Annotated in this window: 47 protein-coding genes, 1 other RNA gene and 3 pseudogenes (2 of these 51 running past the window's edge); 25 read left to right on the top strand and 26 right to left on the bottom strand. The window is 58.2% G+C overall.

Going from position 1 to position 57,671, the window contains the following annotated elements; translation table 11 throughout:
• From ACTG1K_RS12695 to ACTG1K_RS12685, 3 genes are all read left to right on the top strand, one after another.
• Window positions 1-1,024 carry the 3' portion of an alpha/beta hydrolase gene (locus ACTG1K_RS12695; protein WP_440005580.1) on the top strand. 113 nt of this gene lie to the left of the window's left edge, so the window shows 1,024 of its 1,137 coding nt (coding positions 114-1,137); its start codon lies off the left edge, out of view; the stop codon is at window positions 1,022-1,024.
• A gap of 82 nt (window positions 1,025-1,106) precedes the next feature.
• Window positions 1,107-1,556 (top strand): cyclophilin-like fold protein, encoded by a 450-nt coding sequence (locus ACTG1K_RS12690; RefSeq protein WP_440005578.1) that lies wholly within the window; start codon window positions 1,107-1,109, stop codon window positions 1,554-1,556.
• 96 nt (window positions 1,557-1,652) lie between these two features.
• On the top strand, window positions 1,653-2,777 hold the full coding sequence (locus ACTG1K_RS12685) for an MFS transporter (protein WP_440005576.1): 1,125 nt from the start codon (window positions 1,653-1,655) through the stop codon (window positions 2,775-2,777).
• A 13-nt stretch (window positions 2,778-2,790) separates the two neighbouring features.
• On the opposite strand, the gene ACTG1K_RS12680 is transcribed toward ACTG1K_RS12685, so the two are convergent.
• The 9 genes from ACTG1K_RS12680 to ACTG1K_RS12640 form a co-directional block, all read right to left on the bottom strand.
• Window positions 2,791-3,192 (bottom strand): hypothetical protein, encoded by a 402-nt coding sequence (locus ACTG1K_RS12680; RefSeq protein ID WP_440005574.1) that lies wholly within the window; start codon window positions 3,190-3,192, stop codon window positions 2,791-2,793.
• 84 nt (window positions 3,193-3,276) lie between these two features.
• An RNA gene (ffs, locus tag ACTG1K_RS12675) (signal recognition particle sRNA small type) lies at window positions 3,277-3,373 on the bottom strand.
• A 102-nt stretch (window positions 3,374-3,475) separates the two neighbouring features.
• Window positions 3,476-4,264: a sulfite exporter TauE/SafE family protein gene (locus ACTG1K_RS12670; protein ID WP_440005572.1), complete on the bottom strand. Its 789-nt coding sequence runs from the start codon at window positions 4,262-4,264 to the stop codon at window positions 3,476-3,478.
• 106 nt (window positions 4,265-4,370) lie between these two features.
• Complete coding sequence (gene arcD, locus ACTG1K_RS12665; protein ID WP_005336921.1) at window positions 4,371-5,807, bottom strand: arginine-ornithine antiporter; 1,437 nt, start codon at window positions 5,805-5,807, stop codon at window positions 4,371-4,373.
• Window positions 5,808-6,165: 358 nt separating this feature from the next.
• Entirely contained in the window at window positions 6,166-6,945 is a 780-nt protein-coding gene (locus tag ACTG1K_RS12660; protein ID WP_110303159.1) for an SDR family oxidoreductase, read from the bottom strand.
• Between the two features lie 51 nt (window positions 6,946-6,996).
• Window positions 6,997-7,899, bottom strand: a complete 903-nt coding sequence (gene mmsB / locus ACTG1K_RS12655; RefSeq protein WP_270905411.1) for a 3-hydroxyisobutyrate dehydrogenase — start codon at window positions 7,897-7,899, stop codon at window positions 6,997-6,999.
• A gap of 51 nt (window positions 7,900-7,950) precedes the next feature.
• A complete protein-coding gene (locus tag ACTG1K_RS12650) occupies window positions 7,951-9,063 on the bottom strand; it encodes an enoyl-CoA hydratase/isomerase family protein (RefSeq protein WP_440005570.1) in 1,113 nt (370 codons plus the stop codon).
• An 18-nt stretch (window positions 9,064-9,081) separates the two neighbouring features.
• On the bottom strand, window positions 9,082-9,864 hold the full coding sequence (locus ACTG1K_RS12645) for an enoyl-CoA hydratase (RefSeq protein ID WP_440005568.1): 783 nt from the start codon (window positions 9,862-9,864) through the stop codon (window positions 9,082-9,084).
• A 140-nt stretch (window positions 9,865-10,004) separates the two neighbouring features.
• Window positions 10,005-11,162, bottom strand: coding sequence for an acyl-CoA dehydrogenase family protein (locus ACTG1K_RS12640; RefSeq protein WP_440005566.1), 1,158 nt, complete (start codon window positions 11,160-11,162; stop codon window positions 10,005-10,007).
• Window positions 11,163-11,466: 304 nt separating this feature from the next.
• Between ACTG1K_RS12640 and ACTG1K_RS12635 the strand changes: the two genes are divergently transcribed.
• From ACTG1K_RS12635 to ACTG1K_RS12595, 9 genes are all read left to right on the top strand, one after another.
• On the top strand, window positions 11,467-12,609 hold the full coding sequence (locus tag ACTG1K_RS12635) for an isovaleryl-CoA dehydrogenase (RefSeq protein ID WP_440005564.1): 1,143 nt from the start codon (window positions 11,467-11,469) through the stop codon (window positions 12,607-12,609).
• Entirely contained in the window at window positions 12,606-14,207 is a 1,602-nt protein-coding gene (locus ACTG1K_RS12630) for a carboxyl transferase domain-containing protein (protein ID WP_440005562.1), read from the top strand. Before ACTG1K_RS12635 ends, ACTG1K_RS12630 begins: the two co-directional genes overlap by 4 nt.
• An 11-nt stretch (window positions 14,208-14,218) precedes the next feature.
• A complete protein-coding gene (locus tag ACTG1K_RS12625; RefSeq protein WP_120414129.1) occupies window positions 14,219-15,055 on the top strand; it encodes an enoyl-CoA hydratase-related protein in 837 nt (278 codons plus the stop codon).
• Entirely contained in the window at window positions 15,052-17,022 is a 1,971-nt protein-coding gene (locus ACTG1K_RS12620) for an acetyl/propionyl/methylcrotonyl-CoA carboxylase subunit alpha (protein WP_440005560.1), read from the top strand. The genes ACTG1K_RS12625 and ACTG1K_RS12620 overlap by 4 nt, the downstream gene beginning before the upstream one ends.
• Window positions 17,019-17,987 carry a hydroxymethylglutaryl-CoA lyase gene (locus ACTG1K_RS12615; protein WP_257696628.1) on the top strand — a complete coding sequence of 323 codons (969 nt, stop codon included), beginning with the start codon at window positions 17,019-17,021 and terminating at the stop codon, window positions 17,985-17,987. Before ACTG1K_RS12620 ends, ACTG1K_RS12615 begins: the two co-directional genes overlap by 4 nt.
• A 2-nt stretch (window positions 17,988-17,989) precedes the next feature.
• Entirely contained in the window at window positions 17,990-18,400 is a 411-nt protein-coding gene (locus ACTG1K_RS12610; RefSeq protein ID WP_005336945.1) for a MerR family transcriptional regulator, read from the top strand.
• A 36-nt stretch (window positions 18,401-18,436) separates the two neighbouring features.
• The gene (locus ACTG1K_RS12605; protein ID WP_440005558.1) at window positions 18,437-19,198 is read left to right on the top strand and encodes a substrate-binding periplasmic protein; all 762 of its coding nucleotides are present in this window, start codon (window positions 18,437-18,439) and stop codon (window positions 19,196-19,198) included.
• A 52-nt stretch (window positions 19,199-19,250) separates the two neighbouring features.
• Window positions 19,251-22,253, top strand: coding sequence for a DUF748 domain-containing protein (locus ACTG1K_RS12600; protein ID WP_440005556.1), 3,003 nt, complete (start codon window positions 19,251-19,253; stop codon window positions 22,251-22,253).
• Between the two features lie 224 nt (window positions 22,254-22,477).
• A complete protein-coding gene (locus tag ACTG1K_RS12595; RefSeq protein WP_425856028.1) occupies window positions 22,478-23,074 on the top strand; it encodes an acetate uptake transporter in 597 nt (198 codons plus the stop codon).
• Window positions 23,075-23,155: 81 nt separating this feature from the next.
• Here the strand turns inward: ACTG1K_RS12595 and ACTG1K_RS12590 are convergent, their stop codons facing one another.
• Window positions 23,156-23,920 (bottom strand): zinc-dependent peptidase, encoded by a 765-nt coding sequence (locus ACTG1K_RS12590; RefSeq protein WP_425856055.1) that lies wholly within the window; start codon window positions 23,918-23,920, stop codon window positions 23,156-23,158.
• Window positions 23,921-23,996: 76 nt separating this feature from the next.
• Window positions 23,997-24,434 (bottom strand): GNAT family N-acetyltransferase, encoded by a 438-nt coding sequence (locus ACTG1K_RS12585; RefSeq protein WP_425856030.1) that lies wholly within the window; start codon window positions 24,432-24,434, stop codon window positions 23,997-23,999.
• 348 nt (window positions 24,435-24,782) lie between these two features.
• Here ACTG1K_RS12585 and ACTG1K_RS12580 point away from each other — a divergent pair, with 348 nt between their 5' ends.
• Together ACTG1K_RS12580 and ACTG1K_RS12575 are read left to right on the top strand one after the other, a co-directional pair.
• Complete coding sequence (locus ACTG1K_RS12580) at window positions 24,783-26,282, top strand: alanine/glycine:cation symporter family protein (RefSeq protein WP_199428610.1); 1,500 nt, start codon at window positions 24,783-24,785, stop codon at window positions 26,280-26,282.
• A gap of 289 nt (window positions 26,283-26,571) precedes the next feature.
• A pseudogene (locus ACTG1K_RS12575) lies at window positions 26,572-27,789 on the top strand (replication endonuclease); the annotation flags it as partial.
• 320 nt (window positions 27,790-28,109) lie between these two features.
• On the opposite strand, the gene ACTG1K_RS12570 reads toward ACTG1K_RS12575, so the two are convergent.
• From ACTG1K_RS12570 to ACTG1K_RS12560, 3 genes are all read right to left on the bottom strand, one after another.
• Entirely contained in the window at window positions 28,110-28,754 is a 645-nt protein-coding gene (locus ACTG1K_RS12570) for a HEPN domain-containing protein (protein WP_440005553.1), read from the bottom strand.
• A gap of 146 nt (window positions 28,755-28,900) precedes the next feature.
• On the bottom strand, window positions 28,901-29,929 hold the full coding sequence (locus ACTG1K_RS12565; protein WP_440005552.1) for a DUF4062 domain-containing protein: 1,029 nt from the start codon (window positions 29,927-29,929) through the stop codon (window positions 28,901-28,903).
• A 341-nt stretch (window positions 29,930-30,270) separates the two neighbouring features.
• The gene (locus ACTG1K_RS12560) at window positions 30,271-30,420 is read right to left on the bottom strand and encodes a DUF4113 domain-containing protein (protein WP_440005550.1); all 150 of its coding nucleotides are present in this window, start codon (window positions 30,418-30,420) and stop codon (window positions 30,271-30,273) included.
• Window positions 30,421-30,547: 127 nt separating this feature from the next.
• On the opposite strand from ACTG1K_RS12560, the gene ACTG1K_RS12555 reads away from it, so the two are divergent.
• Both ACTG1K_RS12555 and ACTG1K_RS12550 read left to right on the top strand, forming a co-directional pair.
• Complete coding sequence (locus tag ACTG1K_RS12555) at window positions 30,548-31,195, top strand: GNAT family N-acetyltransferase (protein WP_440005548.1); 648 nt, start codon at window positions 30,548-30,550, stop codon at window positions 31,193-31,195.
• 115 nt (window positions 31,196-31,310) lie between these two features.
• The gene (locus ACTG1K_RS12550; RefSeq protein WP_440005546.1) at window positions 31,311-32,099 is read left to right on the top strand and encodes a hypothetical protein; all 789 of its coding nucleotides are present in this window, start codon (window positions 31,311-31,313) and stop codon (window positions 32,097-32,099) included.
• A gap of 22 nt (window positions 32,100-32,121) precedes the next feature.
• Here the strand turns inward: ACTG1K_RS12550 and ACTG1K_RS12545 are convergent, their stop codons facing one another.
• The 3 genes and pseudogenes from ACTG1K_RS12545 to ACTG1K_RS12535 form a co-directional block, all read right to left on the bottom strand.
• A complete protein-coding gene (locus ACTG1K_RS12545) occupies window positions 32,122-32,373 on the bottom strand; it encodes an ogr/Delta-like zinc finger family protein (RefSeq protein WP_440005544.1) in 252 nt (83 codons plus the stop codon).
• 58 nt (window positions 32,374-32,431) lie between these two features.
• Window positions 32,432-32,958: pseudogene (locus ACTG1K_RS12540) on the bottom strand (phage portal protein); the annotation flags it as partial.
• 18 nt (window positions 32,959-32,976) lie between these two features.
• Window positions 32,977-33,783: a crotonase/enoyl-CoA hydratase family protein gene (locus ACTG1K_RS12535; RefSeq protein ID WP_440005542.1), complete on the bottom strand. Its 807-nt coding sequence runs from the start codon at window positions 33,781-33,783 to the stop codon at window positions 32,977-32,979.
• A gap of 168 nt (window positions 33,784-33,951) precedes the next feature.
• On the opposite strand from ACTG1K_RS12535, the pseudogene ACTG1K_RS12530 reads away from it, so the two are divergent.
• The 5 genes and pseudogenes from ACTG1K_RS12530 (at window position 33,952) to ACTG1K_RS12510 (ending at window position 40,206) form a co-directional block, all read left to right on the top strand.
• Window positions 33,952-35,738, top strand: a pseudogene (locus ACTG1K_RS12530) (putative nucleotidyltransferase substrate binding domain-containing protein).
• Between the two features lie 2 nt (window positions 35,739-35,740).
• Window positions 35,741-36,367 (top strand): 3'-5' exonuclease, encoded by a 627-nt coding sequence (locus ACTG1K_RS12525; protein WP_440005540.1) that lies wholly within the window; start codon window positions 35,741-35,743, stop codon window positions 36,365-36,367.
• Between the two features lie 105 nt (window positions 36,368-36,472).
• Complete coding sequence (locus ACTG1K_RS12520) at window positions 36,473-36,784, top strand: DUF485 domain-containing protein (protein ID WP_005336970.1); 312 nt, start codon at window positions 36,473-36,475, stop codon at window positions 36,782-36,784.
• Between the two features lie 11 nt (window positions 36,785-36,795).
• The gene (locus ACTG1K_RS12515) at window positions 36,796-38,448 is read left to right on the top strand and encodes a cation acetate symporter (protein WP_425856057.1); all 1,653 of its coding nucleotides are present in this window, start codon (window positions 36,796-36,798) and stop codon (window positions 38,446-38,448) included.
• A 165-nt stretch (window positions 38,449-38,613) separates the two neighbouring features.
• Window positions 38,614-40,206, top strand: a complete 1,593-nt coding sequence (locus ACTG1K_RS12510; RefSeq protein ID WP_440005538.1) for an ABC-F family ATPase — start codon at window positions 38,614-38,616, stop codon at window positions 40,204-40,206.
• A gap of 190 nt (window positions 40,207-40,396) precedes the next feature.
• Here the strand turns inward: ACTG1K_RS12510 and ppiD are convergent, their stop codons facing one another.
• From ppiD to tig, 6 genes are all read right to left on the bottom strand, one after another.
• A complete protein-coding gene (ppiD, locus tag ACTG1K_RS12505; protein ID WP_440005536.1) occupies window positions 40,397-42,310 on the bottom strand; it encodes a peptidylprolyl isomerase in 1,914 nt (637 codons plus the stop codon).
• A 150-nt stretch (window positions 42,311-42,460) separates the two neighbouring features.
• Window positions 42,461-42,733 carry a nucleoid-associated protein HU-beta gene (gene hupB, locus ACTG1K_RS12500; protein ID WP_005315375.1) on the bottom strand — a complete coding sequence of 91 codons (273 nt, stop codon included), beginning with the start codon at window positions 42,731-42,733 and terminating at the stop codon, window positions 42,461-42,463.
• A 240-nt stretch (window positions 42,734-42,973) separates the two neighbouring features.
• On the bottom strand, window positions 42,974-45,328 hold the full coding sequence (lon, locus tag ACTG1K_RS12495) for an endopeptidase La (protein WP_005336976.1): 2,355 nt from the start codon (window positions 45,326-45,328) through the stop codon (window positions 42,974-42,976).
• Between the two features lie 141 nt (window positions 45,329-45,469).
• Window positions 45,470-46,744 (bottom strand): ATP-dependent protease ATP-binding subunit ClpX, encoded by a 1,275-nt coding sequence (gene clpX, locus ACTG1K_RS12490; protein ID WP_005336977.1) that lies wholly within the window; start codon window positions 46,742-46,744, stop codon window positions 45,470-45,472.
• Window positions 46,745-46,814: 70 nt separating this feature from the next.
• Window positions 46,815-47,438, bottom strand: coding sequence for an ATP-dependent Clp endopeptidase proteolytic subunit ClpP (gene clpP, locus ACTG1K_RS12485; RefSeq protein ID WP_005336979.1), 624 nt, complete (start codon window positions 47,436-47,438; stop codon window positions 46,815-46,817).
• A gap of 86 nt (window positions 47,439-47,524) precedes the next feature.
• A complete protein-coding gene (gene tig / locus ACTG1K_RS12480) occupies window positions 47,525-48,835 on the bottom strand; it encodes a trigger factor (RefSeq protein ID WP_005336981.1) in 1,311 nt (436 codons plus the stop codon).
• Between the two features lie 441 nt (window positions 48,836-49,276).
• Here tig and ACTG1K_RS12475 point away from each other — a divergent pair, with 441 nt between their 5' ends.
• Both ACTG1K_RS12475 and yfbR read left to right on the top strand, forming a co-directional pair.
• Window positions 49,277-49,711 (top strand): YccF domain-containing protein, encoded by a 435-nt coding sequence (locus tag ACTG1K_RS12475; protein WP_005336982.1) that lies wholly within the window; start codon window positions 49,277-49,279, stop codon window positions 49,709-49,711.
• 92 nt (window positions 49,712-49,803) lie between these two features.
• Window positions 49,804-50,394: a 5'-deoxynucleotidase gene (yfbR, locus tag ACTG1K_RS12470; protein ID WP_376887764.1), complete on the top strand. Its 591-nt coding sequence runs from the start codon at window positions 49,804-49,806 to the stop codon at window positions 50,392-50,394.
• 100 nt (window positions 50,395-50,494) lie between these two features.
• Here yfbR and lolE read toward each other — a convergent pair whose 3' ends face one another.
• From lolE to ACTG1K_RS12455, 3 genes are all read right to left on the bottom strand, one after another.
• Window positions 50,495-51,736: a lipoprotein-releasing ABC transporter permease subunit LolE gene (gene lolE, locus ACTG1K_RS12465; RefSeq protein WP_440005533.1), complete on the bottom strand. Its 1,242-nt coding sequence runs from the start codon at window positions 51,734-51,736 to the stop codon at window positions 50,495-50,497.
• Window positions 51,736-52,434, bottom strand: a complete 699-nt coding sequence (gene lolD, locus ACTG1K_RS12460; protein ID WP_005336988.1) for a lipoprotein-releasing ABC transporter ATP-binding protein LolD — start codon at window positions 52,432-52,434, stop codon at window positions 51,736-51,738. The genes lolE and lolD overlap by 1 nt, the downstream gene beginning before the upstream one ends.
• 97 nt (window positions 52,435-52,531) lie before the next feature.
• Window positions 52,532-53,767, bottom strand: a complete 1,236-nt coding sequence (locus ACTG1K_RS12455) for a lipoprotein-releasing ABC transporter permease subunit (RefSeq protein WP_040068101.1) — start codon at window positions 53,765-53,767, stop codon at window positions 52,532-52,534.
• 76 nt (window positions 53,768-53,843) lie between these two features.
• Between ACTG1K_RS12455 and ACTG1K_RS12450 the strand changes: the two genes are divergently transcribed.
• Both ACTG1K_RS12450 and mfd read left to right on the top strand, forming a co-directional pair.
• Entirely contained in the window at window positions 53,844-54,419 is a 576-nt protein-coding gene (locus ACTG1K_RS12450; protein WP_440005531.1) for a PilZ domain-containing protein, read from the top strand.
• Window positions 54,420-54,475: 56 nt separating this feature from the next.
• A protein-coding gene (mfd, locus tag ACTG1K_RS12445; RefSeq protein WP_440006822.1) for a transcription-repair coupling factor crosses the window boundary here: on the top strand, window positions 54,476-57,671 show its 5' portion. 287 nt of this gene lie beyond the right edge of the window; the window shows 3,196 of its 3,483 coding nt (coding positions 1-3,196); its start codon is at window positions 54,476-54,478; the stop codon falls past the right edge of the window.

The following is a 57,671-nucleotide window of genomic DNA, read 5'->3' as shown; positions in this document are numbered from 1 at the left end:
TGTCTCCATGGTCACCCAATGGGACAAGACCTTCACCCAAAGCGACAAGGTCGATCATCGCAAGGTCACCTTCAAGAACCGTTACGGCATCACTCTGGTGGCTGACCTCTATCTGCCGAAAAACCGGGGAGACGCCAAGCTGGCGGCCATTGCTCTGAGCGGCCCATTTGGTGCCGTAAAAGAGCAGTCGAGCGGCCTCTATGCCCAGACCCTGGCTGAGCGTGGTTTTGTCACGCTGGCGTTTGACCCCTCTTACACCGGTGAGAGTGGCGGCCAGCCGCGTGATGTGGCCTCGCCAGACATCAACACCGAAGATTTCAGCGCCGCCGTCGATTTTCTCGGCCTGCAAAAAGAGGTCGACCGCAACCGTATCGGTCTACTGGGGATTTGCGGCTGGGGTGGCATGGCCCTCAATGCCGCCGCTGGCGACACCCGCATCAAGGCGGTGGCAACCAGCGTGATGTATGACATGAGCCGGGCCATGGGGCATGGGGTGGGCGATGGCAAGGATCGATTTTCCACCGCCGATCGCCGCGCCGTGCTGGCATACCTGAATGAACAACGCTGGAAAGATGCGGAAAGTGGCACCTATGCCCATAGCAATCATGACCTCTATGTCGATGACAAGGGAAATGTCACCGCTGCCGCCCGCACCCTGCCAGAGGTTCTGCCGGAAAACCCGCACCCGGTACTCAAGGAGTTCTTCGATTACTACCGTGTACCGCGTGGTTTCCATGCCCGTTCTGTCAACTCCAACGGGGCCTGGACCACTACCATGCCGCTGTCATTCATGAATATGCCGCTGCTGAGCTATGCAAGCGAAATATCCATTCCCACCCTGATCGTGACCGGTGACCAGGCTCACTCTCGTTACTTTGCCGAAGATGCCTTCAAGGCCGTTGGCAGCAAGCAAAAAGAGCTGGTCGTTGTGCCTGGCGCCAATCATGTCGACCTGTATGACAACCAGGCTGGCAAGATCCCGTTCGCCAAGTTCGAGCAGTTCTTCGAGACCAACATGAAGTAAGCGTCGAAAACGCGGCGGCCTCTTCGCCGCGTTTTCTCACTGGTTTCGACGCCACCATTCACGTCACATAGGGAGAAGCTCAATGATCAGAGGAGTGTTTGTTGGCGCGATGGCTCTGTTGCTGGGGGTGACCAGCACAGCAACCGCTACAAGTGCTAAGGCTCAGAACAAGGCAGAGAGTATGAACATCAAGATGACGATAGCCAGCCAGATCATCACGGCCACCCTGGAAGATAGTCACAGCGCCCGGGACTTTTTTGCCATGCTCCCCCTGACACTGCCCCTCGAGGATTACGCCGACACCGAGAAGATTGCTTATCTGCCCCGCAAATTGACCACACAGGGCGCCCCAAAAGGCATTGACCCGAACGTGGGGGATCTCACCTATTACGCCCCGTGGGGCAATCTGGCGATCTTCTATCGGGACTTTGGCTATTCGACCGGACTGATTAAGTTAGGGCGCATTGAATCGGGTCTCTCCCACCTGAGCACAACCTCGGCCGCCAGCATCACGATCGAAGCAATCGAATAAGCCCATATTTCACTTCCAGGTCATGCCATGAACGTAACATCGTTATCATCACATACACCCGCTGTCGTCAACGAACACTGGTCTGCGGTTGCTGCCATGTCCCTGTGTGTGGCACTGCTCATTGCCGCCGAATTTATGCCGGTCAGCCTGCTGACGCCGATCGCCACCGATCTAGGTGCCAGCAATGGCATGGCCGGTCTTGCTATTGCCATCTCCGGCCTGTTTGCCGTCCCGACCAGTTTGCTGATCGCACCTCTATCTCACAGGCTGGACCGACGTCATGTGCTCATGGGGCTAGTCGTCGTGATGCTGACCTCTTTAATCGTGATCGCCCTGAGCCCCAACTTTACCGTGCTGATGGTGGCACGCGCTCTGCTCGGGATCGTTATCGGCGGTTTTTGGGCGCTGGCAACCGCCACCATCATGCGGTTGGTCTCCAGCCAATCCGTCCCCAAAGCGCTGGGGATCATGTATACAGGCAATGCAGTCGCGACCGCCTTTGCGGCCCCCATTGGCAGCTACCTTGGCGGACTGATCGGCTGGCGAGGCGTGTTCTGGCTGCTGGTACCGTTGGTAGTGATCAACCTGCAGTGGATGGTACTTTGCCTGCCTTCCATGCACTCCCAAGCGCGCCCGCACAGCGCATTTCGCCTGATGCGCAGACCCAACGTCGCCATTGCCATCATGGGCGTGACGCTGACCTTTGCCGGCGCCTTCAGTGCCTTTACCTATTTTCGCCCCTTCCTGGAGACACGCACCCAGGTCGACCTGCCACAACTCTCGGCGCTGCTGCTGGCTTTGGGGCTGGCCGGTTTTGTCGGCACCACAGCGGTAAGCATGCTGCTGCGCCGTCATCTTTACCGGATGCTGCGCTGGTTGCCACTGGTGCTAGGCGTTATCACCCTGGCGCTGCTGGCGGTGGAGCATCACTTCTGGAGTGTGGCCCTGATGCTGATCCTCTGGGGCGCCCTTAACTCCGCCATTCCGGTCGCCTGGTCAGCCTGGATCACCCAGGGCATCTCAGATTCACCCGAGAGCGGTGGAGGCCTGATGGTGGCAGCTATTCAGCTGGCGATCACGTTGGGGGCTGCCGTGGGGGGGTGGTTACTGGATTCCCTCTCTATCAGGGCCACCTTTATGGGCAGTGCCCTGTTACTGACCGCCGCCTCCATGGTGGTCGGCAATGGCAGCCGACTAAGGCCCGTCACGCTTGGCCAATAAGTTGACCCATCCGTTAGCAAATCCATTCGCCATCGCACAGTGCAATTTCACCCAGCGCCTTGATGAAGCAGCCGATGTAGTTCTTCTGGTTGCTGAGCTCTTTCGGTGCCCAGGAGAGGGCCTTCTCTTTTTGATAGCGGTCACACGAGACCGACAACAGCGGAGCAAGCGGTTTGGCCGCCGGAACAGCAGGCTTGATATTCGGCTGAGGTTGAGGGTTATCTGGCTCGCTTATGGGTTGCACAACTGGCTTAGCTTTAGAACGCACACAGGCAAGCCGCTTCGCAACAGCTGCACGGGCTGTCGGCTTGTCTCGGGTATGCAGGGATTTTTTGATCTCTTTACGACGACCACAGGGGAGCGTGGTGACTTTGCGGTAATACCAGATGCCGTGGGGACTGAGCCAGAGATTCATCGATGAGCTCCTCGTCGTCCACACAAAGTGGATGACCAAGGGCTTTAGAAAGCTAACTTATTGAATTGCAGAAACAAGTGGTGGCCCTACCAGCCACATCCCGGCACTCGAGTCCCCCGCCTTGGCTGCTACCTTCCGGTCCTGACCAGGTCGACGGGTTATCAATGCGAGAGGACCAATAGGACCACCGGCGAGGAGAATAGGCAAACTGGGCGTTCAATGCAACGGCTTTCTACCCTCCAACAGATCGTTTGCCTTATTTTTCAACAATCTGCCGAATGAATCAGCTAAACAGCATAAATTTCGCCCCCACCAGCAGCATCAGCAGAGCAAATGCCTGCTTGAGGCGTTTTGGTGACAGGCGATGCGCCAGCTTGGCACCAATGCGGGCGAACTGGGTACTGGTCAGCACAATGCCGAGCAGCGCTGGCAGATAGATGTAGCCCACACTCCACTCGGGCAGATCGGCATGACCCCAACCCGCATAGAGGTAGCTGAGGCTCCCCGCCAGCGCGATGGGCATGCTGCAAGCTGCAGAGGCCGCTACCGCATTGCGCATCGGCACCGAGTTCCAGCTCAGATAAGGGACGGTCAGCGAGCCACCGCCAATACCAAACAGCGCTGACATCCAGCCAATGATGGTACCGGCGATGCCTGTGCCGAGCGCCCCCGGCATATGGCGCTCCGCTTTGGGCTTGAGATTGAGCCCCATCTGCAGCGCCATAGTCCAGGCGAAGCATCCGATGATGATATTGAGGGTACTGGCACTGAGCAGATTGGCCGTCATACCACCGAGCCAGGCACCAACCAACATACCAGCCCCCAATCTGCGGATCATCACCCAGTCGACGGCGCCCGCTTCTTGGTGCGCTCTAAGCGAGCTGAATCCGGTAAAGATCATGGTGGGAAGGGAAGTGCCCAGGGCCAAATGGGTAATGATTTCAGGGTCGATGCCCTGGGCGCGAAAGGTCATGACCAGCACGGGGACAATGATAAGACCGCCGCCGATCCCGAACAGTCCCGCCAGCATACCGGCAAAGGCGCCCAGCAGGAGGTAACCCATAAACAGCATAAAAATTCCTGTGTTAAACAAAAACTGGCCAACACGGCCGGGCAACAGTGGATATCTGCATGAAAAAAAAAGAGATGGCGCGAGGGCCATCTCTTCATTGTGCCGGTTAGTGCAGCGGAATGGTACCGTCCATCACCTTGTAGAAGGCCAGCACGGCACAGCCAAGCAGGGCCGCCGTCATCCCCTGCTCCAGCCGGTTAAGACCGCGCAGACCGTGATGCTGACGCGCCTTCCAGTAGATGAAGATGCCCGGACTATAGAGCAGCGCCACCAGCAACAGGTACTCCACACCGGCAGCGTATACCAGCCAGCAGCCGTAAACCGTCGCCACCAGGGCCAGTAGCAGGTCACGCTTGCGCTGATGAGGTTGACCCTGATAGGTCTCCCCTTTCAATGCCAGCTTCAGGCCATAAGCGCCCGAAAAGACGTAAGGCACCAGTGCCGCCGAGGTTGCGATGTTGACCAGCGCCAAATAGGTGCTGCTCTGAAAGTAGATGATGATCAAGAAGATCTGCACCAGACAGGTAGAGCACCAGAGGGACACCTGCGGCGAGCCGTTCTTGTTCTCCTTGGCAAACCAGCCCGGGAAGACGCCGGTCTTGCCCGCGATGTAGGGCACTTCAGCGGCCAGCACGGTCCAGCTGAGCAGCGCCCCCATCACCGACACCACCAGACCGATGTTGATAAGCCAGGCGCCCCAGGGGCCGACTACGGCTTCAAGGATCATGGCGGTCGAAGGGTTCTTGAGCGCCGCCAGTTGCGGCTGGCTCATGACACCCAGCGAGAACAGGGTCACCATCACATAGAGTGTCAAGGCGCCGAGCAGCGCCAGCACGGTGGCACGGCCCACATCCTTGCGATGACGGGCACGGGCAGAGACCACCACGGCCCCTTCAATCCCGATAAAGACCCAGAGGGTCACCTTCATGGTGGACTTGACCTGATCCATCACGGAGCCCAGCTCCATGTTGTTCTGGCCCCAAATATCCAGAGTGAAGGTATCCATGTTGAAGGCCAGCAGGATCGCGACACAGAAGACGATGAGCGGCACCATCTTGGCGATGGTGGTGACGATATTCACCAGTGCAGCAACCTGTACCCCGCGCAGCACCAGCGCATGCACCGACCAGATCAGGATGGAGGCCAGCGTGATGGCCACCGGCGTATTGCCGTCACCGAAGATGACGTTGTCAGGCGTATCGAAGAAGTAGCTCAGGGCGCTGAACACCACGATGGCGTAAGAGACGTTGGCCAGCAGTTGGCAGAGCCAGTAACCCCAGGCGGCGTTGAAGCCGATGAAATCGCCGAAACCGGCTTTGGCATAGCTGAAAATACCGCCATCGAGATCGGGGCGGCGCATGGAGAGGTTCTGATAGACCAGCGCGAGACAGATCATGCCAAGACCGGTGATGGCCCAACCCAGGGCGACCGCCCCGGCACTGGCATGCGCAGCAATGTTTTGTGGCAGACTGAAGACCCCGGCGCCGACCATGGAGCCGATCACCAGCGAAATGAGGGCGCCCAGCCCTAGTTTCTTGTCCATTTCAATCCTGTTTATTTAGGCGGCGGCAGAGCGTCCGTATTCATACTGCGCGCAATATGGGAGGGGCTGGGAATCCTGACCCCGTGAAAAAGGCGGCAACTATATTGCATGACTATTCCGACCGCAATCCCTCGTCCCGTCAATCATGCACCGCCTTGACCGCGCGCAATTTTACAGCACTGACCCATATGGCCTGTGAGCTGGCTCAAATTAACCAAGACCCATTGATATTTCTCATTTTTCTGCCAACACAACCTGACTCGCATGGTTCCTATGCATCGCCATTCAGGCACTCTCTGTATAAATAATCTGCATAAAAAAGCACCGGTGGAAACACCGGGGCCCATTATGTAAATCCCTATAAACGCAAACCGCCATCCAGTTCTATCATCCTTCCCGACAGATAGTCGTTGGCAAAAATAAAGCTCACCGTCTCGGCAAGCTGCTGCGCCTCGCCAAGGGTGCCGACCGGAATGGCCTGCTGCATCCGCGCCATCGCCTCCGGCTTCATCGCCGCCGTCATGTCGGTGGCAAACACCCCGGGGGCAATCCCCATCACCCGAATGCCATGGCGCGCCAGCTCCCGCGCCCAGGTCACCACTAGCGAAGCCACTCCTGCCTTGCTGGCGGCATAGTTGCTCTGGCCGATATTGCCGGCGCGAGCAATGGAGGAGATGTTGATGATAACGCCCCCCTGACCCCCTTGCGCCATCAGTGCCGCCCCTTCGCGACCGCAGAGGAAGGTACCTGTGAGGTTGACGTCAATCACGCTCTGCCACTGGGCCAGCGTCATCTTCTCCACCAGCTCACTCTCTTTGACCTTGATCAGCATGCCATCGCGCAAAATACCGGCGCAGTTGATAAGACCGTGCAGCACACCAAAACGCTCCTTGATGCCAGCAAAAACCGACTCAACCTCGGCTTCGCTCGCCACATTGCAGACAAACAGCTCGCACTGGCTATCTTGATCGCACTGATCATTCTGACTGCGCACCAGGGCTGCGGTCGCCTCCAGATCGGCGCGATTGATGTCGAGCAGCGCCAGCGTCGCCCCCTGTGCGCTCAGGGCCAGCGCAATGGCCCGTCCCAAGCCACGTCCAGCGCCGGTAATAACGATGACCTTATCTTTGATATCCATCAATGCTCCTTGTAGCTGGTCGAGGGGAGATGCCTTGAAGAGAGGTGCCCGTCAGGCGGGATCCTGTTTATCCAGATAGAGTTCGACGATGCTGGAGAAATCGCGGCTCCCCTGCCCCTGGGCGGCATGCAGGTTGAACAGGTTACGTGCCAGCGCCCCCATGGGCACCGTACTGTGGCCATGCTCGGCCAGCGCCATGGCCAGCCCCAAATCTTTCACCATCAGGCGGGTCATAAAGCCCCCCTGATAGTTGCGGGCGGCAGGGACATTCTCCATCACCCCGGGCCAGGGGTTGTAGCGCTCCAGACTCCAGTTGTTGCCGGAGCTCTTGCCCATGATGGTGGAGAGCACGGCGGGATCCAGCCCCTCCTTCACCCCGAGGGCCAGCGCCTCTGCAGTGCCCGCCATATGGATCGCAAGCAGCATGTTGTTGCACATCTTGGCGATCTGCCCGGCGCCCAGCGTCCCGGCGTGAAACAGGTTCTGCCCCATGCAGGCGAGCAAGGGTTTTGCCGCCTCGAAATCTGCCGCGGCGCCGCCAACGATAAAGGTGAGCGTCCCGGCGGCCGCACCGGCGACACCGCCCGAGACAGGGGCATCAATAAAGCGCAAACCACGGGCGCGGGCCGCCTCCCCGACCTGACGGGCAGAGTCGACATCGATAGTGGAGCAGTCGATCACCAGTGCACCAACCGGCAGGGCTGCCAGCAGATCCTGCCCCTCAGACAACCAAAGGTCGCGAACATGTTCCCCCGCAGGCAACATGCTGATCACCACCTCGCAGCCAGTCACCGCCTCACGGGCATCCCCCGTGGCGATGCAGCCAGCGGCGATGGCGCGCTCAATGTTTTGGGCAACCAGATCAAACACCTGCACCCTGTGCCCGGCCCTGGCCAGATTTGCCGCCATGGGCCCCCCCATGTTGCCGAGCCCGATAAACCCTATCCTTGTCATCCCGCTTGCTCCTTGCGTTGCTGATGGCGGCGTCCGCCGGTTGCCAAGATGTTATTCCTTGCAGGCCAACGGATTGCGCCCCTGCGGCCAGCGATAGAACTCGTCCAGCCACTTCCCCTCCGGTGGCCACTGTTGCCAGCGGGGATCTTTATCCTTGTCGATCAGCAGTGCCCGTACCCCTTCCACAAAATCCCCCTTCAGCACGCAGTTGACCGAGAGGGTCAGCTCCTCGGCAAATACTTCGGCCAAGGAGTTGCGGCGAGCCTGCCAATATTGGCGCCACAAAATGGCGCGGCTGATGGGGCTGCCGGTGCGGCAAATCTGCTGCGCCTGCTGGAGCACAGCTTCATGTTCATCGAACTGGGCATCGAACAACCGCGCCAATACCCCTTGCAACGTGCGCCCCGCCAGCAGGGTATCGATCCTCTGTTGATGGGGTAGCAGCACAGGCGCAGGCAAGCGGGCCACCACCTCACGGTGCAACCCCCTGAACAACTGATCGATCTGCTCACGGGGATCACCACTAGCAGCCCAGTCGAGTACGGCGAGGCGTGACAACAGCGCACTGCGCTCGCCACTGGCGATGGCGTGATCCGCCAACCCCACCCCAAGGGCATCTGCGCCATTAAAGCGGGCGCCAGTCAGACCGAGCCAGAGCCCGAGCCGCCCCGGCATCCGGCTTAAAAACCAGCTCGCCCCCACGTCGGGGTAGAGGCCAATGGTCACCTCCGGCATGGCAAACAGGCTTCTTTCGGTGACAACCCGAAAAGCGGCCCCGGCAAACAGGCCAATGCCGCCCCCCATGCAGATACCGTCCGCCACGCAGATCAGGGGCTTGCGGTAAGAGTGGATGTGGTGGTCGAGCCGGTACTCCTGCTCGAAAAAGTCGCGGGCATACTCGAACAGTTCCGATCCGCTTGCCTCCTGTTTGCGGTAATAGAAGGAGCGGATATCGCCACCGGCACAAAATGCCTTCTCACCCATCCCCTGCAGCAGTACACAGACGATGGCGGGATCCTGCTCCCAACGGGTCAGCGTCTGTTGCAGGATCTGGATCATCGGCAGGCTCAATGCGTTGAGAGACGCAGGGCTGTCGAGGGTCAACACCCCGATCTGATGGCCATCTTCGGTGGGATAACAGCTAACCTTGACCGGCTCACTCATAAACGGCTCCGTATGGATTTACTCTGTTGGGCCATATTGCCAGCGCGGTAAGCGTTTCTCCAGGAAGGCGGCCACCCCTTCACGCTGGTTGGCATCGCTAAAGAGATCGAGAAACCGCGCTCGCTCAAGGGGCAAGGCGGCATCCCGCGGGCCACTGCGGCCCTGATTGATCAGGGTTTTGCAGGCGCGCAGGGCACTCGGGCTCTGGCGCTCCACCAGATGGGCCATCTGGTGCGCGGCCTCCCACGCCTGACCGGTTTTCACCACCTCCTCCACCAGCCCCATCTCGTAGGCCAGCGAGGCACTCACCTTCTCGCCGCAGAGGATCATCCGCTTGGCCCAGCCCGGCCCCACCAGCTCGGTCAAACGCTGGGTGCCACCGGCACAGGGAAGCAAGCCCACCGAAGCTTCCGGCAGTCCCAGCAACGCCTGCTGCTCGGCGATACGGATATCACAGGCCAGCGCCACTTCCAGCCCGCCTCCCATGGCATAACCATTGATGGCGGCGATACTGACGCCATGGAAACGGGCCAGCGCCTCGAAGGCATTGCCAAAGGCCTCGGCTACTTCGCGGGCCAGCTCGACATTCCCCTCGACAAACATATTGAGGTCGGCACCGGCGCAGAAAAATTTGTCGCCCGCACCACGGATCACCAGCGCCACCACATCGGGACGACTGTCGAGCTCCACCATCATCTGCAAAAAGGCCTGCAGGCTGGCGAGGGTCCAGGTGTTGGCAGGGGGATGGTCGAGAGTGATATAGGCCACGTGGCCATGATATTCGAGTCTGATCCTTGTCATAACATTGTCCTTGTCGATGAAGCTGCCGCCATGATGACAGGCTTGAATGACACCAACCTGTGGCTGGCTCACAAAGCCGAAACCGGCATGGCATGATGCAAATCGGATGGCAGGTAACACACCCTTGATGCGACCACCGGTTAGCCCAGCGACAAACCGGGATCGGCCAGCATGCGGCGCGCGATGATGAGTCGCATCACCTCGTTGGTGCCCTCCAGAATGCGGTGTACCCGGGTATCGCGCAGATAGCGCTCGAGCGGATACTCGCGGATATAACCATAGCCGCCAAAGAGTTGCAGAGCCTCATCACAGACTCGATAACCCACATCGGTAGCAAACCGTTTGGCCATGGCACACCAGGCACTCTTGTCGGGTGCCCCGCGATCCAGCTTGTCGGCGGCCTGACGTACCAGCAGGCGGGCGGCAGCCAGCTCGGTCGCCATATCGGCCAGGCGAAACTGCACGCTCTGGAATTCGCTGATCGGGTGACCAAATTGCTGGCGCTGCTGCACATAAGCCAGCGCATCGTCCAGCGCCTGCTGGGCGGTGCCCACCGAACAGGTGGCAATATTGATGCGCCCCCCATCAAGGGCCTGCATGGCGAACTTGAATCCTTCCCCCTCTTCGCCCAACCGATAGCAGGCAGGAATTCGAACCCCATTAAAGACAACCTCCCGGGTCGGCTGGCTGTTCCAGCCCATCTTCTCTTCTGCCTTGCCATAGCTCACGCCGGGGGCATTAGCCGGCACCATAAAGGCAGAGATCCCCTTCGCACCTTCACCACCGGTACGGGCCATCACCACCAGCACATCGCTGCTGCCTGCTCCCGAGATAAAGACCTTGGTCCCCTCGATGAGGTAGCTATCACCCTCGCGAGTGGCTCGGGTCTTGAGTGCCGCCGCATCGGAGCCCGCCCCCGGCTCGGTGAGGCAATAGGACCCCAGCAGCTCGCCACTGGCCAGCTTGGGCACCCACTCTTTGGCAACCTCGGTGGGCAACCAGCTACCCAGCATCCAACTCACCATGTTGTGGATGGTCAAATACGCCGTGGTCGAGGTACACCCCATGGCGAGGCGTTCGAAGATGAGGCTCGCATCGAGGCGCGGCAGCCCCAATCCGCCAAACTGCTCCGGGGTATAGAGGCCACAAAAACCTAGCTCTGCCGCCTGCTTGATGGTCGGGATCGGAAACTCATGCTCCTTGTCCCAGCGCGCGGCATGGGGTTTGAGCGCCTCATCGGCAAAGGCGGCGGCCGCCTCCACATACGCCTGTTGATCATCGGTCAGGGTAAAATCCATCTCGTCGTTCGCTCCCTTGTTGCCCCGCGCTTACTTTACCGCTTTAGCGCTTTATGACGCGGCGCCCACACACTGGTCATTCGGATCTGCCACTATGGCGCTGTTGTCGTGGTAGCTGCTGACGCTCTCACTACCACCTATCTATCGACACACAACAGATTAACAATTGATTTACGTTTACGCTAACGTAAACTTGTGGCAGAAGTGAAGTACAAAATGGACCGACCACTGACAGCCGTAACGCCGAGTCAGCCGGTCGAACCAACCTTCCTACCCGACTGTCATATCCGCAAGGAGAGCATGGATGCAGATGGATGAAACCCTGAATGCCCTGACCGAACAGGTTGCGGCCTTCTGCCAGAAAGTGATCGCCCCACGCGCCAGCGAGATCGATCAGAGCAACGCCTTTCCCCGTGATCTCTGGCCACGGATGGGTGAACTGGGGCTGCACGGCATCACGGTGGCGGAGGAGTATGACGGGGTGAACCTCGGCTATCTGGCCCATGTGCTGGTGATGGAACAGGTAAGCCGCGCCAGCGCCTCGGTCGGCCTCTCCTACGGCGCCCACTCCAATCTCTGTATCAATCAGATCCACCGCCACGGCACGGCGGAGCAAAAAGCACGCTACCTCCCCCCGCTGGTGAGCGGCGAGCATGTGGGGGCGCTGGCCATGAGCGAGCCGGGAGCCGGCTCCGATGTGGTCAGCATGCGCCTCACCGCGGTGCGCGAGGGCGATCACTTCGTGCTAAACGGCAACAAGATGTGGATCACCAACGGACCCGATGCCGACACCTTCGTCATCTATGCCAAGACAGATACCAGTGCGGGCCCCAAAGGAATTTCTGCCTTTATCGTTGAAGCCGGCACTCCCGGTTTTTCTACCGCCCAGAAGCTCGACAAGCTGGGGATGCGCGGCTCCAGCACCTGCGAGCTGGTGTTCGACAACTGCCGGGTGCCGCAGGAAAACCTGCTGGGCACCCTGCACGGCGGGGTCAAGGTGCTGATGAGCGGGCTCGATTACGAGCGGGTAGTGCTGGCTGCGGGCCCCCTTGGCATCATGCAGGCCTGTATGGATGTAGTGCTGCCCTATGTGCGTGAGCGCAAGCAGTTTGGTCAAGCCATCGGCGAGTTCCAGCTGGTGCAGGGCAAGCTCGCCGACATGTATACCCGCCAAGCCAGCAGCCGGGCGCTGGTCTACTCGGTGGCGAGCGCCTGCGATCAGGGTCGCACCAGCCGTAAAGATTGCGCCGCAGCTATCCTGTTTGCCGCCGAAAACGCCACCCAGATGGCGCTCGACGCTATCCAGCTGCTCGGCGGCAACGGTTACATCAACGAATACCCCACTGGCCGCCTGCTGCGAGACGCCAAACTCTACGAGATCGGCGCCGGCACCTCGGAGATCCGCCGCTGGCTCATCGGCCGCGAGCTGATGGGGGATAACGCATGAGCAGGCTCCACTCCCGTCTCGACACGGCGAGCCCGGAATATGCGGCCAATCGGGCTGCAATGCAGGGGCTGGTCGACGATCTCCATGCCCGCATTGCCGAGATCGCGCTAGGGGGCGGCGCGGCCAACAACGCCCGCCATCAGGCCCGTGGCAAGCTGCTGCCCCGCGAGCGCATCAACCAGCTGCTGGACCCGGGCTCCCCGTTTCTCGAACTGTCGGCGCTGGCTGGCTGGCAGGTCTATGACGAGCCGGTGCCCGCCGCCGGCATCATCACCGGCATCGGCCGGGTTTCGGGCCGGCTCTGCATGCTGGTGGTGAACGACGCCACCGTGAAAGGCGGCACCTACTACCCGCTCACGGTGAAAAAACACCTGCGCGCCCAGGCCATCGCCGAGCGGCTGCGCCTCCCCTGCCTCTATCTGGTGGATTCCGGCGGCGCCTTTCTGCCGATGCAGGATGAGGTGTTCCCCGACCGGGATCACTTTGGCCGCATCTTCTACAACCAGGCCCGCATGTCGGCCCAGAACATTCCCCAGCTGGCAGTGGTGATGGGACTCTGCACCGCTGGCGGCGCCTACGTGCCCGCCATGGCTGATGAATCCATCATGGTCAGGGAGCAAGCCACCATCTTTCTGGCGGGTCCGCCGCTGGTCAAGGCCGCCACCGGCGAGGAGATCAGCGCCGAGGCCCTGGGCGGCGCCGAAGTGCACTGTGCCCACTCCGGCGTTGCTGATCATATGGCCCGTGACGATGCCCATGCGCTGGCCATCGCCCGCACGCTGGTTACTCATCTGGGTAACGAGCCGATAGAGAGCAGCCCCGGCTACGAGCCCCCCTGCTACCCCATAGAGGAGCTCTACGGTCTGGTGGGCACCAGTCTCAAACGCCCTTACGACGCCCGCGAACTGATTGCCCGATTGGTGGATGGCTCTGACTTTGACGAATTCAAGGCGCTGTTCGGCACTACACTGGTGACCGGCTTTGCCCGTATTTGCGGCATGGAAGTGGGGATCCTCGCCAACAACGGCGTGCTGCACAGCGACAGTGCCCAGAAGGGGGCCCACTTTATCCAGCTCTGTAACCGGCGTGCCATCCCGCTGCTCTTTTTGCAGAACATCACCGGCTTTATGGTGGGGAGCAGCGCAGAAAAGGAGGGGATCGCCAAGCACGGCGCCAAGCTGGTCACCGCAGTGGCCTGCAGCCGGGTGCCAAAGATCACCCTGATCGTCGGCGGCAGCTTTGGTGCTGGCAACTACGGCATGTGTGGCCGCGCCTATGAACCCGATTTTCTCTTTAGCTGGCCCAACAGCCGCATCTCCGTCATGGGGGGCGAGCAGGCGGCCGGGGTGCTGGTGCAGGTGCGTCGCGACAAGCTGACTGCCGAGGGCAAAGATTTGAGCGAGCAGGAGGCGGCCGCCATCCGTGCCCCAGTGATCGAGCAGTATGAGCGCCAGGGTCACCCCTACTACGCCAGCGCTCGCCTGTGGGATGATGGCGTCATTGACCCGGCCCAGAGTCGCACCGTGCTGGCGCTGGCGCTCGCCGCCTGTCAGGGGGCCCGCGCAGAACCCGAGCAGTACGGCATCTTTCGGATGTAAGGAGCAAACCCATGTCAGATCCGCTTACTTCCTCCCAGAACCCGTTTCGGCTGGAGCGGCACGGCCCACTGGCCGAGCTGGTGCTGTCGCGTCCGGCCCGCCACAACGCCTTTGATGCCGACCTGATGCTGGGGCTGCTCGACTGCCTCGATGATCTGGCCCATCTCCATGGTCATGATCTCGCCGAGCGCCCCCACGCCCTGCTGCTGCGGGCAGAGGGCAAACACTTCTGCGCGGGCGCCGACCTCAACTGGATGCGTAATCTGGCCCACGCAGATTTCGAGCACAATCGCGAAGACGCTCGGGTACTGGCGCGGCTGATGCAGACCCTCGATGAGCTTCCCTTCCCTACGGTGGCGCTGGTGCAAGGGGCCGCCTACGGCGGGGCGCTGGGGCTGCTCTGTGCCTGCGATCTGGTGCTGGCCAGCGATGATGCCCGCTTCTGCCTCTCAGAGGTGAGCCTGGGTCTGGTGCCTGCGGTGATCAGCCCCTACGTGGTGCGCACTATGGGGATGCGTCAGGCGCGCCGCTACATGCTCAGTGCCGAGCCGTTCGATGCCATTACCGCCTGTCGGCTCAATGTGGCACACCAACTCTGCAAACCGGATCAACTGCTGGCGGAGGGGCGGACGCAGGCCCTTCGTCTGTGCCGCAACGGGCCGGAAGCGATGAAAGAGACCAAACGACTGCTGGCGGCGATAGAGGCCCATCCTTCCCGCCTGCACGAAGAGAAAACAGTCGAGACCATCGCCCGGGTACGGGTCGGTCTCGAAGCTCAGGAGGGGATGCAAGCCTTCTTCGACAAACGCCCTCCCGCCTGGCGTCCCCGTTTCAAGGATGAGACATGACCCATCACATTCAGATTAAACGCCTGCTAATTGCCAATCGCGGCGAAATCGCCGTGCGCATCATCAAGACGGCGAAACGCCTCGGCATTCACACCATCGCCCTCTACTCCGATGCCGACGCCCTTGCCATGCACACCCGTCTGGCCGATGAGGCCTGGCATCTGGGGCCCGCACCGGCCAGAGAGAGCTATCTCGACACCGGCAAGGTGCTGAAGATTGCCAAAGAGGCGCGCGCCGATGCCATCCATCCCGGTTACGGCTTTCTGTCGGAAAACAGCGATTTTGCCACCGCCTGCGAACAGCGCGGCCTGCGCTTTGTCGGCCCAAGCGGCGCCGCCATTCTCGCTATGGGCGATAAATCGGGCGCCAAGGCGCTGATGCAGGCGGCCGGCGTACCTGTGCTGCCCGGCTATCACGGCACGGATCAGCGGCAGGACTTCTTGCGCGATCAGGCGAGCCAGATTGGCTTCCCGCTACTTATCAAGGCAGCCAGTGGCGGCGGTGGCAAGGGGATGCGTCGGGTCGATCAGCTGGCCGACTTTGACGAGTCGCTGGCGGCAGTCAAACGGGAAGCCAAGGCTGCCTTTGGTGACGATCTGGTACTGCTGGAGCGCTATCTGCCCCAGGCTCGCCATGTTGAGGTGCAGGTCTTTGCCGATAGCCTCGGCAACGCCATCTATCTGGGGGACAGGGACTGCTCCTTGCAGCGACGCCATCAGAAAGTGATCGAAGAGGCACCCGCCCCCGATATCCCTCCGGCTCTGCGCCGCGCTATGGGGGAGGCAGCCGTGGCCGCAGCCAAGGCCATCCACTATCAGGGGGCTGGCACCATCGAATTTCTGCTCTGCAAGGATGAGTTCTTCTTTATGGAGATGAACACCCGGCTGCAGGTGGAGCATCCGGTCACCGAAGCGGTGACCGGGCAGGATCTGGTGGCCTGGCAGCTGGCCGTAGCCGAAGGCAAGCCGCTGCCACTCACCCAGGAGGAAGTGGTGCTGCGCGGCCATGCGGTGGAGGCGCGCCTCTACGCCGAGGATGTGGCGGCCGGTTTTCTGCCTGCCAGCGGGCCTATCCACTGGCTCCACTGGCCCGTTGGCGTGCGCATCGACACCGGCGTTACCGCTGGCGATGAGGTGAGCCCCTATTACGATCCCATGATCGCCAAGCTGATCGCCCACGGCCAGAGTCGAGCCGAGGCGTTCGCCAAACTGGCCGATGCGCTGGCGGCACTGGATCTCGGCCCGCTGGTGCATAACGGACCGCTGTTGCTGCGCCTGTGTGAAGAGCCTGACGTCTTGACCATGAGCCACCATACCCAGTGGCCCATCCCCACCACAGCACAGCCCATTCCTGAGCTCGCCTGGCCGCTCGCCACCCTCTGGCTGGCGAGCCGCACTGCGGGCCCCTCCCCCTGGCAGCAAGCCTGCGGATTTCGGCTGGGGCCGGATCGCTGCTGGACAGCGGCGGTGCGCATCGGTGATGAGCACCGGGTATTGACCCTTCACGATCATGGCGGCCAGTTTGAGTGGCAAGGAGAGACCCGTTGCCACCAAAGAGGTGACGACCATATCCGACTACAACAGGGTGGCGGCTGGCAACAGATCCCCATTCAGACGGTCGCAGGCCCGGAGGCAACTTTCATCATGACCCTGGGGGGCCAGCGCATCCGCTTCGCGGCCGATGATCGGCAGCACAGCCACCACCATGAGCAGGCAAACGAGAAGGCGCAGGGCGCCATCGCGCCTATGCACGGCATAGTGGTAGCCGTGCTGATCGAGCAGGGGCAAACAGTCAGCAAGGGGCAACCCCTGCTGGTGCTGGAGGCGATGAAGATGGAACACCAGTTGCGTGCAGAGCGGGACGGAGTAATTGAAGCCCTGCAGTGCAGACAAGGCGAGCAGGTAAGCCAGGGAACCGTGCTGGTGCGCTTTGCCGAAGAGACTGCTTCACAGGAGGAACACCCATGAACCGATCACAGGACGTCCGTGACGACAGGGTCAGTTTGGTGGAGATGGGGCCGCGAGATGGCCTGCAAAATGAAGCTGCGCCCCTCTCCCTGGTACAGCGGCTGGAGCTGATCCAGCGCCTTACCGATAGCGGTCTGCTGCGCATCGAGGTTGGCGCCTTTGTATCGCCCAAAAAAGTGCCGCAGATGGCTGACTCCGCAGCGCTGTTCGAGGCACTGCCGCGCAAGGGCTCAACCCGTTACGGCGCTCTGGTGCCCAATCTGCAAGGCCTGCAGGCAGCCATTGCCGCCCGCGCCGACGAGATTGGCCTCTTCACCGCCTGCTCCGACGGTTTTACCCGCGCCAATATCGGCATCAGCGTGGAGGAGTCGCTGGTGCGCTTCGCCCCGCTGGTGCAGGAGGCGCGCCGCCTCGGCATCAAGGTGCGCGGCTACCTCTCCACCGTCATCGCCTGCCCGTTTGATGGCCCGACCCGCCCGAAACGGGTCGCCGCCATGGCCGAACAGTTGCTGGATCTCGGCTGCCACGAAATTTCGCTGGGGGACACCATCGGCGTCGGCACCCCGGGTACGGTGGCGCCCATGATGGATGCGGTACTGCACGAGATCCCGGCGGGGCGACTCGCGGTCCATTTTCACGACACCTACGGCCAGGGTCTGGCCAACCTGCTGCCCGCGCTGGAGCGCGGCATTCGCACCATCGACTGCTCGGTGGCAGGCCTTGGCGGCTGTCCCTATGCGCCGGGCGCCTCCGGCAATGTGGCGTCAGAAGAGGTGGTCTACCTGCTACACGGCCTTGGCATGACGACGGGGGTGGATCTCGACAAACTGGCGGCCACCGGCCAGTGGGTGAGCGAGCAACTCGCTCGCCCCAACGGCTCGCGGGTCGGTCAGGCCCTGCACGCCAATGCCGAGCGGCTGCGTGCCCGCCTCTGCCAGCCACACGCCCAGCAACAGGAGTCATGATCATGTCCCGTTCCCTGCCCGGCAAGGAGATCACCTACAGCATCTCGGAGCTGGCCCACGAATTCGATGTCACGCCGCGCACCATCCGCTACTACGAGGATGAGGGGCTGCTCACCCCGCTGCGGGAGGGGCAAACCCGCATCTACAGCCATCGGGACAAGATCCGGCTCAAGTTGACCCTGCGCGGCAAACGGCTGGGGTTTAGCCTGGCCGAGATCCGCGAGCTGTTCGATATGTACGACACTGACAAATCGAGCAAAACCCAGCTCCACTCCATGATCCAGCTGATCGAGGCAAAACGCGGCGCCCTGCGCCAGCAACTGGAGGATATCCAGATGGTGATGGCCGAGCTGGAAGCCGCCGAACAGCGCTGTGTTAATTCCCTTAACAGCTTGAAAACTGGCGCAGATTAACCGAATCTGGGAGCAAGCTATTGCCCTGGGGATCCCATGAGATATTGGTGCTGGTTTTTGCTCTTATTCAGCCTCTCTGGCTGGAGCCATCCCCTCATCAAGGTTGGTGGATACCCCTATGCCCCCTTTGTGATCAAACTCCCCGATTCCCGCTATGAAGGGCTGACGCTGGACCTCATCGCCAAGCTAAACGAGATCCAGCAAGAGGTAAGATTCGTGTTTGTTCCCACCTCGGCCGCCAACCGTTACAAGGCGCTCGATCTGGGCCGTTTCTCGCTGATGCTGTTTGAAGACAGCAAGTGGGGCTGGGACACAGATAAATTCAAGATGACAGTCCCCTTTCTCGGTGGTGGTGAGGTCTATGTGGCCCTGAACAAAACGGGCCGGGATCAGCGCTTTTTCGATGACCCCTCTCGGCATCATCTTATCGGGGTGACCGGCTACCACTACGGCGTCGGCCAGTTCAATGCTGATCCCCTCTACCTGCAGCGCAAGCTCAATATCACCCTGGTCAAAGACAACGTCAGTGCCCTGCAAGCGCTACTCAAAGGGCGTGGTGAAGTAGCCATTCTCAACGTTTCCTACCTTAACCAGTATCTGCTGGCCCACCCCGACACCGCCGACCAGCTGCTGATCTCGCAAAAATGGGATCAACAGTATCAGCACCGCGCAATCCTTCACCCTGAGGCCCCCATTACCCCTGCCCAGCTGGAACAGTGGCTGGCAGCGCTGCAACAAAAGGGTGAACTGGATCGCCTTTGGACAAAGTACGGCGTACAACAGCACGCAACCCCATGATTACTATCCAGCTTTTCTGTACCATGGCGGGAACCAAATGGGAGTGCACCAAATGAACACCACCGAGCCCGCGTCCCCCAAGCTCCGCTTGCTGCGCTACCTTGCCTACGCTTTCCTGCTGTTTCTTATCCTGATCACTCTGCTGCTGTGGCAAACCCCCCGTTTGATCCAGCGCTATCTGCCCGGCTGGCTGGCCGAGCACTATGGCCTGCAACTGACGCTGGGGGAGATTGACGTAGGACTGCGCAACCCTTCTATCTCCCTCGGCGCGACTGCCCTGCTCGATGCCAAGCAGCAGACCATCATCGGTTTTGAACAGCTCTTTATCACCCCAAACCTGCAAGCCAGCTGGCAGCAGAAAGGGGTCGTGCTTTCCACCGTCACCCTGACCAAACCCGTGGTGCAGCTGCAACGGCTGGCAGACAAAAAGGGGGATGTTCGACTCAATCTAACCGATGCGCTGGCGACCCTGCTCACCCCTGCGCCCGCCCCCGAGCCCGAGACAGCAAGCGCCCCGCTAATGGTCGACATCGCCAGCGTCAATGTCACTGACGGGCATGTGCGCTATCAGGATCAGCGCAAGGAGAGCGAACCCGGCTGGTTGCCGCCCCTCAATCTGGAGAAAGTGGCCCTCAAACTCGATAACCTGCGCACCGAGGCAAATCACCCGACCGCCTATCAGCTGAGCGCCGCCATCAACGGCAAAAGCAGCCTCGCCGCTCACGGCAAACTCGATGTGATGAGCGGCATGGGTCAGGGTAAGGTGAGCCTCAAGCAGGTCGAGCTGAAACCCTTCGCCCCGCTCTGGGCACCCTATCTCAAGCTGGATCTGGCCAAGGGCCACGCCAATGCAGAGGTGGAGTACCAGCTTAAAGAGGGCAAGCAGGGGGTACTGTGGCAATTGTCCAAAGGCAAGCTGACCCTGGACAACTGGCAGCTTAAAAAACACAAGGGCGACGAATTTGCCCGCTTCGGCCAGCTGGCCCTGAGCGAGCTGGCTGTCGATGGCCAGAAACAATCCCTCCAGATCAGCAAGGTAACCCTGCAACAACCCCTGCTCAAGGCCACCCTCAACCCACAGCTGGAACTGGATCTGGCTGACTTGCTGATTGAACAGGCCCCCGCCAAGCTCGTCAAAGAAGCCAACGCCGCAAACGAGATGGCCAACAATGCGGCGCCCAAGTCGGCACAACAAGCAAAGACAGCCGGTAACGGCAAGAAACATTCGCCAGACAAACCCTGGCAGTGGCAGATCAAGCAGATCCATATCGACAAGGGCGATCTCACTCTCACCGAATCGAGCAGCGGCAAACCGCAGGCACGCCAGCTCTCCGGCCTCCAGCTAACGCTGGGGCCACTGGGCAGCAAGGGGGAACAACCGAGCAAACTGACTCTGGCCACCCAGTTCAACCAGGGCAGCCCCCTCGCCTTTGATGGCCAACTGACCCTGAGCCCCTTCACCTTAAGCGGCGACATCAACCAGCAGGGGCTACCCCTCACGCTGGCACAGCCCTATCTGGCCAATCTGGTACGCATCAAGGTGCAAAACGGGCTGCTGAGCAGCAAGACCCGCCTCGATCTCGCCACCACCACCCAGGGAGATCTCAGCAAGCTGACCCTGCAAGGGGGGCTCGATATCAACGGGCTCAAAGTAGTCGATCGGGCAGACAATCAGCGGCTGCTGGAGTTCAACACCCTGGCTCTCACCGGTCTGACGTATGACGGCATCAGCCAGCAGATGCGGATCAAGGGCATTGCCCTGAACAAGCCCTTCGCCCGCATCGAGATCAACGAAGATGGCACCACCAACCTGCAACAGCTGCTGTTGCCGCAACCGGCTGCAGCAAAAAGTACTGAAGCAAAGGCAGGCAGCAAGGCTCCCGACTTTCGTTTCACCATCGACCAGCTGCGCACCGAGCAGGGCAACCTGCGCTTTGCCGACCGCAGTCTGAGTCAGGATTTTGTGGCCGATATCGCCTCGCTGGGCGGCCAGAGTCGCCATATCAGCAATATTCCGGGGCAACGCTCCGATCTCGCCTTCAACGGCAAGGTGGATCGCTATGCGCCGGTGACCATTCGCGGCGGCACCAACCTGCTGGTCGCCAACCCGATCCTCGACATCGCGGTCGCTTTCCACAATCTGGAGCTCACCACCTTTACCCCCTATTCGGGTACCTATGCCGGTTATGCCATCGACAAGGGGCAGCTCTCCATGAAGCTGCACTACAAGCTGGAGGGCAACCGGCTGGAAGGGGATAACGACATCACCATCAAGAAGCTGCAACTGGGCGAGAAGATCAAGAGCGATCAGGCCAAGGATCTGCCGCTGGGGCTGGCCATCGCCCTGCTAAGCGATGCCAACGGGGTGATACAGATGAATCTCAAGGTGAAGGGGGATCTCGATCAACCGGACTTCAGCATCGGCAATATCTTCTGGGATGTGCTGGGCAACACACTGAGCAAGGCGATCACCTCCCCCTTCTCCCTGCTCGCCTCGCTGGCCGATGGCACCGAAGATCTCGACGAACTTCCCTTCCTGCCGGGGGAGCCCGATCTCACCCCCACCCAGCAGGAGAAACTGGTCAAGCTGGCGCAGGCCCTCAAGGATAGACCCAAGCTCAACATGAACATTCGCGGCAAGGTCAACTTCAACGAGGAGCGCCCCATCCTGCAACGGCAAAAGCTGGAGCGGGTACTGGCCAAGCTCACCGGCAATCAGGCGGATCTCGACCTGCTGGAACAGGACCCCGCCCTGCAAGAGGCGCTGGCTCGGGCCTATGAAGAGCGCTTTGGCGAAGACCTGGAAGATCTGGCGGACCGCCTCCATCTGGATGAAGAGAGCGCAGCACTGCGGGCCCAGGCGGTGATCCTGCTGCGAGATCAGCAGCTCATCACCGCCAAATCCCTGCGCAATCTCGCCATGCGCCGGGCGCAAAACACCAAGGAGTTTCTGGTCGACAGCCAGGGGATCGCCCCGGAGCGGCTGTTCGTGCTCGACAGCCAGGTCAAGGAAGAGGACAAGGAAGCCAAAGTGATCCTGACACTGGATCAGTGACGCCGCCGCACTGCGTAAAAGCGTAATAAAAATACAATCCCTCAACTATTTTGACACCTTTTGCTCACCAAACAGCCTGTCCTGGTGAGCATTTGGCCTCTGATGCAAATAATCACGTAGTTTTTTTACGATTTATCCCCCTTGCCCCCTTGCGGGCGCGCCACAGCCTGCCTAAAATCGCGCGTCTTTTGTTAACCCCCACCTCTATTTTTGGAGAACGCCACGTGAGCGAAAAATTGGCCAACCCTGCCCCTCTGGGTCTGATGGGTTTCGGTATGACCACCATCCTGCTGAACATCCATAACGCAGGTTTCTTCCCCATCAGCGCCATGATCCTGGCCATGGGCCTGTGCTACGGCGGCATCGCCCAGATCATCGCTGGCATCATGGAGTACAAGCGTGGCAACACCTTCGGTGTGACCGCGTTCACTTCCTACGGCCTGTTCTGGCTGAGCCTGGTGTTCCTGCTGATCATGCCGACCATGGGTCTGACCGAAGCCACTCCGCACGCCTACATGGGTTGGTATCTGCTGATGTGGGGCATGTTCACCCTGTTCATGCTGGTTGGCACCATCAACTACCCGCGCGCCAAGCAGTTCGTGTTCGCCTCCCTGACCGTGCTGTTCTTCCTGCTGGCCGCCCGTGACTTCACCGGCAGCACCCTGATCGGCACCATCGCCGGTTTCGAAGGCATCATCTGTGGCGCCAGCGCCATCTACCTTGCCATGGCCACCGTAATCAACGAGCAGTTCGGCCGCACCGTAATGCCGATCGGCGATCACAAGAAAGCCGCCGCCGTACAGCTGAAAGCCGCTGCCTGATAGGCAACCCATTCAGATTGTAAAAAAGGCACCCTCGGGTGCCTTTTTGCTATTTCGAATAACCGTTCAACAGATCGGTTATCAGCCAAGTGACCCTGTGTCCCCCTCCCCCGCCAGCAAGCGGGTCGCGGGGAAACGCAGGGCTGGATCCTGGCTAAAGAACTGGCTCAGTTGCCGGTATACAGCGGGATAAACCTGCTGCAGCCGCAGCGGATCGGTAAAGAAACACTCGCAGCTGACGGCAAAAAACTCGGCGGGATGTTCAGCAGCATAGGGATCGATATCGGTCACTTCGTCCCGATCAAGCTGCTGGCACAGCGCATCGAAGGCGCTCTGAAATGCCTGTTGCCAGAGCTGGCTGCTCATCTGCCCCGGCAACGGCGGTGCTCCATCCGCCTCACCACCCAGCATGTCGAGCTTGTGGGCCAGCTCGTGGATCACCAGATTAAAGCCGTCCCAGTCGCCATCTTGCTGCAGTTCGCTCCAGGCCAGCACCAGCGGCCCTTGCGGCCAGGATTCACCGGCGTTTTCCTCTTCAAACTCGCTCACCAGCCCGAACTCATCCTGCACCTCCTGACGCCGGGTGACGGGTTCGGGAATGATGATGACTTCGTGAAAGCCGCGATACCAGTCAAGGCCAAGGTGCAAGATGGGCAACGCCGCCTGCAGCGCCAGCACCGCCTGTTGGCGGGGGCTGAGCTCGACCCCGATCAGGGTCAGGGTCTTGCGCTTGAGCAGCTGTAGCCCCAAGCCGATAAGCGTCGTCTGCTCGGTGTCGCTGAGCCCTTGCAAGATGGGCACTGCTGCCAGCGCCTGACGCCACAGCGCCAACTCATCCTCACTCATGGGCGTTTGCAGGCGACCACCCAGCCATTTGAACCATCCCAGCACGCCTACTCCTTCTTTTGATGCAAACAACAGGTCACAACAGTTTGACGAACCGTTTCGGCCGCTCCTGATAATCCTGCGCCAGATAAAAACGGTGGGCCGCCTCGCGCTTGAGACTGCTGGATAGCTCCAGCTGGGCGCAACCTGCGGCCCGCGCCATCGCTTCGGCGCCCTTGAGCAGGGCTGCGCCCACTCCCGCCCCTCTTGCCCCTTCATCGACAACCAGCGCCGAGATCAGGCCCCAAGCTGGTGCAACATGCAGCGGTGCCAGCTTGTGCCACACCAGCACGCCGACCACCTTGTCGGCCAGGGAGGCGAGCAGCACCGAGCTCGCGGGATCCGGCGCCAACAGGCGCGCCGTCACGTCACCGCCCTCGGCAGGATACCCCAATTGGCTGAACAGGTGGGCGATGGCGCTCCCGTCGTCGGCCTCAGGGGGACGGATCGTCAACGTCTCAGGATCATTTTTCATTGTTGGCCTCATGTTTGCTTTCCATTGTGTTACGCCCGTCACATTGTCTGGCGCAGATCAACAAGGAGGATCTCATCTTTACTCATAGAAAACGCTGCCTGCCATTATCCCCCCACCCTTGTCAATTCACAAATTTGCAACAAGGCAACATTTTTCGCTGGGAAGCACTGATACAACTCGATATGTTACAAGCCATGCATAGCGCGTGTTTGCGCTCTGCTTAACCCCTCACCCCCGCGCTCATTTGTTAACTGGATTGTTAACAAACAGGGCCAAAAACAGTGACAGAGAGCGAGGCCAAGATCTCGCCAAGACAGCGCCACAAACACAACAAAGGAGTTGTTGTACATGAATGAAATCGTCAATGCCATCAATGGTGTAATCTGGAGCCCTGCGCTCATCTACCTGTGTCTGGGGGTCGGTCTTTACTTCTCCCTGCGCACCCGTTTTTTGCAACTGCGTCATATCAAAGAGATGGTGCGCCTGATGTTTGATGGCAAGAGCACCGATGCCGGTGTCTCCTCCTTCCAGGCGCTGGCCATGACCCTGGCCGGTCGCGTGGGTACCGGTAACATCGCCGGTGTGGCCACCGCCATCACCTTCGGGGGCCCGGGCGCCCTGTTCTGGATGTGGATGGTCGCCTTCCTCGGCGCCAGCTCCGCCTTCGTGGAGTCCACCCTGGGTCAGGTTTACAAAGAGAAGATCAACGGTGAATACCGCGGCGGCCCGGCCTTTTACATCGAGAAAGGGCTTGGCATGAAGTGGTACGCCTGGACCTTCGCCATCGCTACCGTCTTCGCCTGCGGCGTGCTGCTGCCGGGCGTGCAGGCCAACTCCATCGGCTCCAGCCTGCAGACCGCCTTTAATATCGATCCGAACGTCACCGCCGCCGGTCTGGCGCTGCTGCTCGGCTTTATTATCTTCGGCGGCGTCAAGCGTATCGCCAGCTTTGCCAGTACCGTGGTGCCCTTTATGGCGCTGGGCTACATCATCGTGGCTTGCGTCATCATCGCCCTCAATATCGGCCAGCTGCCGAGCGTGATCCTGCTGATCTGGAAGAGCGCCTTCGGTCTGGATGCCGGTTTCGGTGCCATTCTGGGTCTGGCCATCATGTGGGGGGTAAAACGCGGGGTCTACTCCAACGAAGCCGGTCAGGGTACCGGGCCGCACGCCTCCTCTGCGGCGGCAGTGAGTCACCCGGCCAAGCAGGGTCTGGTTCAGGCGTTCTCCGTCTATATCGACACCCTGTTCGTCTGCTCCGCCACCGGCTTTATGCTGCTGATCACCGGCCTCTATAACGTACAAGGGCCGGACGGCGCCGCCATCTACACGGGGATTGCCGGTATCGCAGCAGGCCCGGGCTATGTGCAGACCGCCATGGAGAGCATGATGCCGGGCTTTGGCAGCATTTTCGTGGCTATCGCGCTGTTCTTCTTCGCGTTCACCACCATCGTTGCCTACTACTACATCGCCGAAACCAACATCGCCTACATCAACCGCAAGATTAATCGCCCCTGGCTCACCTTCTTGCTGAAGATTGCGCTGATGGCTGCCACCGTCTACGGCACCGTCAAGACGGCGGATCTAGCGTGGGGCATGGGTGATATCGGAGTCGGCCTGATGGCATGGCTCAACATCATCGCCATTCTGCTGCTGCAAAAGACCGCCTTCACCTGTCTGAAGGATTATGAAGCGCAGCAGGCACAAGGGATTGACCCCGTATTCCACCCGGAGAAGCTCGGCATCAAGAACGCCGATTACTGGGTGGGCAAACGATCCGAAGAGAACCTGGAGCTGGAGAAATCGGGCCATCAGTTCGAGCCCGATCAGGATCGCAAGACCTCCTGAACCAGAACGACATAAGACATCAATAAAAATGGCAGCCTCGGCTGCCATTTTTTATTTATTTAATTTCAAAAAGTTACGTTCAAACCAAGGAGTTAAGTGCCACACAAAGGGACACTTTGGGACGTGAAAAGAGACCAAAATTGGCAAAATGTGGACACTTTTTTCTGCCCATTCTCGCGGAAGATCAAGCTGGCCTAAGATGGTTTTCCAGCGGGTTAAAGTGGACCGCATCATTCAGATAATCCGGTGCAAAGTGGGCATAGGTCATCGTCTGATGAAATATCAAGTGGCCGCCCTCAAACGGTGGAACGCGCCCGTTTATGGATTTCGCGTGTGCGAGGCTCACCACGACGGCACCCCGCACTGGCACCTGCTGCTATTTATGCGCCCGGAAGATCGCAACCGGGTGATCGGTATCCTGCAACGCTATGCCCTGACCGATAACCACGAAGAGCTGGTACGGGATATCAAGGGCGCCCCACCCTTTACCGACTTTACTCCCCGCTTCGACTGGAAAGAGATAGACCCAGCCAAGGGCGATGCCGCGGGCTATATCGCCAAATACATTGCCAAGAACATCGACGGCGCCTACCTGGACGATGACGAAGAGGCCGGCACTGCCGCCGATGAGGGCGCCCTTCATGCCGTGGCTTGGGCCAGTTGGTGGGGCATTCGCACCTTCCAGCAGATCGGCGGCGCCCCGGTTGGAGTATGGCGCGAGCTGCGCCGCATCAGCAACGCCAAGAAGAATGCCGAACTGGTTGGCCCACCCAAGCCAGTGCTGCAAGACCCACGCTTTGAGGCAGCCCGATTTGCCGCTGATAACGGCATCTTTCGCTGCTACCTGCACGCCATGGGCGGCGCACTGGCGACCCGTGCCGAACACCCCATCAAGCTGGCCCACCTCATCGAGGAGCAGGCCAACAGCTATGGCGAAGACATCAAACGCCTGATGGGCATTACCTCCGCTCGCCTGGGTATCAAGACCCGCCTGCAAGGGTGGGAAATTGTGCCTGCCGGCACCCATGACGCCAGAAAAGCCGCCGAGGCTGCAGCGAGGGGGGGTGGGGTTAAGACGGGCGACAGCCCGGCACCTTGGAGCTCTGACAATAACTGTACGCGGCCAGATCCTGATGCCTTCACAGACCAGATCATGAGGGAACAATGGGGGTTATCGCCCTTCTCCATCGAGCGATTGCGGGCTGGCGCCAGTGTCAGAACAGACGGTTTCACCCTCTGGCTGGAGAACGGCCAGGTGCAGTCGTGCAGATCGCTCCCAAGCGAGCCGGATTGGATAGCAGATTGCCAACTGCCAACCGAACAGGACCAGCCGGATGAGTATGCGGTACCGGAAGGGGATGAGGATTGGCCGATGCTGGTTGAACTGTGCGGCGAGGTCTACCAGGCGCAAGGCCATACTGGGACACACCGCTGGATCGAGATATTGCCAGAGCCCTATCAATCAGAGATGTGGCGTGTGTTGGAGGAGATGGATGTGCCAACGTGAACTCAGGAACAGGAAAACTACAACGAAGAATGGACATAAACAAGCAGAGAGCCGGCCAACAAACGAGAAGCTGAACCATTTCTGGCCAGAACCCCTCATCCTACTAGGTGACACAACAGCTCTCTCCCCCTAAGTGCTATCGGAAAAAATCAACACAACGGCTCAGCCCGATTGTATCAACTAATAACAACCAGCCATCAAACAATTAGACATTCCATCAGCTAAACAACATAATGTATTTTTATTTAATTAACTTATGCCTACACTGTCGATATTAGTTTTCACCCATTAGCATTTAGCGCACATAAAACAAACTATTTTTATCGTAATTTACGCCAAGGCCGTATCGTTGACTGTACTGTACCAAATACATAATCACATACTTGGTTATCTGTTTCTTTTGCAGTAAATAATATCGCATCTCTATATTCAATTAGCTCGCGGACTGTTACATATCCAGATGAACGCCCATTATGAGCGATCCCACCTCGAATACCAACAAAGTCTTTTATATAATCAGCGCCACATGACCAAAAATCTGACAATCCATCTAACCCGATAAGTTGTTTATAAAGTGGGTCTAGAATTGTTGGTTTTGGCGTATTAATTTTAGTGGCATTATCCTTACAATAGTTTATATAAACATCTCTCCAGCCACTACCGCCCAGCTCAAGCAACTTTAATTCATTTTTATGTTCCTTGATGAACTTAGCTAAGTTTTTTTTAACTGAAAGAGGCAACTCAGTAGGATTAAAGAAACTATTTGCTAAATATTGCGAGCACTCAACAACTAATTCCTCTACGTATACCTCCCATGCTGCACATAAGAGAACAACGCCACTTCTAGTTATATGTCCTAAGCCTCTCCGACCTCTACTGCTTGGGCTCAATATATTATGGGATGATATTAATCTATCGACATCCAGTGTATTATATAAAAATTTGCGATAAGCCTGAGATGGCATGTGGCCTCCTATTAACTTTTCCAACCAATTGGCATCATATGTAAACATATATCAATAAATAAGGTATCGCAGTGGCTAGAATAATATCTCTAGCCACTTTATAAACAACCATCAACTTCAAGCATTAAAAATATTGTTATGGCCAACTAATCTGTTGATAGCGTACTATCTACCTCTGTATTCGCTTGGGCACTAACTGCTTTTTTTGTTTTCTCATTTTTTTTACTAAGAACAATTTGTTTTTCTATCTCAGCTAATAAAGTATTGCCAAGTTCGGTGACGGCATATCGACGATAACGAACACCTGCAACTTTTTCATTCACCACCAAACCATGGACTTGTAGCTTTGGGCAAACATTATAGAAAAAGAATATATCTGTATCACTGGCGTCCACATGATTGGTTATTCCTCCGACTAAGGCATCCCGATTCCCATAAAAAAGTCCAAGAAGATCGACTTTTTTTTCCTCCCCATTAGCTAAATTCGCTGGAATCTTGATGTCAATCCCTGCCAGAACTGTTTTTAGTTCTTTGAATGATTCCGCTTTTTTATTTGATTCTGATACTGCCCGCGTCTCTAAATTAGATAGCGCCTCTTTGAGCTCTCTATTTTCATCTGACAGTTTTTTGATTTCATCAAACAAAGGTTTAGTGTCAACTACCTCATCCGCTTGCACCCACCCTTTCAAGTCTCTGTTCACAGAAAATTCAGAAAGAGTTTCATGAACACAGAGTTTTATATCCTTCTGGTCTTCAAAGAAAGAGGATATGTTACTCAGAACCTTGGACCGAAAAAGAGCCAGCTCCTTGGGGTTCTCCCGCTCAATAAATGCACTACCACCAGACCGTATTTTTTGCTCCAACGCATCTTCTTTGATAACAACCGCAAACACTGGTTTCTTTTGTTGTATCGCGTAGTCAAATTCAAGTTCGGTGTAGCTGATCCCAGATGTTGGCTCTACTGAACCATATCTTCCTCCAAGGATGAGCATATACACATCAGATTCATCAATCCATCGCTTAATGGTTTCCATTTGAGATCTATCCCCCGCTGTAAACAGTTCCATACCGGCGGGAATATGACCTGATTTTAAAATTGCACTAACTGCGGCCTGTCTTTCTGGGATGAGGTCTAGGTACGTGCTTGAAATAAAAATTTGCAATCGTCGTTTCATAATTATATGCGGGATTTTGTTAGTCGGTGTTTATAGGAGCCATAATCAATTTTAAGATGGCATTCATATACTTATGTGCTTCTTCTTGATTATGACTAGCGGGACTTTGTCAGCAGAAAGAGTATCAAACGATCACCATTTTAGTGAGTAAAAAGTTAACTATCAGGCTAACTTTCTATTCAATTCTTGACGCAAGTCATCAGTGTGATCGATACGATGCAGAATAAAAGTCTATTCTTTGAGCAAAAAACGACCGCCAGGACACAATTATGCCCCCACTCCTTTCAATGCCAGTGCCACACTCGGCATCGGTGCTTTAGCAAAGATGGGGCCTAAAGAACTCACTTAACCACCAGTAGCTCGCCGAACACGGTGGTATAGCGGGGGCTTAACTGCTCCCGCTTCATCATCCATTCTCGAATATCTCGGACGCAGGCTGCAAAGTAGACCTTCCCGAGCCACCCCTGGTTGATCTTGTCGATGACCCGCATCAGCGCCTAGCTGCTCAGGCTTTTCGCCCCCCTTACCAAATGGCTGCTTACGATGGAAAAGATGAAACCAGTATCATGATATGGCAAGATAATATATCTGTCTTATATAGGAATTTTAGGTGGGGTTATGACTAACGCGATTAACTTTGACGATCTTTATAGTGGTATTCTTGAAATGGACAACCAAGGTGTGTGCTTTTTACATGCACTGATATTTTCAAGCTGGATGGCTGAATCTGGCGAGAGTATAAAAGAAGTGTTTTCAACTTTAGCTTTTTCACTTCATAATCGTGATCTTGCCCTTATTAGAACACTTTATAATAAAGATTCATTTTATGGTTTCGCCTTTCTTACCAGACCCGCATCAGACATTAGTGCCGTTAGGATTAACTATATTGCAGTAAATCCATTATACAAAGGCAATGGTATCGGAACTATGATTCTAGATGATATAAAAAGCAGATTTGATATCATCAATTTAGTTTCATCTTATGGCAGTGCCGGATTTTATAAAAAGAATGATTTTTTTGATGGAGGTCCTAGTAACGATGGAAAGAGAATTATGTTTTTTTCAAAGAAAAATAAAAACACCAAAAAACTAAATCGTTTAGAGTTTGCAGTTTGCGCTCTTAGTAAAGAACAAACGAACGCCGATTGGCATCGTATAAAAAAAGCCTTTCTTATTGACTTTAGAAAAAACATAGGAAACAAATCCTTTGAACAGTTTACGCGGGATAATGGAGTAAACGTCGAGTTAATAGAAAAGACTTTTTAGATATCCCATTTTAAATTCTGAGATAGTGATATGTAGTCATTTACTAAGCGGCGGCCATCCCTTTAGATAACACTGGCGACATCACACAAGAAACCAACGTATAATGGAGCAAGAGTTGAAAATTAATATTAATACACTTCATAACTATCTTCTCGCAACTCTTGAAAACGCTCGAGGCCACGAAAGTGAGCAACCCAAGTTAATGTATCTGATTGATCAGATGGAAAAAATCTTCCAGCAGGAAGTATTTGATCACGATCTTGATATAAGTCCTACTGCCGGTTTTCTAGCAATGAACTCCTACTTAATGCTGATGAGTGCTGTGCGGCAAGCACTATCTGGACATGCAGCCTCAGTTTTCCCAATCGCCAGGGTTGCATTGGAATCTGCCAGTTACGCTTACCTATGTGCTTGTGACGAGGCAATCGAGAAGGTTTGGTTACAAAGACATGTATCTAAGAGTGCACGAGAAAGATGCCGCAGGGAACTCTCTGTTACAAAGGCTGTAAGTAAATTAAAATCGCTTTCTCCTGAAATGGCTGAATTTTTAATGAGTAACTATGAAGCCTCGATCGACTTTGGTGCACATCCGAATCGAAAATCAGTGTTCAATCACTTGATAGACGCAGGCCAAATAGATGATAAATACCATGGTTTTGAACTTATCGGTGTTTATGGAAAGAATAGCAGGGAGGTAAATAACTCTTTACTTGTCTGTATTGATGTCGGTCAGGCAATTGCATTTTTGATTGCGGCATCAGCTAAAAAACACCCTCTAATCTACGACCATTTGGATGTGTTCCAAAATTGGATGGATGAAAAAAATAAGGTGATTGAGGAAATTACTGGTGAGCCTATTGACTACGAAGGCCCCATGTATTCCTCAGTCATATCGCCAGCATAAATTTTGAATCGACATCAATAATTTAGACACCTTCCAACCCTTTGAGTACCAACTGCCGCCCCTCTGGCGTCAGCGACCCCATCAAGCTGAGCACCAGCTGGTTCGTGGTCTTGGCCGAGGGGCTGAGGGTGTGAGCGAACGACAAGGTGGCCACCCAGCTGTGGCCACATTCTGCATCGGTGCACTGGCAGTAGAGATCCGAGACATCGTCGCTCAGCCGGTTGGTCTTGGTAATGCGGCCCCGCTGGCCACACACTTTGCAATAAACCCGCATTACGCCCCCTTTTCTATCCAAATCAACAGCCTATCTTGCCACAGCAAGCACTGTTTGTTTATACAGTTGAACCGATATTCTCCCGAAAATCGGCCCGCAGGGAGACGGGAGTCCCGCGCTGTTGATGACATCCTGGATAAGCTCACACAGCGGCAACACCTCGTTGCGGGCATAGGTCGCATCGTACTTCTCGGGATCCCCGAGCCCTCCCCCGCCATTGGTCGGAATGATACCGGCCAGCGCCGCCGGGAAGCGGTGAGAGGTCAGTACATCCTGGGCGGTGACCCCTTTGATAGCCGCAAACTCGTCCTTGGTGGCAATATCCCCCACCGGGATCAACTTGATGCCATCGGGCTTGCCGTCCGGGATGTTGACGAACATGGAACGGAAGTTCCCCACTCCCTTGCTGCTCGCAATCATCTCCTTCATCTCCTCCTCGGTGTCGTCGTCCATGTTCGGGTCGGTGGCGTAGAAAATGAACCCCATATGGGCGCCGTTGAGGAAGTACTTGCGCCGAAACAGGGTGGCATCCTGATTGAGCAGCGCCGACTGCAGGCCGCCCAGGTAGTCGGGCATACCGTAGATCGCTCGTGCCGCTCGCAGTCAAAGCGGATTGCGGCGCGGCCCGAAGGGCAGACGCCAGCGAAACAGGCTGTTAAGGGTGGCTCGCCACTGATTGGGTCGCCCCAGGATCTGCTTTTGCAGCCGGGTCTCTTCCTTCAGCATCGCCTCATCGCTGCGAGCCCAGGCCTGACTGAAGAGCTGCTTGATCCCCGCCAAGGCATCGGGCGACTTGGTGATAAGAGTGCGGGCAAACTCCCGCGCCTCAACCAGCGGATCGGCGCAGACCTGGCTCACCATCCCGAGGGATTTGGCCTCGACGGCATCCAGCTCGCGCCCGCTCATGGCCAGCTCCATGGCGGTATCCACTCCCATCAGGTTGCGCATGGTGACGCTGCCACTCATATCGGGGATGATGCCCCACTTGATCTCCATCACCGAGAAGCGGCAATCGGGGGTGCTGAAGCGAAAATCGGCGCCGAGCGCGATCTGCAAGCCACCGCCAAAACAGACTCCCTGGGTCACCGCAATCACCGGCACCGGCAGCTGGTGCCAGCCATAGGCAACCCGCTGGGCCAGATTGGTCGCCTCGTCCGCTTCGCGCTTGAGAATATCGAGCGCCGCCACCGGCTGTCTCAGCATGGATTTCACATCCAGCCCGGCGCAGAAGGCCCGCCCCTCGCCGTGCAGGATCACCGCCCGCAGCCCCTTGTGCCGGGCGAGCTGCGTCAATGTCTCATCGATGGCGCTGAACATGGCGCGGTCCAGCGCATTGAGTTTATCCCCCCGCGTCAGCATCACTTCGGCAATCCCGTCGTGGATCTCGCACTTGATCCTTGGTTTTTCCATCTCCCTTGTCCTCTCCTTGATCCCTGAAACTGACTCACTGGTCATACCACCACGTTATCAGAGTGTGAACAGGCGGTACAGCTGAGACTAAAGTCGGCTGGTCGCCTCCCCCTCCCTTTGTCACACTGGGAGCTGCATGAGTGCCGCAAGCCAGCAGAGGACGCTGTCATGTCAACCCTGTTCAATTTTGCCAGACCACCGTTCGACCGACTGGATGAGGAGGCGCGCGAGCGGCTCTCCCGTCACCTCTCGCTCTGCTATTTTCGGGCCGGAGATCTGCTGCTAAAAGAGGGGGACGAGCCTCCCGGCCTCTATCTCATCATCAAGGGAGCTGTGGAAGAGTCGGCACCTCACCACCAGTTTGGTGATTACGGGGTCGATGATCTGTTCGATGTGCGCGCCCAATTTGACGGCCGCTGCCGCCACCGCTTCACCGCGCTGGAAGATAGCCTCTGTCAGCTCATTCCTCGCCACACTTTTCTGGCGCTCTGTGAGCAGGACTCGCAGTTTGCCAGCTACTTCACCGCCAATCTGGCCGAGCGCCAGCGCCAGCAGGAGCAGCGCGAACAGCTGGGTCAGAAGAATCTGGCGGAATTTATCCTGACCCGAATCGAACCCGGCCACCTGCAGGCACCGCTTATCGTCGACAGCAAGCTGTCACTGCTGGCAGCCACCGAAGCCATGGTGAGCAAGGGGACCGATTGCCTGCTCTACCCGGCCCACGACGGCTCCCTCACGCTGGCAACCCGCAAGACCTTGCTCCATGCCCTGACCCTCAAGGGATTGCCGCTGACAGCCCCCCTCTCGGTGCTGACCCCCACGCCCCTGATTGGTCTGCCGCTGGAGAGCTATCTGTTTGATGCCCTGCTGCTGATGACCCGCCATCGCATCAAGCGACTGGTGGTGTGGCGCGGCAATGAGGTGGCGGGGATCCTGCAACTGACTCAGGTGCTGGGGCTCTTCTCTACCCACTCCCACGTGCTGACGTTGCGTATCGCCCGCGCCGACAGCCTGCCGGCGCTGGAGGCGGTCGCCCGCGAGCAGCAGCAATTGACCCGATCCCTGTTTGCCCAGGGGATCCACACCGCCTTTTTGATGAAGCTCATCGCCACCATCAACGAACAGCTGATCGCCAAAGCCTTTGTGCTGGTGATCCCCCCGAGGTACAGGATAACGTCTGCTTGTTGATGCTGGGCTCGGAGGGGCGCGGCGAGCAGATCCTCAAAACCGATCAGGACAACGCCCTGATCCTGCCAGAGGGGCTGGCATGGCCCACCCAGGCAGCCGATCTGGCCGAATTCAGCGCCCTGCTGGAGCGGCTCGGCTACCCCCTCTGCCCCGGGCAGGTGATGGTGAACAATCCGGCCTGGGTGAAAACAGGCAGCGAGTGGCAAAGCGCCATTGCTAGCGCCTGCACTACGGCAAAGGAGGATGAGCTGCTCTGGCTCGCCACCCTGGCCGATGCTCACCCCATAGCAGGGGACCGTCAGCTCCATCTGCCGGTTGCCAGAGCGCTGCGCGAGCAGTTGGCGGACAGGCGGGATCTGCTGGCGGAGATGGTGCGACCGGCGGTGGCCTTCCATGCCCCGCTCACCCTGTTTGGCCGGCTGGAGCAGCCACCGGAAGGGCTGGATCTGAAACGGGGTGGCCTGTTCCCGCTGGTGCACGGCATCCGCATGCTGGCCCTTGAGGCAGGCATTCTGGAGACTTCAACCTTGGGGCGTATCGATGCGCTGGTGGTCGCCGATCGGCTCAGTGCCGACTATAGCAGCAATCTGGCGGAGGCGTTCCGGCTCTTTATCCGGCTTAGGCTGCGCAGCCAGCTCAAGGGGGGCAATAGCCGGGTACAGACAAGCGAGCTTAGCCACAGCGAGCGGGATCTGCTGCGTCAGGCGCTGCATCAGGTGAAGAAGTTCCAGCAGTGGCTCACCTTGCACTTTCGTCTGAGACAATAGCCATGTTGAGCCGCGTTCGACGCTACTGGTATGGCCGTGCGTTCCGAACTGGCGAGTTCGCGCCGCTCTTTGCCACCCCACCGGAAGATGAACGGATCGCCCTCGATTTCGAGACCACCAGTCTCGATCCCGAGCAGGCCGAGATCGTCTCCATCGGGGCGGTGCGCATTCAGGGCAACCGGCTGCTGACCGGTGAGGCCCTCGCCATCAAAGTACAGCCACCGGCCAGCCTGACCAGCCAATCTGTGGTGATCCACGGTCTGCGCCATCAGGATCTGCAACAGGGGATGGAGCTGGAAGCCTCGCTGCGCCTGCTACTCGACTATATCGGCCCGCGCGAACTGGTGGGCTATCACATCGCCTACGACCTGCGTATTCTCAATCTTGCCTGCCAGAAATTGTGGGGATTGACCCTGCCCCAACGAGGGATCGAGGTGAGCCAGCTCTATCACGACCACCTCTATCGCCGCTACCCCGATGCCGCCATTGACCTCCACTTGAGTGCCATCTGCCGTCACTTGGCGCTGCCCCACCTGCCCGCCCACGATGCCCTTGCCGATGCCACCACGGCCGCACTCATCTATCTGCGCCTGACCTGCGGCTCGCCACTGGCTTATCCCAAAGTCTAATTGTCGACAAATAACATTTAATTCACATTTTGCTTACATGAGCAGATTACCTGCTCGTCGGGGTTACCCCATCCACCGCTGACACTCATGTCATGGAGAACTGCAATGGAACAGCAAAGCTATCTGAGGATCCAGCAAGATCCCAACTTCCAGGAGCTGGTCGCCAAGCGCCAGCGTTTTGCCTGGGCCCTCTCGGCTCTGATGCTGGGACTCTACCTGGCGTTTATTCTGCTCATCGCCTTTGCCCCCGGTTGGCTCGGCACCCCGCTCAGCGACAGCACCACCGTCACCCGTGGCATTCCGGTCGGGGTGGGACTGATCCTCTCCTCCTTCGTGTTGACCGGCATCTATGTGTTTCGGGCCAACGGCGAGTTTGACGAGCTGAATCAGAAGATCCTCAAGGGAGTGCAGTCATGAGCGCAAAAAGCATGAAAGGCAAGTGGCTGCTGTTGGCCTCACTGGCCTCCTCCCCCCTGCTGGCAGCGGATGCGCTGACCGGCGAGGTACAACGCCAACCCCTCAATGTGTCGGCCATCGTGATGTTCGTGGTCTTTGTGGCCGCCACTCTGTTCATCACCTACTGGGCCTCCAAGCGCAACCGCTCGGCTTCTGACTACTATGCCGCCGGTGGCCGTATCACCGGCTTCCAGAACGGTCTGGCCATCGCCGGTGACTATATGTCCGCCGCCTCCTTCCTCGGGATCTCCGCGCTGGTCTACACCTCCGGCTACGATGGCCTGATTTACTCCATCGGTTTTCTGGTGGGCTGGCCCATCATTCTGTTCCTGATCGCCGAGCGGCTGCGCAACCTCGGCAAATATACCTTTGCCGATGTCGCCTCCTATCGTCTCAAGCAGACTGAAGTGCGTACCCTCTCCGCCTGTGGTTCGCTGGTGGTGGTCGCCCTCTACCTGATCGCCCAGATGGTTGGTGCTGGCAAACTGATCGAGCTGCTGTTTGGCCTGCAATACCATGTGGCCGTGGTGCTGGTCGGTATCCTGATGGTGCTCTACGTGCTGTTTGGCGGCATGCTAGCCACTACCTGGGTGCAGATCATCAAGGCAGTGATGCTGCTCTCCGGTGCCAGCTTCATGGCCATCATGGTCATGAAATCGGTCAACTTCGATATCGGTGCCCTGTTTAGCGAAGCGGTCAAGGTGCACGAAAAAGGGATTGCCATCATGAGCCCGGGTGGCCTGGTTGCTGACCCCATCTCCGCCATCTCGCTCGGTCTGGCATTGATGTTCGGTACCGCCGGTCTGCCCCATATCCTGATGCGTTTCTTCACCGTGAGTGACGCCAAAGAGGCGCGTAAATCGGTGTTCTACGCCACCGGCTTTATCGGCTACTTCTACATCCTCACCTTCATCATCGGCTTTGGCGCCATCTTGCTGGTGAGCACCAACCCGGCCTTCAAGGACGCCACCGGCGCCCTGCTGGGCGGCACCAACATGGCGGCAGTCCATCTGGCCAATGCGGTCGGTGGCAGCCTGTTCCTCGGCTTCATCTCCGCCGTGGCATTTGCCACCATTCTGGCGGTAGTTGCCGGTTTGACCCTGGCGGGAGCCTCTGCGGTCTCCCATGACCTCTATGCCAGCGTGTTGAAGAAGGGCAAGGCTAACGAGACCGATGAACTGCGTGTCTCCAAGATTACGACTCTGGTGCTGGGCGTGGTTGCCATTGGTCTGGGGATCCTGTTCGAGAAGCAGAACATCGCCTTCATGGTCGGTCTGGCTTTCTCCATCGCCGCCAGCTGCAACTTCCCGGTACTGTTCCTCTCCATGTTCTGGTCACGCCTGACCACCCGTGGCGCAGTCTACGGTGGCTGGCTGGGGCTGGTGAGCGCAGTGACCCTGATGATCCTGGGCCCGACCGTGTGGGTGAAAGTGCTGGGCCATGCCCAGGCCATCTTCCCCTACGAATACCCTGCCCTCTTCTCCATGGGGTTGGCCTTCGTCGGGATCTGGTTCTTCTCCATCACCGACAGCTCCCAGAACGCCGCCGACGAACATGCCAAGTTCCTGCCGCAGTTCGTTCGCTCCCAGACCGGGCTGGGTGCCTCTGGCGCCACCTCCCACTGATGAGTCAATCACACTACCAAGCCGGCCTCGTGCCGGCTTTTTTTATTGCCCATCAATCGGCTGCACGCCCCGCTTGCCCCGATCAAGATCACACTTCTCGCTAAAACTTTCGGGGGATCTGTGCCATAATGCGCGCCATTTGACAGACCAATCGGGACACATACCTTGTTAAGTAGCAACAACATCACCATGCAGTTCGGCGCCAAGCCGCTGTTTGAGAACATCAACGTCAAGTTTGGCGGCGGCAACCGCTATGGCCTTATCGGCGCCAACGGCTGTGGCAAGTCCACCTTTATGAAGATCCTCGGCGGTGATCTGGAGCCCACTGGCGGTAATGTGAGCCTGGACGTCAACGAGCGCATCGGTAAGCTGCGTCAGGATCAGTTCGCCTACGAAGATATGCGCGTACTGGACGTGGTCATGATGGGTCACACCGAGCTGTGGGCGGCCATCGCCGAGCGCGATGCCATCTACGCCAACCTCGAAGCGACCGACGACGACTACATGAAGGCCGCCGAGCTGGAAGGTCTGGTCGCCGAGTATGACGGCTATACCGCCGAGTCCCGCGCAGGCGAACTGCTGCTGGGTGCCGGTATTCCCATCGAGCAGCACAACGGCCCGATGAGCGAAGTGGCTCCTGGCTGGAAACTGCGGGTGCTGCTGGCACAGGCGCTCTTCTCCAACCCTGACATCCTGCTGCTGGACGAACCGACCAACAACCTGGATATCAACACCATTCGCTGGCTGGAGCAGGTGCTCAACGAACGTGAAAGCACCATGATCATTATCTCTCACGACCGTCACTTCCTGAACTCCGTCTGTACCCACATGGCGGATCTGGACTACGGCGAGCTGCGCGTCTACCCGGGCAACTACGATGACTACATGCTGGCCGCCACTCAGGCGCGCGAGCGTCTGCTGGCCGACAACGCCAAGAAGAAGGCCCAGATCGCCGATCTGCAATCCTTCGTCTCCCGTTTCAGTGCCAACGCCTCCAAGTCCAGCCAGGCGACCTCCCGCCTCAAGCAGATCGACAAGATAAAGATTGAGGAAGTGAAGGTCTCCAGCCGTCAGAACCCCTTCATCCGCTTCGAGCAGGAGAAGAAGCTCTACCGCAACATTCTGGAGATCGAAGGCCTGTCCAAAGGTTATGGCGAGGCGCCCCTGTTCAAGGGCCTCAACATGATGCTGGAAGTGGGTGAGAAAGTCGCCATTCTGGGTACCAACGGTATCGGTAAATCGACCCTGATCAAGACGCTGGTCGGGGATCTGGCACCGGATACCGGTACCATCAAGTGGTCCGAAAACGCCCAGATCGGTTACTACGCTCAGGATCACGCCGAAGATTTCGACACTGATCTCAACGTGTTCGACTGGATGGCCCAGTGGAAACAGGAGAACGAAGACGAGCAGGCTGTACGCTCCGTACTGGGCCGTCTGCTCTTCTCCCAGGACGACATCAAGAAGCCGGTCAAGGTGCTCTCCGGTGGTGAACAGGGTCGCATGCTGTTTGGCAAGCTGATGATGCAGCGTCCCAACATCCTGATCATGGATGAGCCGACCAACCACCTGGACATGGAATCTATCGAATCCTTGAACCTGGCTCTCGATATGTACAAGGGCACCCTGATCTTCGTCTCCCACGACCGCGAATTCGTCTCCTCTCTGGCGACCCGCATCCTCGAGCTGAGCGAAGATGGTATCCGCGACTTCGGCGGCACCTACGAGGATTACCTGCGCACCCAGGGCGTGGTATAACCCCGCTCCTGCGCAAGTGCGCAATGCAAAACCGGCACTCAGGTGCCGGTTTTTTTATATCCCGTATCAGGACGTATAGCCGCGGTGTGACTACACGAAGAGCACAGAGCTTGAGTCTCCCCCCCTCTTGCCCACAGATAAAAAAACGACTCCATCAAGGAGCCGTTTTCAATGGATTGCGCAGTGCCGATTACTCGACGGTCGCTTCCACACTGGTGAAGTACTCGATCTTGGCCGCTTTGCGCAACTCGTCGATCAGAGACTTGTAATCCACCTGGGCTTTGCCCTGACCCAGCTGAGCTTGCAGCATGGCGGCCATGCCGGATGCGGCGGCAGGGACGTTGACCTTGTCCAGCGCAACCACAACGCGGTCACCATTGGTCTCGGCAACCAGAGCCACGCTCGGCTTGCCGTCGATCGGATGGGGCAGCGTGAACGCCTGGGCAATCAGGTTCTGATCCAGCTCGCGATCGAAGCGGGCAACCCCTTTGTGGGTCTCCACTTTCAGACCGAGTGCAGTCAGATCGGCGGTGATGCTCTCACCGACTTTCAGCTTGTCCAGCAGGCCCTGGGCCTTACCACGGGCCACTTCGCTAGCCTTGTCATGCTTGATGGCGGCAATCACCTGCTCTTTCACCTCAGCCAGCGGCTTGACCGCTTTGGGCTTGTGACCAGTGATGTGCAGCACCAGCGCCTTGCCGTCAGCCAGCTCGATCACGTCGGAGTTGGTGTTGTCATCGCGCAGCTGTTCGGAGAACGCAATAGAGAGCACCTTGGGATCGTTCAGCGGAGCCGGAGCAGTCGCCTGAGTGAAGAAATCGGAAGATTGAACCTTCATCCCCATGGCATCAGCGGTCAGATCCAGCGAGTCCGGGTTTTCGAAGCTGTTGTCAGCCATCTTCTGCTGCTCGGCGAAGAACTTCTCCTTGGCCTTGTCAGCTTGCAGACGGGTGATGGTCTCTTCTTTCACATCGGCAAACGGCTTGATCTGGGCGGCTTCAACCCCCAGCAGCTTGATGATGTGGAAACCGAACGGGCTCTTCACCACGCCGGAGAGATCGCCAGCCTTGTTCAGGGCGAACGCGGCTTTCTCGAAGGCCGGATCCATCACCCCTTTCTCGAACCAGTCCAGCTCGCCGCCTTTTTTGGCAGAGAAGGTATCGGAAGAGTCAGCCTTGGCCAGTGCAGCGAAATCATCGCCCACCTTGGCTTTGGCCAGCACGGCTTCTGCTTTCTGCTCGGCCGCTTTCTCGTCCTTGCCAAACGGGATCAGGATGTGAGCCACGTGGCGACGCTCGGCACGCTGGAACAGATCCTGGTGCTGATCGTAGTAATCCTGGGCATCCTGCTCGGTGACCTTGATATCCTTGGCGAGGTTGGCAGCGTCCAGCAGCAGATAGTCGACCTTGACCTGCTCGTCGTTCATGAAACGGGCGCCATTGGTCTTGTAGTACTGCTCCAGCTCGTTGTCGGAGACCTGAACGTCAGCCATGTAGTTGGCAGCAGCCAGACGCACCAGACGCAGATCGCGAGTCTGGTTGTAGAGCTTGTCGAGCTGCTCCGCTTCGCCCTTGAGGGAGAATTCGGTGCCCAGCAGGGCGCTCATCAACTGTTGACGCACCATGTCCTGACGCAGGGAGTCACGGAACATTTCAGGAGTCATGCCGGCACGACGGATCAGCTGCAGATAGCGGTCATTGTTGAACTTGCCATTCTCGGCAAACTCCGGCATGGCCACGATGGCTTGCTTGATCTGTTCATCGCTGATGCGCAGACCCAGTTCACGGGCCTTGCTGTCCAGCAGAGCCTGATCGATCAGGCGATCCAGCACACCGCGACGGAACTGTTTCATGTAATCGGGGTTCGCGGCCAGCTGGCTGAATGCCTCTCCCATCTGGGATTCCATGCGGGCGCGCTCGTTACGATAGGCATTTTCCAGTGCCGCAGCACTGATCTCGGTGCCATTGACGGTGGCGGGGGCGGTACGGGCCGGGCCGTTCAGGTAACTACCTACACCAGCCAAGGCAAAGGAGAGGATGATCAGGCCCAAGATAACCTTGGCTACCTTGCCCTGCGCCCCTTCGCGTAGTTTATCCAACATCATGTTTGTACTTATGCTCCCGAACTCGATGGGCGTAAACAATAAAAAGGCGCACCGATTGCGATGCGCCTTGGTCAATCAGTATGAGAGAAGACTCTCTAACTTGTCTGGTCTGCGACCAAGGACGGTAGCCGACGGATATCAGCGACCGACTTAGTTAACAGCGTCTTTCAGGGCCTTACCGGCTTTGAAGGCAGGAACTTTACCAGCAGCGATTTCGATGGTCGCGCCAGTCTGCGGGTTACGGCCTGAACGGGCAGCACGCTCGCGCACAGCGAAAGTACCGAAACCAACCAGAGCAACCTGGTCACCCTCTTTCAGCGCTTCACCAACAGCATCAATGAAGGCATCCAACGCACGGCCAGCGGCAGCTTTGGAGATATCGGCACCGTCTGCAATCTTGTCAATCAGTTGAGATTTATTCACTCTTATATTCCCCTTTTATCAAACACCGCTGCGGCGCTGATTTCCTTGGCCACAACAAGTGGAGGTTTTATAGCAAGCCTCCTGAACAGTTGCAAGTGACAATCTGGCGCAAACCCGCGCCACACAACGCATTGCGACTCATCACGAGTACCCGATCGGTGGTCAAGGCTACTTCCGTTATCGGGTGCATGCAAGCCTTAACCACCCGCCGAATGCGCCAAATTTGCGGCGCATCAACATTTACACGACAGAAACGCGCTCAAACCCCTGTGGATTGTCCTGCAACGCCAATTCCAGCACCTCGTCAATCCAGCGAACCGGATAAATTTCAAGGTCTTGTTTGACGTTTGCCGGGATCTCCTCAAGGTCACGCTCGTTCTCTTTCGGAATAAGCACTCGCTTGATGCCGCCACGGTGGGCTGCCAGCAACTTCTCCTTGAGACCACCGATGGGCAGCACTTCGCCGCGCAAGGTGATCTCCCCTGTCATCGCCACATCAGCACGAACCGGATTACCGGTCAAGCTGGAGACCAGGGCGGTACACATGGCGATACCGGCGCTCGGACCATCTTTCGGGGTTGCCCCTTCCGGTACGTGCACGTGGATATCGCGCTTCTCGTAGAAGTCGGCGTTGATACGCAGCTTCTCGGCACGGGCCCGTACGACCGTCATGGCCGCCTGGATGGACTCCTGCATCACGTCACCGAGAGAACCGGTATAAGTGAGCTTGCCCTTGCCCGGCATGTTGGTGGTCTCGATGGTGAGCAGATCGCCCCCCACTTCGGTCCACGCCAGACCACACACCTGACCCACTTGATTCTGGTCGGTGGCCTTGCCGTAATCGAAACGCTGCACCCCGAGGAACTCCTTGAGGTTCTCCTGATTGACCTGAACATGCTTGATGCTCTTGTCCAGCAGGATGCGCTTGACCGCCTTGCGACAAATCTTGGAGATCTCGCGCTCCAGACTCCGCACCCCCGCCTCGCGGGTGTAGTAGCGGATCACTCCGACCAGGGCAGAATCTTCGATGGTGATCTCGGACTCTTTCAGGCCGTTGCGCTGGATCTGCTTGGCAACCAGATGCTGCTTGGCAATGTTGAGCTTCTCATCTTCGGTGTAACCGGAGAGACGGATCACTTCCATCCGGTCCAGCAAGGGGCCCGGGATGTTCATGGAGTTGGAGGTAGCCACGAACATCACGTCCGACAGGTCATAATCCACTTCCAGGTAGTGATCGTTGAAGCTGTTGTTCTGTTCCGGATCCAGCACTTCCAGCAAGGCGGATGCGGGATCGCCGCGCATGTCCGAGCTCATCTTGTCGATCTCGTCGAGCAGGAACAGCGGGTTCTTCACGCCGACTTTCGCCATCTTCTGGATGAGTTTGCCGGGCATGGAACCAATATAGGTACGGCGGTGACCGCGGATCTCCGCTTCGTCACGCACCCCACCGAGGGCCATCCGCACATATTTGCGGCCTGTCGCCTTGGCGATGGATTGGCCCAGCGAGGTCTTGCCTACACCGGGAGGCCCAACCAGACAGAGGATGGGGCCCTTGAGCTTGTTCACCCGTGCCTGTACCGCCAGATATTCGAGGATGCGATCCTTGACCTTCTCGAGGCCATAGTGATCGGCATCCAGCACCTCTTGCGCCTTGCCAAGATCTTTCTTGACCTTGGAGCGCGCCTTCCACGGCACCTGTACCATCCAGTCCACATAGCTGCGAACCACGGTAGCCTCGGCGGACATGGGAGACATCATCTTCAGCTTGGCAAGCTCGGCCTGGGCCTTTTCACGGGCATCTTCCGGCATGCCAGCCTCTTCAATCTTGCGATTGAGGGCTTCAAACTCATCCGGGCTATCTTCCAGCTCACCCAGCTCTTTCTGGATGGCCTTCATCTGCTCGTTGAGGTAATACTCGCGCTGGCTCTTTTCCATCTGCTTCTTGACGCGAGTACGGATGCGCTTCTCAACCTGCAGCAGGTCAATTTCCGACTCCATCATCGCCATCAGGAATTCGATGCGCTCGGAGACCGAGACGATCTCCAGCACCTTCTGCTTGTCTTCCAGCTTGAGCGGCATGTGGGCCGCCATGGTGTCAGCCAGACGCGCAGCATCGTCGATCGCCGAGATCGAGGTCAGTACCTCGGGCGGGATCTTCTTGTTGAGCTTGATATAGCCTTCAAACTGGCCAATGGCGGAGCGAACCAGTACTTCCTGATCCTTCTCCTCAATGGCTTGGGAGGGGATGTACTGGGCCTCGCAGACAAAGAAATCTTTGTCGTCGATCATCCGCTCCAGGCGGGCACGCTGCCCACCCTCTACCAGCACCTTGACGGTGCCGTCCGGCAGCTTGAGCATCTGCAGAATATTGGCCACTGTCCCGACGGTGAAGATCTCCTCCACAGTCGGCTCATCGGTTGACGCATCCTTCTGGGCCACCAGCAGAACTTTCTTGTCCTGCTCCATGGCCGCTTCCAGACAGCGAATGGATTTTTCCCGCCCCACAAAGAGTGGAATGACCATGTGGGGATAAACCACCACGTCACGAAGAGGCAGGACGGGAATCTCGATGCGTTCTGAACGCTCTAGGTTCATATATGTCCTCTCGGCTTGTTATACCGTTGGCAAAGCGCTTGGCTGAGTATATGGGGGCGCTGAGATGAGATTCAATCGCCGAAACCGTAAAAAGCATGAAAGGGGCAAAAAGCCCCTTCCATTTGATTAAAAATCAGACATTTACTCTGATGCAGCAGCCTGGGTTTCGGGATTTTCGTAGATCATCAAGGGCGCGGAGTCCCCTTTGATCACGGTCTCGTCGATCACCACCTTGCTGACCCCTTCCAGAGAAGGCAGGTCATACATGGTATCCAGCAGTACGGCTTCCACAATAGAACGCAGACCACGAGCACCGGTTTTACGCTCCATCGCCTTGCGGGCAATAGCGTTGAGCGCATCGTCACGGAACTCCAGCTCAACCCCTTCCAGATCGAACAACGCAGCGTACTGTTTGGTCAGCGCGTTCTTCGGCTCTTTCAGGATCTGGATAAGCGCAGACTCATCCAGCTCGGTCAGGGTCGCGACCACCGGCAGACGACCGATGAACTCGGGGATCAGACCATATTTGATCAGATCTTCCGGCTCTACCTTGGCGAAGGTCTCGCTCAGGGTGGCCTTGGCATCCTTGGATTTCACCTCGGCGCCAAAACCGATACCGGTTCCCTTCACGGAACGCTGCTCGATCACCTTGTCCAGACCGGCAAAGGCACCGCCGCAGATGAAGAGGATCTTGGAGGTATCAACCTGCAAGAACTCCTGCTGCGGATGCTTGCGACCACCTTGCGGCGGCACGGAAGCGATGGTCCCTTCGATTAGCTTGAGCAGTGCCTGCTGCACCCCTTCCCCGGAGACATCGCGGGTGATGGAGGGGTTGTCCGACTTGCGGGAGATCTTGTCGATCTCGTCGATATAGACGATGCCACGCTGGGCCTTCTCTACGTCGTAGTCGCACTTTTGCAGCAGCTTCTGGATGATGTTCTCCACGTCCTCGCCCACATAACCGGCTTCGGTCAGGGTGGTCGCATCGGCCATGGTGAACGGCACATCCAGCAGACGAGCCAGAGTCTCGGCCAGCAGGGTTTTACCGCTACCGGTCGGGCCAATCAGCAGAATGTTGGATTTGCCCAGCTCCACACCACTGTTTTCGCCGCTGTTGCGCAGACGCTTGTAGTGGTTATAGACGGCAACGGCCAACACCTTCTTGGCATACTCCTGCCCGATCACATAGTCATCGAGATGAGCGCGGATCTGATGAGGGGTCGGCAGCTCGTTACCATCGCGCTTGGGAGAGATCTCGCGGATCTCTTCGCGGATGATGTCGTTGCACAGCTCGACACACTCATCACATATGTAGACGGAAGGGCCAGCGATCAGCTTGCGCACTTCATGCTGGCTTTTGCCGCAAAAAGAGCAGTAGAGCAGCTTATCACCCTCACCCTTGCGTTTTTCTGTCATTCAGCAACCTCGTTTTATCAATAGAGGATGGATCGGCCTGTTGAGTTTACAACAGACCGGGACACCCTGCTCAGCTACGCTGGCTCAGGACACCGTCTACCAGACCATAGGCCACGGCCTGCTCGGCGGACATGAAGTTGTCACGATCGGTGTCACGCTCGATGGTAGCCATGTCCTGACCGGTGTGGAACGCCAGGCGCTCGTTCAGGGTATTTTTGATCTTCAGGATCTCCTGGGCGTGGATCTGGATATCAGATGCCTGACCCTGGAAGCCACCCAGCGGCTGGTGGATCATCACGCGGGCGTTAGGCAGGCAGAAACGCTTGCCCTTGGCACCGCCAGCCAGCAGGAAGGCACCCATGGAGCAGGCCTGCCCCATGCAGACGGTGCTGACATCCGGCTTGATGAACTGCATGGTGTCATAGATGGACATGCCCGCAGTCACCGAACCACCCGGCGAGTTGATGTAGATATAGATGTCCTTGTCCGGATTCTCGGACTCGAGGAACAACAGCTGGGCAACCACCAGATTGGCCATGTGATCTTCAACCTGACCAGTCAGGAAGATCACCCGCTCTTTCAGCAGACGGGAGTAAATATCGTAGGAACGTTCACCCTTGGCAGTCTGTTCGACCACGATGGGGACCAGCGCATTGCTGGGAGAATCGGTCATATCGTTATAGTTCTTGTACATAAGGCATTGTCCCTAAAATAAAATGGCCCGAGTGGAGATCACACGAGCCATTATACTTAACAGTCTTGACCTTAAGTCAAATGTTCTTAGGCAGCGGCGCCAGACTTGTTGATCACTTCGTCAAAGGCAACTTCTTTTTCGGTCACTTGCGCTTTGGACAGGATCAGGTCGATGGCTTGATCTTCTACTGCCAGGTTACGAACGCCGTTCAGCATCTGTTCGTTCTTCTGATAGTACTCGATCACTTCCTTCGGATCTTCGTAGGCAGTTGCCATGGACTCGATGATGCTGTTTACACGGGCATCGTCAGCCTTGATTTCGTTGGTACGGATCACGTCACCCAGCAGCAGGCCTACGCGTACACGACGCTCGGCTTGAGCCTGGAACAGTTCAGCCGGCAGCTCGGGAGCGTTGCCGCCCTGGAAGCCACCGAAACGCTGCAGAGCCTGCTGACGCAGTGCGTCGATCTCTTGAGCAACGGCAGCTTTCGGCAGGTCGATTTGGTTGGCTTCAACCAGACCGTTCAGAACCTGCTCTTTCACGCTGTTTTTCAGGGCTTGAGCCAGTTCGCGCTCCATGTTCTTGCGCACTTCGGCTTTCAGCTCTTCAACAGAACCGCTCTCGATACCAAAACGCTTCACGAACTCTTCGGTCAGCTCAGGCAGGATCTGCTCTTCAACCTTGATCAGCTTGGAAGCGAACTTGGCTTCTTTGCCTTTCAGGTTTTCAGCGTGGTAGTCAGCCGGGAAGGTCACTTCGATGGTGAACTCGTCGCCTGCTTTCTTGCCCATGATGGCGTCTTCGAAACCCGGGATCATGCGGCCAGCGCCCAGCACCAGGTTGAAGCCTTCAGCTTTGCCGCCGTCGAACTCTTCACCGTCAATGGAACCGACAAAGTCCATGGTCACACGCATGCCATTGGCAGCGGCAACATCGGCATCAGCCCAGGTAGCGTGCTGCTTGCGCAGGGTGTCGATCATGTTGGCCAGATCTTCATCCTTCACGGTCGCAACCGGCTTCTCGACCTTGATGGTCTCGAGACCTGCAACTTCGAACTCCGGATACACTTCGAAAGTGGCGGTGAATTCGAAATCCTGACCTTCTTTGATCTCTTTCGGATCCATGGTCGGGGCACCGGCCGGGCTCAGTTTGTTTTCGATGATGGCTTTGATGAAGTTGCTCTGCATCATTTCATCAGCAACGCGGGCGTGAGCCATGGCGCCGAACATCTTCTTGATGATGGCAACCGGAGCCTTGCCAGGACGGAAACCGTCGATGCGACGAGTTTTGGCCAGGCCATTCAATTCTTTACGCACAGCGGCGTCTACGGTAGCAGCCGGTACAGTGATGGTAAGACGGCGTTCCAGACCCTGGGTTGTCTCTACAGAAACTTGCATTCTTCTACCTCGTTCAACTCAGCACTGTGTGCTGACCCTTTATTACCCCTGGGCAAAGCCCGGAGTCTTCCTGTTTATAAAGACAACGATATGTCTTTGTGATGAGAAAATATGACGCGGCATTATAGCGGCGCACTTTGGTCGAGTCGAGCCACACATCCCCCACATTGAGCGGCGTGCAAGCACAATTCGTGCAAAACTGCCCTTTATATGGGGAGAGAGGTGCCCGACTTCAACTATCCGATGGCAATAATTTTGCGTTTGCTCACCTTTTTTCATCCGAACGCCGCTTTATTACCCATCTTTCGCCAAAAAACAGCCCACCGTTGCGCGCGGCGACTCAATTTGACCAGCCAAATGGCGATTGGACCAATCAACCATTGCGTCCCTACCCCTCCCTCGTTATGGTGACAACCAAATTGATGATCTGGAGTCACTCACATGGCCTTTTTCCGCTTCTTGTTCAATCTGCTCTGGTTTGTACTGGGAGGTGTCTTTATGGGCCTGGCCTGGTGGCTGGCCGGTCTTGTCTGCTTTATCTCGCTGGTCGGCATCCCCTGGGGACGTGCCTGCTTCGTGATCGGCACCTTTACCTTCTTCCCGTTTGGCAAGCAGGCGGTCAATCGCAAGACCATGACTGGCCAGAGCGATATCGGCACCGGCACTCTGGGGCTGATTGGCAACATCCTCTGGTTCGTGCTGATCGGCGTCTGGCTGGCCATCGGCCACATCGCTTCCGCGCTGGCCTGCTTTGTGACCATTATCGGTATCCCGTTCGGTATCCAGCACCTCAAGCTGGCGCTGATCAGCCTGGCGCCCATTGGCCAGATGATTGTGACCAATCAGGAGGCGGAATCGGGCCGCTATATCCGCTAACGGCGGGAAATGCGCGGGCAGACGCTGCCCTGCAACGAAAAAAAGGGCAGACTAGGGTCTGCCCTTTTTTATTGTCTTTTGTTGAGGCCGTCATGTTACCCAGCCACTTTTTCGCCAATCTCGCCCGCATGAAGCTGATCTACCGCTGGCCCCTGATGCGCAACATCCAGCCCGAAAATATTGCCGAGCACAGCCTGCAGGTCGCCATGGTGGCCCATGCCCTCGGCATCATCAAAAACCGGCTGTTTGGCGGTAGCGTGAATGCCGATCGCGCCGCCGTGATGGCGCTCTATCATGACAGCAGCGAGGTACTGACCGGCGATCTGCCCACCCCGGTCAAATACTTCAACCCCGAAATTGCCCGCGAGTACAAGAAAATCGAGCTGGCCGCCGAGCAGCGCCTGCTCGCCATGCTGCCGCCGGAACTGGTGGAGGACTTTCGCCCCCTGCTCGATTCGGCAGCCCAGGATGACGAGCTGGCCAGGCTGGTCAAGGATGCCGACACCCTCTGCGCCTATACCAAGTGTCTGGAGGAGATCAACGCAGGCAACCGGGAGTTCGAACCGGCTCGCAAGCGCCTTGAAGCCATGCTGGCAGCCCGGATGAGCGATGAGATGCGCTACTTTATCGACACCTTCGTGGCCAGCTTCTCCCTGCCGCTCGATGAGTTGAACGCCCACTAAGTCCGCTCACCACATCGACACACAGACAGAAAAACAGAAGGGCCCGCCGGTTTAACACCGGCGGGCCCTTCGTTCTTTATTGCGCATTAGATGCAACGCATCAGTGACCCAGCTCGCGGGAGGGTACCAGACCGCTCGCTCGCCAGGCGGGATAGAGGGTAGCCACCAGACTCATCAGGATAGCAGCGCCCGTCACGATAAGCAGATCCTGCATATGCAACTCGGTCGGCAAAAAGTCGATAAAGTAGATATCCGGATTGAGGAAGCGGTGACCGATGAGCTTTTCGACAACGCTCAGGATCTGGGTCAGCTTGCTGGAGAGCAGCCCGCCCAGCAGGGCGCCGAGCAGGGCACCTGCCACGCCGTTGACCATCCCCTGAATGACGAAGGTGAGCCGGATCTGGCCGGGGCTCGCCCCCATGGTTTTCAGGATGGCGATCTCGCTGCGCTTCTCGTTCACCGCCATCACCAGGGTGGAGACGATGTTGAAGCAGGCGACAGCCACCACCATCAGCATCACCACATACATGACGGTACGCACCATCTGGATGTCCTGATAGAGGTAGCCCTGGCTGTTCATCCAGCTGCGGATATAGACGTGATGAGGGAACAGCTGCGCGGCGGCTACGGTGATGGATTGCGCCTTAAGCACATCGCTCACCCGCAGGCTGAAGCCCTCCACATCGCTGCCCATGCCGGTGATCGCTTGCGCATCGGCCAGATGCATAAAGCCGAGCAACCCGTCGAGCTGACCACCGATCTCCAGCAGCCCCACCACGGTCAGGGCTTCGCGCCGAGGATTCTTGATCCCCGCCTGATCACCCCCTTGCGGCAGCAGCAGGGCGACCGAGTCCCCCACCTTGACCCCCAGCTTGTCAGCGATGGTCTTGCCGAGGATCACCCCACGTTCACCCGGTTGCAACTCACGCAGGCCGCGGCCCGTCATGTATTTGCCCGCATCCGACAGATTGGCTTCCAGATCGGGCAGCACGGCGCGCAGTTGCACCCCCTTGAGGGCGGAGCCGTGCTCCAGCAGGCCATTGAGGCGAATGACCGGCGCGGCCGCCTCAACGCCCGGCTGGGCCAGCAGGTAGTCACGCAGACGTGGCCAGTCCGGCAGCGGCCGCTCGACGGCGTCCAGCTCACCTTGCGGCACCACGGAGAGCACTCGATCTTTAAGCTCCCGCTCGAAACCGTTCATGGCGGAGAGGCCCAGGATCAGCGCCATCACCCCGAGGGCAATACCGATCAGGGAAGAGGCAGAGATAAAGGCGATAAACCCGTTGCGACGGCGGGAGCGGCTGTAACGCAGGCCCAGAAAGAGGGGCAGCGGTTTGAACATCAGGCAACCTCCGCCATCACGCCGCTCACCAGGGTCACCCGGCGATGGAGCTTGGCCGCCAGGCTCAAGTCGTGGGTCACCACCACAAACGCAGTGCCCAGTTCACGGTTCAGTTCACACAGCAGTTCGTACACCGCGGTGGCACTGGCGTGATCCAGATTACCGGTGGGCTCATCCGCCAGCACCAAGCTCGGTTCGTTGACCAGCGCCCGGGCGATCGCCACCCGCTGACGTTCGCCACCAGAAAGCTCGGAGGGACGGTGATTCAAGCGATGGGAGAGCCCCACCCGCCCCAGCATCTTGGTTGCCTTTTCGGTGGCAACCGCCACCGACTCACCAGCGATCAGCAGCGGCATGGCCGCATTTTCCAGCGCACTGAACTCGGAGAGCAGGTGGTGGAACTGATAGACAAAGCCCAGCTCGCGGTTGCGAAAACGGGCCTGGGTACGGCTGTCCCAGTGGTGGATATCCTCCCCCTTGAACAGCACGGCGCCGCTGGAGGGGTTGTCCAGCGCCCCCATCAGGTGCAGCAGAGTGGTCTTGCCGGAGCCGGAGCTCCCCACCACCGCCAGCATTTCACCGGGTGCGACGCAGAGATCGATCCCCTTGAGCACCTGAGTCTCCAGCTCCCCCTCTTTATAGACATGATTGAGCGCCTGGCAGCGCAGCAGAGGTTCACGGGATACGGCTTCATTCATAACAGGGGCTCCACTTACGCCAGTGACCACAGAGGCACCAGTAACAACGCCGGTACTCGCACCGGAGGTAACAACAGAAGATGTATTATTCACGGCATTACTCATAACGCAGCGCCTCGGCCGGTTTCACCCGCGCGGCGCGTGCCGCCGGGTAAAGGGTGGCACTGAAGCTCAGCAGCACGGCGCCCAGCAAAATGGTGATGACCTGAGCCGGCTCGACGATCACCGGCAGGCCACTGCCGCCCGCCGCCATATAGAGGTTGAGCCCCACCGCATTGAGCAGAGGGTTGAGACCCAGGGAGAGCGCCAGGCCCGCCAGTCCGCCAAACAGGGCGCCAATCACCCCGCTGGAGGCGCCAAGCACCATGAAGATTTTGACGATCCCCGATTCACTCATGCCCATGGTGCGCAGGATGGCCACTTCACCCTCCTTGTCCGTCACCACCATCACCAGCGCGGAGAGGATGTTGAAAGTAGCGACGGCGATGATCAGCACCAGCATCAGCCCCATCATCCGTTTTTCCATGGCGACCGCCTGGAACAGCTCGCCCCGCTCGCGGCGCCAATCCTGCCATAGCAAGCCATCCGGCAACGGTGTCTTGATCACTTCGTCAGCCGCAAAGGGATCATCGAGCCAGAGGCGAATGCCACCGACGGTTTCTGTCGGCAGACGCAGCAAGCGCTGGGCATCTCCCAGTGCGATCAGCGCAATCTGGTTATCCACATCGGCGCCGACCCCGAAGATACCGGAGACGGTAAAGAGGCGCTGGGCCGGTACCCGACCAAAGGGAGTGAAGCGGGTCCCCTCGGTCAGGATCAGGCGAACCTGATCGCCGATGGAGACATTGAGGCGACGTGCCACCCCCTGCCCCAGCACGATGCGGTAGTGGCCGGCCTGCAGGGTATCGAGGCGCCCCCCCAGCATCTGGCTGTGGAGGATGTCATCCTTGGGCCACTTTGCAGGGTCGATCCCCTGCACACTCACCCCGGTCAGCTGGCCGGGGCTTTGCAGCATCCCTTCGCTGTCGAGCATGGGGGCCGAGGCGACCACATGGGGTAATTTGGCCAGATCCGGCAAGCCTTGCGGGTCTGCATCAATACGGCCAGCCTGATTGGTCACCACCACATGGGGGATCACCCCGAGGATGCGCCCTTTGAGCTGCCCTTCGAAACCGTTCATCACCGAAATGACCACCATCAGGGCGGCGACCCCGATGGCGATGCCAAAGGTAGAGAACAGGGAGATAAATGAGACGAAGCGATTGCTGCGCTTCGAGCCTGCATAACGCAGGCCGATGGCCAGCGAAAGGGGCTGAAAAAGTCCGGTCTTCAAGGATATGTACGTTGCCAACAAAATAAGATACCGGATAATAAAGGGAAACCGTCCATGACAACAAGGGATAGCCTCCATGCAGGAACAGTTCTTCAGCGTCACTCATGCCACGCCGGTCAATGTGATCCCCATGCCGGCCGACTTCCACCTCCCCTCGCTGGAGGAGCTGGACGCTGAGCTGCCGGAGCCCTTTCGGATCTCTTCGGCCATTACCTCCATCGATCTGGTGACCACTCGCCTGCTGCGCAACCAGAACGAGTCGATGCACGATCTGATCGAGATCGTCAATCAGCAGTCCCGCAAGATCGATATGATCATGGGCTATGTGCTCTCCCTGCAGGACCATCCGGAGCAGCGCTTTCACACCCTGCGCTTCGGGGCTGGCCAACTCACCTACCTGCACCCCTATCATGGTCACTGGGATGCGCCGCACCTGCACCAGATCGTGCGCCTCAAGATTTTCCTGCGGGAAGAGGCGGCCGCCATCTACTGCTATGGCCAGGTCAAACAGCTTGACGGCGGTGAACATGGCACCCATGTGCAGCTCGACTATGTGCGGATCCGCGAAGATGACCGTGAACTGCTGGTTCGTGCCAGCCTCCACGTGCAATCGAAGCAGCTCAAGCTGCGCGCCCAAGAACGTCAGCGCTAACCAGAGCGAACGTCAGCGATAGATAACGTCAACGTTAAAAGAATCGAACCATGCCAATGACACTCCCCGCCTTGCCCGCCAAAGCGGGCCAAAAGATCACGCTCGGCCAGCTGGTCGGCAGCAGCCTCTCGCTGATTGCAGCTCGTCTCACCAATGAAGCCAAAGGGCCGGTACTGCTTATCACCGCCGATACCCCGAGCGCCCTGCGCCTGGAGCAGGAGCTACAGTATTTGCTGACAGGCAAGCTGCTGGCAGACAAGCAGCTAGCCGATCAGTCCGCCCCCGTATTGCTGTTCCCCGATTGGGAGACCCTGCCCTACGACACCTTCTCCCCCCATCAGGACATCATCTCCCAGCGGCTCGAGACTCTCTACAAGCTGCCGCAGATGAGCAAGGGGGTACTCATTGTCCCCATCTCCACCCTGATGTTGCGCTGCGCCCCCCGGGTCTATCTCGACAAATACAGCCTGATGGTTAAGGCCGGCCAGCGCCTCAATCTGCAACAGTTGCGCGGCCGCCTGGCCGAGGCGGGTTACGTGGCGGTGGATCAGGTGCTGGAGCACGGCGAGTTTGCCGCCCGCGGCTCCCTGCTCGATCTCTTCCCCATGGGCAGCAGCAGCCCCTATCGCATCGACTTCTTCGACGATGAAGTGGACTCCATCCGCCCATTCGATCCCGAGACTCAGCGCTCCAGCGAACCGGTCAAGACGGTCAGCCTGCTGCCCGCCCGGGAATACCCTACCGACGAGGCGGCCATCGAACTGTTTCGCGGCCAGTTCCGCGAGCAGTTCGAGCTGTCGCGGGCCGAGGGTTCCGTCTATCAGGAGGTGAGCAAGGGACGCTGGCCCGCCGGCATCGAGTATTATCTGCCGCTCTTCTTCAACCAGACCGCCAGCCTGTTTGACTATCTGCCGGAAGAGACCCTGCTGCTCACCGTGGGGGATATCTACCCCGCCGCCCAGCGCTTCTGGAACGACATCGGCCAGCGCTATGAAGACAGACGCTGGGACAACACCCGCCCACTGCTGCCACCGGCCCAGCTCTATCTGCCGGTGGAGCAGCTCTTTGCCTCCCTCGGCCAATATGGCGCGGTGCGGCTGCAAGAGGCCGCCACCGCCGGTGATGCCGGTCAGCACGATCTGCCCATCTCCGCGCTGCCCGATCTGCAACTCGATCACAGCAAGGAGCAACCTCTGCTGGCGCTTAACCAGTTCCTGCAAGGCTTTGCCGGGCGCACCCTGTTTGCGGTGGAATCCGAAGGGCGACGGGAGGTGCTCGGCGATCTGCTGGCGCGTATCTCGCTGCAACCCAAGGAATTCCCCTCTCTCGACGCCTTTATGGCGAGCCCGGATCGACACGGCCTGCTGGTGGCACCGCTTGAGCGTGGCTTCCTGTGGCAGGAGGTCGGTCAGGATCCACTGGCGCTGATCACCGAGACCGAACTGCTGGGCGGCAAAGTGCGCAGCAAGCGGGCGCGGGAGAAGAGCAAAAACTTAAGCTCCGATGCGGTGATCAGAAACCTGGGCGAGCTGACCCAGGGTCAGCCGGTGGTCCATCTGGATCATGGGGTCGGCCGCTATCTGGGGCTCGAAACCATCGACGCCGGTGGTCTGCCCACCGAGTTTTTGACCCTCGAATATGCCGGCGGCGACAAGCTGTTCGTGCCGGTCACCAGTTTGCACCTTATCAGCCGCTACACCGGCTCTGATAACCCGCCCAGCCACAAGCTGGGTGGCGAGGCCTGGAGCAAGGCGCGGCGCAAGGCGGCGGAGAAGGTGCGCGACGTGGCAGCCGAGTTGCTGGATGTCTACGCTCATCGCGCCGCTCGCGCCGGGTTTGCCTTCAAGCACGACAAAGAGGCCTATCGCCAATTTGCCGCCAGCTTCCCGTTCGAGGAGACCGACGATCAGCTCAACGCCATCAATGCGGTGCTGGGGGACATGTGTCAAGCCAAGAGCATGGACCGACTGGTGTGCGGCGACGTGGGTTTCGGCAAGACCGAAGTGGCGATGCGGGCGGCGTTTGTGGCCGTCCATGGCGGCAAGCAGGTTGCCGTGCTGGTGCCTACCACCCTACTGGCGCAACAGCACTACGACAACTTCCGCGACCGCTTCGCCAACTGGCCGGTGCGGGTCGAGGTGCTGAGCCGCTTCCGCTCCGCCAAGGAGCAGACCGCTGTGATGAAGGAATTGGCCGAAGGCAAGGTGGATATCATCATCGGCACCCACAAGCTGCTCGGCTCCGAGCTCACTTTCAAGGATCTGGGACTGCTCATCGTCGATGAGGAGCACAGATTCGGGGTGCGCCAGAAGGAGAAGATCAAGGCGCTGCGGGCCGATGTGGATATCCTCACCCTCACGGCCACCCCTATTCCGCGCACCCTCAATATGGCGATGTCCGGCATGCGGGATCTCTCCATCATCGCGACTCCACCCGCCAAGCGACTCGCCATAAAAACCTTCGTGCGCCAGCACGAACCGGCGGTGGTGCGCGAGGCGGTGCTGCGGGAATTGAAGCGTGGCGGCCAGGTCTACTACCTGCACAACGACGTGGAGAGCATCGAGAAGTGCGCCGCCGACCTGGCGGAGCTGGTACCCGAGGCCCGCATTGGCATCGCCCACGGCCAGATGCGCGAGCGCGACCTTGAGCGGATCATGTCCGACTTCTACCACCAGCGCTTCAACCTGCTGGTCTGCACTACCATCATCGAGACCGGCATCGACGTGCCAAGCGCCAACACCATCATCATGGATCGGGCGGATCACCTGGGTCTGGCCCAGCTGCACCAGCTGCGGGGCCGGGTTGGCCGCTCCCACCATCAGGCCTATGCCTATCTGCTCACCCCCCATCCCAAGCTGATGACCAAGGATGCGGCGAAGCGGCTGGAGGCGATCGCCTCGCTCGAAGATCTCGGTGCCGGTTTTGCGCTGGCGACCCACGATCTGGAGATCCGTGGCGCGGGCGAACTGCTCGGCGATGATCAGAGCGGCCAGATTGAATCGGTGGGCTTCACCCTCTATATGGAGATGCTGGAGCAGGCGGTCGAGGCGCTGAAAAATGGCAAGGAGCCGTCGCTGGAGCAGCTGATGAGCCAGCACACCGAGGTGGAGCTGCGCCTGCCTGCGCTGTTGCCGGATGACTATATTCCGGACGTCAATATGCGCCTCTCCATGTACAAGCGGATCGCCAGTGCGGCGGACGAGCAGGAGCTGCGCGAGCTGAAAGTGGAGCTGATCGACCGCTTTGGTCTCT

The sequence above is a fragment of the Aeromonas sp. 102P genome (assembly GCF_051920345.1).
GTDB classification, from domain to species: Bacteria; Pseudomonadota; Gammaproteobacteria; order Enterobacterales; family Aeromonadaceae; genus Aeromonas; species Aeromonas veronii.
The sequence above is the reverse complement of the archived record's forward strand: the minus strand, read 5'-3'. Positions and strand labels throughout refer to the sequence as shown.

What these genes read in the sequence shown, in the direction of transcription:
- ACTG1K_RS12590 (WP_425856055.1), bottom strand. Translation starts at nt 23,920, where the DNA reads ATGAGTGAGGATGAGTTGGCGCTGTGGCGTCAGGCGCTGGCAGCAGTG.
- ACTG1K_RS12565 (WP_440005552.1), bottom strand. Translation starts at nt 29,929, where the DNA reads ATGAAACGACGATTGCAAATTTTTATTTCAAGCACGTACCTAGACCTC.
- clpP (WP_005336979.1), bottom strand. Translation starts at nt 47,438, where the DNA reads ATGTACAAGAACTATAACGATATGACCGATTCTCCCAGCAATGCGCTG.
- lolD (WP_005336988.1), bottom strand. Translation starts at nt 52,434, where the DNA reads ATGAATGAAGCCGTATCCCGTGAACCTCTGCTGCGCTGCCAGGCGCTC.
- mmsB (WP_270905411.1), bottom strand. Translation starts at nt 7,899, where the DNA reads ATGACAAGGATAGGGTTTATCGGGCTCGGCAACATGGGGGGGCCCATG.
- ACTG1K_RS12615 (WP_257696628.1), top strand. Translation starts at nt 17,019, where the DNA reads ATGAACCGATCACAGGACGTCCGTGACGACAGGGTCAGTTTGGTGGAG.
- lon (WP_005336976.1), bottom strand. Translation starts at nt 45,328, where the DNA reads ATGAACCTAGAGCGTTCAGAACGCATCGAGATTCCCGTCCTGCCTCTT.
- tig (WP_005336981.1), bottom strand. Translation starts at nt 48,835, where the DNA reads ATGCAAGTTTCTGTAGAGACAACCCAGGGTCTGGAACGCCGTCTTACC.
- ACTG1K_RS12610 (WP_005336945.1), top strand. Translation starts at nt 17,990, where the DNA reads ATGTCCCGTTCCCTGCCCGGCAAGGAGATCACCTACAGCATCTCGGAG.
- ACTG1K_RS12475 (WP_005336982.1), top strand. Translation starts at nt 49,277, where the DNA reads ATGGCCTTTTTCCGCTTCTTGTTCAATCTGCTCTGGTTTGTACTGGGA.
- ACTG1K_RS12620 (WP_440005560.1), top strand. Translation starts at nt 15,052, where the DNA reads ATGACCCATCACATTCAGATTAAACGCCTGCTAATTGCCAATCGCGGC.
- ACTG1K_RS12570 (WP_440005553.1), bottom strand. Translation starts at nt 28,754, where the DNA reads ATGCCATCTCAGGCTTATCGCAAATTTTTATATAATACACTGGATGTC.
- ACTG1K_RS12685 (WP_440005576.1), top strand. Translation starts at nt 1,653, where the DNA reads ATGTCCCTGTGTGTGGCACTGCTCATTGCCGCCGAATTTATGCCGGTC.
- ACTG1K_RS12520 (WP_005336970.1), top strand. Translation starts at nt 36,473, where the DNA reads ATGGAACAGCAAAGCTATCTGAGGATCCAGCAAGATCCCAACTTCCAG.
- ACTG1K_RS12525 (WP_440005540.1), top strand. Translation starts at nt 35,741, where the DNA reads ATGTTGAGCCGCGTTCGACGCTACTGGTATGGCCGTGCGTTCCGAACT.
- ACTG1K_RS12660 (WP_110303159.1), bottom strand. Translation starts at nt 6,945, where the DNA reads ATGGATATCAAAGATAAGGTCATCGTTATTACCGGCGCTGGACGTGGC.
- ACTG1K_RS12555 (WP_440005548.1), top strand. Translation starts at nt 30,548, where the DNA reads ATGACTAACGCGATTAACTTTGACGATCTTTATAGTGGTATTCTTGAA.
- ACTG1K_RS12650 (WP_440005570.1), bottom strand. Translation starts at nt 9,063, where the DNA reads ATGAGTGAGCCGGTCAAGGTTAGCTGTTATCCCACCGAAGATGGCCAT.
- ACTG1K_RS12625 (WP_120414129.1), top strand. Translation starts at nt 14,219, where the DNA reads ATGTCAGATCCGCTTACTTCCTCCCAGAACCCGTTTCGGCTGGAGCGG.
- yfbR (WP_376887764.1), top strand. Translation starts at nt 49,804, where the DNA reads ATGTTACCCAGCCACTTTTTCGCCAATCTCGCCCGCATGAAGCTGATC.
- ACTG1K_RS12515 (WP_425856057.1), top strand. Translation starts at nt 36,796, where the DNA reads ATGAAAGGCAAGTGGCTGCTGTTGGCCTCACTGGCCTCCTCCCCCCTG.
- ACTG1K_RS12635 (WP_440005564.1), top strand. Translation starts at nt 11,467, where the DNA reads ATGCAGATGGATGAAACCCTGAATGCCCTGACCGAACAGGTTGCGGCC.
- ACTG1K_RS12640 (WP_440005566.1), bottom strand. Translation starts at nt 11,162, where the DNA reads ATGGATTTTACCCTGACCGATGATCAACAGGCGTATGTGGAGGCGGCC.
- ACTG1K_RS12585 (WP_425856030.1), bottom strand. Translation starts at nt 24,434, where the DNA reads ATGAAAAATGATCCTGAGACGTTGACGATCCGTCCCCCTGAGGCCGAC.
- ACTG1K_RS12580 (WP_199428610.1), top strand. Translation starts at nt 24,783, where the DNA reads ATGAATGAAATCGTCAATGCCATCAATGGTGTAATCTGGAGCCCTGCG.
- ACTG1K_RS12605 (WP_440005558.1), top strand. Translation starts at nt 18,437, where the DNA reads ATGAGATATTGGTGCTGGTTTTTGCTCTTATTCAGCCTCTCTGGCTGG.
- ACTG1K_RS12560 (WP_440005550.1), bottom strand. Translation starts at nt 30,420, where the DNA reads ATGCGGGTCATCGACAAGATCAACCAGGGGTGGCTCGGGAAGGTCTAC.
- ppiD (WP_440005536.1), bottom strand. Translation starts at nt 42,310, where the DNA reads ATGATGTTGGATAAACTACGCGAAGGGGCGCAGGGCAAGGTAGCCAAG.
- ACTG1K_RS12680 (WP_440005574.1), bottom strand. Translation starts at nt 3,192, where the DNA reads ATGAATCTCTGGCTCAGTCCCCACGGCATCTGGTATTACCGCAAAGTC.
- clpX (WP_005336977.1), bottom strand. Translation starts at nt 46,744, where the DNA reads ATGACAGAAAAACGCAAGGGTGAGGGTGATAAGCTGCTCTACTGCTCT.
- ACTG1K_RS12535 (WP_440005542.1), bottom strand. Translation starts at nt 33,783, where the DNA reads ATGGAAAAACCAAGGATCAAGTGCGAGATCCACGACGGGATTGCCGAA.
- ACTG1K_RS12670 (WP_440005572.1), bottom strand. Translation starts at nt 4,264, where the DNA reads ATGCTGTTTATGGGTTACCTCCTGCTGGGCGCCTTTGCCGGTATGCTG.
- arcD (WP_005336921.1), bottom strand. Translation starts at nt 5,807, where the DNA reads ATGGACAAGAAACTAGGGCTGGGCGCCCTCATTTCGCTGGTGATCGGC.
- ACTG1K_RS12690 (WP_440005578.1), top strand. Translation starts at nt 1,107, where the DNA reads ATGATCAGAGGAGTGTTTGTTGGCGCGATGGCTCTGTTGCTGGGGGTG.
- ACTG1K_RS12630 (WP_440005562.1), top strand. Translation starts at nt 12,606, where the DNA reads ATGAGCAGGCTCCACTCCCGTCTCGACACGGCGAGCCCGGAATATGCG.
- ACTG1K_RS12545 (WP_440005544.1), bottom strand. Translation starts at nt 32,373, where the DNA reads ATGCGGGTTTATTGCAAAGTGTGTGGCCAGCGGGGCCGCATTACCAAG.
- ACTG1K_RS12600 (WP_440005556.1), top strand. Translation starts at nt 19,251, where the DNA reads ATGAACACCACCGAGCCCGCGTCCCCCAAGCTCCGCTTGCTGCGCTAC.
- ACTG1K_RS12645 (WP_440005568.1), bottom strand. Translation starts at nt 9,864, where the DNA reads ATGACAAGGATCAGACTCGAATATCATGGCCACGTGGCCTATATCACT.
- ACTG1K_RS12450 (WP_440005531.1), top strand. Translation starts at nt 53,844, where the DNA reads ATGCAGGAACAGTTCTTCAGCGTCACTCATGCCACGCCGGTCAATGTG.
- lolE (WP_440005533.1), bottom strand. Translation starts at nt 51,736, where the DNA reads ATGTTCAAACCGCTGCCCCTCTTTCTGGGCCTGCGTTACAGCCGCTCC.